Origin of the sequence: Rhizobium sp. 1399 (assembly GCF_031455475.1) — a bacterium.
Classification (GTDB): Bacteria; Pseudomonadota; Alphaproteobacteria; order Rhizobiales; family Rhizobiaceae; genus Rhizobium.
The window spans coordinates 343,423-400,965 of record NZ_JAVDSU010000003.1 but is presented as its reverse complement, the minus strand read 5'-3'; the positions used below and the strand labels follow the sequence as shown (position 1 = coordinate 400,965).

50 protein-coding genes and 3 pseudogenes (2 of these 53 cut by a window edge) are annotated in these 57,543 nt (G+C 58.8%); 23 read left to right on the top strand and 30 right to left on the bottom strand.

The features are described from left to right. From J2X71_RS13185 to J2X71_RS13145, 9 genes and pseudogenes are all read right to left on the bottom strand, one after another. Window positions 1-39: pseudogene (locus tag J2X71_RS13185) on the bottom strand (metallophosphoesterase); its annotated part reaches 465 nt to the left of the window's first position; the annotation flags it as partial. Window positions 40-110: 71 nt separating this feature from the next. Then, the gene (locus J2X71_RS13180) at window positions 111-1,169 is read right to left on the bottom strand and encodes a sn-glycerol-3-phosphate ABC transporter ATP-binding protein UgpC (protein WP_310382517.1); all 1,059 of its coding nucleotides are present in this window, start codon (window positions 1,167-1,169) and stop codon (window positions 111-113) included. Window positions 1,170-1,173: 4 nt separating this feature from the next. Beyond that, window positions 1,174-2,004, bottom strand: a complete 831-nt coding sequence (locus tag J2X71_RS13175; RefSeq protein ID WP_113321478.1) for a carbohydrate ABC transporter permease — start codon at window positions 2,002-2,004, stop codon at window positions 1,174-1,176. Between the two features lie 3 nt (window positions 2,005-2,007). Next, window positions 2,008-2,943 (bottom strand): sugar ABC transporter permease, encoded by a 936-nt coding sequence (locus tag J2X71_RS13170; RefSeq protein ID WP_310382516.1) that lies wholly within the window; start codon window positions 2,941-2,943, stop codon window positions 2,008-2,010. A gap of 93 nt (window positions 2,944-3,036) precedes the next feature. Continuing rightward, window positions 3,037-4,296, bottom strand: a complete 1,260-nt coding sequence (locus tag J2X71_RS13165) for a sugar ABC transporter substrate-binding protein (RefSeq protein ID WP_310382515.1) — start codon at window positions 4,294-4,296, stop codon at window positions 3,037-3,039. A 36-nt stretch (window positions 4,297-4,332) separates the two neighbouring features. Further along, a complete protein-coding gene (locus tag J2X71_RS13160; protein ID WP_310382514.1) occupies window positions 4,333-5,499 on the bottom strand; it encodes a PLP-dependent transferase in 1,167 nt (388 codons plus the stop codon). After that, on the bottom strand, window positions 5,496-6,218 hold the full coding sequence (locus J2X71_RS13155) for a FadR/GntR family transcriptional regulator (RefSeq protein WP_310382513.1): 723 nt from the start codon (window positions 6,216-6,218) through the stop codon (window positions 5,496-5,498). The genes J2X71_RS13160 and J2X71_RS13155 overlap by 4 nt, the downstream gene beginning before the upstream one ends. Before the next feature lie 370 nt (window positions 6,219-6,588). Next, window positions 6,589-6,855 (bottom strand): DUF2277 domain-containing protein, encoded by a 267-nt coding sequence (locus tag J2X71_RS13150; RefSeq protein ID WP_310382512.1) that lies wholly within the window; start codon window positions 6,853-6,855, stop codon window positions 6,589-6,591. Window positions 6,856-7,058: 203 nt separating this feature from the next. Beyond that, window positions 7,059-7,532 carry a hypothetical protein gene (locus J2X71_RS13145; RefSeq protein WP_113323733.1) on the bottom strand — a complete coding sequence of 158 codons (474 nt, stop codon included), beginning with the start codon at window positions 7,530-7,532 and terminating at the stop codon, window positions 7,059-7,061. Between the two features lie 290 nt (window positions 7,533-7,822). Between J2X71_RS13145 and J2X71_RS13140 the strand changes: the two genes are divergently transcribed. Next, window positions 7,823-8,377 (top strand): hypothetical protein, encoded by a 555-nt coding sequence (locus J2X71_RS13140; protein ID WP_310382511.1) that lies wholly within the window; start codon window positions 7,823-7,825, stop codon window positions 8,375-8,377. 196 nt (window positions 8,378-8,573) lie between these two features. On the opposite strand, the gene J2X71_RS13135 is transcribed toward J2X71_RS13140, so the two are convergent. The 10 genes from J2X71_RS13135 to msrA form a co-directional block, all read right to left on the bottom strand. Next, window positions 8,574-9,068, bottom strand: coding sequence for a hypothetical protein (locus J2X71_RS13135; protein WP_310382510.1), 495 nt, complete (start codon window positions 9,066-9,068; stop codon window positions 8,574-8,576). Window positions 9,069-9,448: 380 nt separating this feature from the next. Continuing rightward, window positions 9,449-10,195, bottom strand: coding sequence for a 7-carboxy-7-deazaguanine synthase QueE (gene queE / locus J2X71_RS13130; protein ID WP_405049709.1), 747 nt, complete (start codon window positions 10,193-10,195; stop codon window positions 9,449-9,451). Then, window positions 10,174-10,530 carry a 6-carboxytetrahydropterin synthase QueD gene (gene queD / locus J2X71_RS13125; protein WP_310382508.1) on the bottom strand — a complete coding sequence of 119 codons (357 nt, stop codon included), beginning with the start codon at window positions 10,528-10,530 and terminating at the stop codon, window positions 10,174-10,176. The genes queE and queD overlap by 22 nt, the downstream gene beginning before the upstream one ends. Then, window positions 10,530-11,240, bottom strand: coding sequence for a 7-cyano-7-deazaguanine synthase QueC (gene queC / locus J2X71_RS13120; RefSeq protein WP_310382733.1), 711 nt, complete (start codon window positions 11,238-11,240; stop codon window positions 10,530-10,532). Before queC ends, queD begins: the two co-directional genes overlap by 1 nt. 261 nt (window positions 11,241-11,501) lie before the next feature. Continuing rightward, window positions 11,502-12,044, bottom strand: a complete 543-nt coding sequence (locus J2X71_RS13115; protein ID WP_310382507.1) for a hypothetical protein — start codon at window positions 12,042-12,044, stop codon at window positions 11,502-11,504. Between the two features lie 19 nt (window positions 12,045-12,063). Next, window positions 12,064-13,248, bottom strand: a complete 1,185-nt coding sequence (locus J2X71_RS13110) for a hypothetical protein (RefSeq protein WP_310382505.1) — start codon at window positions 13,246-13,248, stop codon at window positions 12,064-12,066. Window positions 13,249-13,293: 45 nt separating this feature from the next. Further along, the gene (locus J2X71_RS13105) at window positions 13,294-14,037 is read right to left on the bottom strand and encodes a TfuA-like protein (protein ID WP_310382504.1); all 744 of its coding nucleotides are present in this window, start codon (window positions 14,035-14,037) and stop codon (window positions 13,294-13,296) included. Window positions 14,038-14,043: 6 nt separating this feature from the next. Further along, the gene (locus J2X71_RS13100) at window positions 14,044-15,222 is read right to left on the bottom strand and encodes a YcaO-like family protein (RefSeq protein ID WP_405049713.1); all 1,179 of its coding nucleotides are present in this window, start codon (window positions 15,220-15,222) and stop codon (window positions 14,044-14,046) included. 25 nt (window positions 15,223-15,247) lie between these two features. After that, the gene (locus J2X71_RS13095; protein WP_310382502.1) at window positions 15,248-18,322 is read right to left on the bottom strand and encodes an AAA family ATPase; all 3,075 of its coding nucleotides are present in this window, start codon (window positions 18,320-18,322) and stop codon (window positions 15,248-15,250) included. 196 nt (window positions 18,323-18,518) lie between these two features. Then, window positions 18,519-19,031, bottom strand: coding sequence for a peptide-methionine (S)-S-oxide reductase MsrA (gene msrA / locus J2X71_RS13090; protein ID WP_025668763.1), 513 nt, complete (start codon window positions 19,029-19,031; stop codon window positions 18,519-18,521). A gap of 339 nt (window positions 19,032-19,370) precedes the next feature. Here msrA and J2X71_RS13085 point away from each other — a divergent pair, with 339 nt between their 5' ends. Next, complete coding sequence (locus J2X71_RS13085) at window positions 19,371-19,913, top strand: aminoglycoside phosphotransferase family protein (RefSeq protein WP_310382501.1); 543 nt, start codon at window positions 19,371-19,373, stop codon at window positions 19,911-19,913. 79 nt (window positions 19,914-19,992) lie between these two features. After that, entirely contained in the window at window positions 19,993-20,874 is an 882-nt protein-coding gene (locus J2X71_RS13080) for a hypothetical protein (RefSeq protein ID WP_310382741.1), read from the top strand. 18 nt (window positions 20,875-20,892) lie between these two features. On the opposite strand, the pseudogene J2X71_RS13075 reads toward J2X71_RS13080, so the two are convergent. Continuing rightward, a pseudogene (locus J2X71_RS13075) lies at window positions 20,893-20,982 on the bottom strand (hypothetical protein); the annotation flags it as partial. Between the two features lie 37 nt (window positions 20,983-21,019). Continuing rightward, window positions 21,020-21,370, bottom strand: coding sequence for a hypothetical protein (locus tag J2X71_RS13070; protein ID WP_310382500.1), 351 nt, complete (start codon window positions 21,368-21,370; stop codon window positions 21,020-21,022). A gap of 102 nt (window positions 21,371-21,472) precedes the next feature. On the opposite strand from J2X71_RS13070, the gene J2X71_RS13065 reads away from it, so the two are divergent. The 5 genes from J2X71_RS13065 to J2X71_RS13045 all read left to right on the top strand — a co-directional run bounded on the left by J2X71_RS13065 (window position 21,473) and on the right by J2X71_RS13045 (window position 34,068). Continuing rightward, complete coding sequence (locus J2X71_RS13065) at window positions 21,473-21,802, top strand: helix-turn-helix transcriptional regulator (protein ID WP_310382499.1); 330 nt, start codon at window positions 21,473-21,475, stop codon at window positions 21,800-21,802. Between the two features lie 16 nt (window positions 21,803-21,818). Next, complete coding sequence (locus J2X71_RS13060) at window positions 21,819-22,058, top strand: hypothetical protein (RefSeq protein ID WP_310382498.1); 240 nt, start codon at window positions 21,819-21,821, stop codon at window positions 22,056-22,058. A gap of 2,201 nt (window positions 22,059-24,259) precedes the next feature. After that, the gene (locus tag J2X71_RS13055; protein WP_310382497.1) at window positions 24,260-30,322 is read left to right on the top strand and encodes a hypothetical protein; all 6,063 of its coding nucleotides are present in this window, start codon (window positions 24,260-24,262) and stop codon (window positions 30,320-30,322) included. 153 nt (window positions 30,323-30,475) lie between these two features. After that, the gene (locus J2X71_RS13050) at window positions 30,476-32,596 is read left to right on the top strand and encodes a type I secretion system permease/ATPase (protein WP_310382732.1); all 2,121 of its coding nucleotides are present in this window, start codon (window positions 30,476-30,478) and stop codon (window positions 32,594-32,596) included. After that, window positions 32,593-34,068: an HlyD family type I secretion periplasmic adaptor subunit gene (locus tag J2X71_RS13045; RefSeq protein ID WP_310382496.1), complete on the top strand. Its 1,476-nt coding sequence runs from the start codon at window positions 32,593-32,595 to the stop codon at window positions 34,066-34,068. The genes J2X71_RS13050 and J2X71_RS13045 overlap by 4 nt, the downstream gene beginning before the upstream one ends. A 776-nt stretch (window positions 34,069-34,844) precedes the next feature. Here the strand turns inward: J2X71_RS13045 and J2X71_RS13035 are convergent. Both J2X71_RS13035 and J2X71_RS13030 read right to left on the bottom strand, forming a co-directional pair. Then, on the bottom strand, window positions 34,845-35,231 hold the full coding sequence (locus J2X71_RS13035; RefSeq protein ID WP_310382495.1) for a hypothetical protein: 387 nt from the start codon (window positions 35,229-35,231) through the stop codon (window positions 34,845-34,847). Next, the gene (locus J2X71_RS13030) at window positions 35,213-35,449 is read right to left on the bottom strand and encodes a hypothetical protein (protein WP_310382494.1); all 237 of its coding nucleotides are present in this window, start codon (window positions 35,447-35,449) and stop codon (window positions 35,213-35,215) included. The genes J2X71_RS13035 and J2X71_RS13030 overlap by 19 nt, the downstream gene beginning before the upstream one ends. 119 nt (window positions 35,450-35,568) lie before the next feature. Here J2X71_RS13030 and J2X71_RS13025 point away from each other — a divergent pair, with 119 nt between their 5' ends. Next, window positions 35,569-35,832, top strand: a complete 264-nt coding sequence (locus J2X71_RS13025) for a DUF982 domain-containing protein (RefSeq protein ID WP_310382493.1) — start codon at window positions 35,569-35,571, stop codon at window positions 35,830-35,832. A 120-nt stretch (window positions 35,833-35,952) separates the two neighbouring features. Then, window positions 35,953-36,396, top strand: coding sequence for a hypothetical protein (locus J2X71_RS13020; RefSeq protein ID WP_310382492.1), 444 nt, complete (start codon window positions 35,953-35,955; stop codon window positions 36,394-36,396). 135 nt (window positions 36,397-36,531) lie between these two features. On the opposite strand, the gene J2X71_RS13015 is transcribed toward J2X71_RS13020, so the two are convergent. The 3 genes from J2X71_RS13015 to J2X71_RS13005 form a co-directional block, all read right to left on the bottom strand. After that, window positions 36,532-37,107, bottom strand: coding sequence for a hypothetical protein (locus tag J2X71_RS13015; RefSeq protein WP_310382491.1), 576 nt, complete (start codon window positions 37,105-37,107; stop codon window positions 36,532-36,534). Between the two features lie 1,095 nt (window positions 37,108-38,202). Further along, the gene (locus J2X71_RS13010) at window positions 38,203-39,129 is read right to left on the bottom strand and encodes an NAD(P)/FAD-dependent oxidoreductase (protein WP_310382490.1); all 927 of its coding nucleotides are present in this window, start codon (window positions 39,127-39,129) and stop codon (window positions 38,203-38,205) included. A gap of 234 nt (window positions 39,130-39,363) precedes the next feature. Beyond that, window positions 39,364-40,467, bottom strand: a complete 1,104-nt coding sequence (locus tag J2X71_RS13005; protein WP_310382489.1) for an NADH:flavin oxidoreductase/NADH oxidase — start codon at window positions 40,465-40,467, stop codon at window positions 39,364-39,366. A gap of 336 nt (window positions 40,468-40,803) precedes the next feature. On the opposite strand from J2X71_RS13005, the gene J2X71_RS13000 reads away from it, so the two are divergent. Beyond that, entirely contained in the window at window positions 40,804-41,187 is a 384-nt protein-coding gene (locus J2X71_RS13000) for a hypothetical protein (protein ID WP_310382488.1), read from the top strand. A 53-nt stretch (window positions 41,188-41,240) separates the two neighbouring features. Then, complete coding sequence (locus J2X71_RS12995; RefSeq protein ID WP_310382731.1) at window positions 41,241-42,137, top strand: LysR family transcriptional regulator; 897 nt, start codon at window positions 41,241-41,243, stop codon at window positions 42,135-42,137. Window positions 42,138-42,193: 56 nt separating this feature from the next. On the opposite strand, the gene J2X71_RS12990 is transcribed toward J2X71_RS12995, so the two are convergent. After that, window positions 42,194-43,165 (bottom strand): alpha/beta hydrolase, encoded by a 972-nt coding sequence (locus tag J2X71_RS12990; RefSeq protein WP_310382487.1) that lies wholly within the window; start codon window positions 43,163-43,165, stop codon window positions 42,194-42,196. Between the two features lie 259 nt (window positions 43,166-43,424). Between J2X71_RS12990 and J2X71_RS12985 the strand changes: the two are divergent. From J2X71_RS12985 to J2X71_RS12945, 9 genes and pseudogenes are all read left to right on the top strand, one after another. Continuing rightward, window positions 43,425-44,370: pseudogene (locus J2X71_RS12985) on the top strand (GGDEF domain-containing protein). A gap of 37 nt (window positions 44,371-44,407) precedes the next feature. Further along, window positions 44,408-44,761 carry a hypothetical protein gene (locus tag J2X71_RS12980; protein WP_310382486.1) on the top strand — a complete coding sequence of 118 codons (354 nt, stop codon included), beginning with the start codon at window positions 44,408-44,410 and terminating at the stop codon, window positions 44,759-44,761. A 173-nt stretch (window positions 44,762-44,934) separates the two neighbouring features. Next, the gene (locus J2X71_RS12975; protein ID WP_310382730.1) at window positions 44,935-45,969 is read left to right on the top strand and encodes a LacI family DNA-binding transcriptional regulator; all 1,035 of its coding nucleotides are present in this window, start codon (window positions 44,935-44,937) and stop codon (window positions 45,967-45,969) included. 40 nt (window positions 45,970-46,009) lie between these two features. Next, on the top strand, window positions 46,010-47,248 hold the full coding sequence (locus J2X71_RS12970; RefSeq protein WP_310382485.1) for a sugar ABC transporter substrate-binding protein: 1,239 nt from the start codon (window positions 46,010-46,012) through the stop codon (window positions 47,246-47,248). A gap of 82 nt (window positions 47,249-47,330) precedes the next feature. Further along, window positions 47,331-48,242: a carbohydrate ABC transporter permease gene (locus J2X71_RS12965; protein ID WP_025669883.1), complete on the top strand. Its 912-nt coding sequence runs from the start codon at window positions 47,331-47,333 to the stop codon at window positions 48,240-48,242. After that, complete coding sequence (locus J2X71_RS12960) at window positions 48,242-49,105, top strand: carbohydrate ABC transporter permease (protein WP_310382484.1); 864 nt, start codon at window positions 48,242-48,244, stop codon at window positions 49,103-49,105. The genes J2X71_RS12965 and J2X71_RS12960 overlap by 1 nt, the downstream gene beginning before the upstream one ends. 27 nt (window positions 49,106-49,132) lie before the next feature. Next, a complete protein-coding gene (locus J2X71_RS12955) occupies window positions 49,133-51,061 on the top strand; it encodes a glycoside hydrolase family 127 protein (protein ID WP_310382482.1) in 1,929 nt (642 codons plus the stop codon). Between the two features lies 1 nt (window position 51,062). Further along, a complete protein-coding gene (locus J2X71_RS12950; protein WP_310382481.1) occupies window positions 51,063-52,142 on the top strand; it encodes a sn-glycerol-3-phosphate ABC transporter ATP-binding protein UgpC in 1,080 nt (359 codons plus the stop codon). Between the two features lie 133 nt (window positions 52,143-52,275). After that, window positions 52,276-52,818 carry a transcriptional regulator gene (locus J2X71_RS12945; protein WP_310382729.1) on the top strand — a complete coding sequence of 181 codons (543 nt, stop codon included), beginning with the start codon at window positions 52,276-52,278 and terminating at the stop codon, window positions 52,816-52,818. 3 nt (window positions 52,819-52,821) lie between these two features. On the opposite strand, the gene J2X71_RS12940 is transcribed toward J2X71_RS12945, so the two are convergent. After that, window positions 52,822-53,712, bottom strand: coding sequence for a LysR substrate-binding domain-containing protein (locus tag J2X71_RS12940; protein ID WP_310382480.1), 891 nt, complete (start codon window positions 53,710-53,712; stop codon window positions 52,822-52,824). Window positions 53,713-53,992: 280 nt separating this feature from the next. Here J2X71_RS12940 and J2X71_RS12935 point away from each other — a divergent pair, with 280 nt between their 5' ends. Then, entirely contained in the window at window positions 53,993-54,982 is a 990-nt protein-coding gene (locus J2X71_RS12935; protein ID WP_405049708.1) for an aldo/keto reductase, read from the top strand. 6 nt (window positions 54,983-54,988) lie between these two features. On the opposite strand, the gene J2X71_RS12930 is transcribed toward J2X71_RS12935, so the two are convergent. Beyond that, window positions 54,989-55,819 (bottom strand): SDR family oxidoreductase, encoded by an 831-nt coding sequence (locus J2X71_RS12930; RefSeq protein ID WP_113323710.1) that lies wholly within the window; start codon window positions 55,817-55,819, stop codon window positions 54,989-54,991. A 110-nt stretch (window positions 55,820-55,929) separates the two neighbouring features. Between J2X71_RS12930 and J2X71_RS12925 the strand changes: the two genes are divergently transcribed. Continuing rightward, a complete protein-coding gene (locus J2X71_RS12925) occupies window positions 55,930-56,835 on the top strand; it encodes a LysR family transcriptional regulator (RefSeq protein ID WP_310382479.1) in 906 nt (301 codons plus the stop codon). A gap of 13 nt (window positions 56,836-56,848) precedes the next feature. Here the strand turns inward: J2X71_RS12925 and J2X71_RS12920 are convergent, their stop codons facing one another. After that, window positions 56,849-57,543: the 3' portion of an AraC family transcriptional regulator gene (locus J2X71_RS12920; RefSeq protein ID WP_310382478.1), read on the bottom strand. It continues 238 nt past the right edge of the window; 695 of the gene's 933 nt are visible here — the last part of the coding sequence; its start codon lies beyond the right edge, outside the window — the gene reads right to left on this strand; its stop codon occupies window positions 56,849-56,851.

The following is a 57,543-nucleotide window of genomic DNA, read 5'->3' as shown; positions in this document are numbered from 1 at the left end:
TGGACTGGCATGGATATCGGATATCTGCGCAACAAGCATATCGCCCCCTCGATCCCTGAGGAAGGCAGTATGCCGAAAGCGACAGTTGCATTCTATCGCCTTCCTTCCGTTCAATCGACGCGATTGCCCTCACCGTTGAACACATGCAGATGCTTGGCCGGAAAGGTGACATTGACCTTCGGCCCCGCAGTCAACGCCTCACGATCGAGCGTGAAGATCTTGAACGGCAGGCCATGCAGCGAAAGATGCAGGATGATGCCGAAGCCGGTTGGCTCGACGAGCTCGACGTCGGCGGCAATCCCGGCCCCATCATTTGTCATGACGACATGTTCAGGCCGGATGCCAAGCGTCACCTTTTCGCCGTTCGACAAGGGCAGTGACGTGTTGAGCGGCACGATCGTGCCGTCCTTCAGCTTCACACCGCCTGCTTCATAGCTCGCCTCGAGGAAGTTCATGCCGGGCGAGCCGATGAAGCCCGCGACGAAGAGGTTGGCGGGGCGATCGTAAAGCTCCAAGGGGCTGCCGACCTGCTGCACGACCCCGCCATGCATGGCGACGATCCGGTCCGCCAGCGTCATCGCCTCGATCTGGTCGTGGGTCACGTAGATCGAGGTCGCCTTGAGGTCGCCATGCAATTTCTTGATTTCGGCGCGCATCTGCTCGCGCAGGCGCGCATCGAGGTTCGACAGCGGCTCGTCGAACAGGAAGGCTTTCGGCTGGCGCACGATGGCGCGGCCCATGGCGACACGCTGGCGCTGACCGCCGGACAGCGCCTTCGGGCGACGCTCTAACAGCGGATCAAGGCCGAGCTTGGAGGCTGCACTGGCAACGGCGCTGGCGATCTTTTCTTTCGCCGTTTTCCGGAGCTTCAGGCTGTAGCTCATATTGCCGGCGACATTCATGTGCGGATAGAGCGCGTAGGACTGGAACACCATGGCGATGTCGCGATCCTTGGGATGCAGCTCGTTGACGCGGTTGCCGGCAATACGGATCTCGCCACCGGTCACCTCTTCGAGGCCTGCAATCATGCGCAGCAGCGTAGACTTGCCGCAGCCGGACGGGCCGACCAGCACGACGAATTCACCGTCCTTGATTTCCAGATCGACGCCGTGCAGCACGGACATATGACCATAGGATTTCTGGATATTCTTGATGTCGATCGATGCCATATGACTAACCCTTGACCGCGCCGGCCGTCAGGCCCTGGACGAGATAACGCTGGATGAGCAGGAAGAAGAGGCCGGCCGGAATGAGCGCCATGATGCCTGCCGCCATCATCTGCCCGAAATCCACGGAGAATTTCGAAACGAAGGTAAGAAGGCCGACCGGGAAGGTCGCCGCGTCATTGCCGTTGATCAGCATCAGCGCGAAGAGAAGCTCGCTCCAGGCCGCCGTGAAGACGAAGCCGAGGGTCGCAGCAATGCCGGGCAGGGTCAGCGGCAGGATGATCTGCCGGAAGGCCGTGAACTGGGTGGCGCCATCGATCATCGCCGCCTCCTCGAGATCCTTCGGGATGCCATCGAAGAAGGACTGCATCAGGAAGGTTGCGAAGGGCACGTTGAAGGCTGTGTAGACGATAACGAGACCCGTCAGGCTGTTCGTCAAATGCAGCGGCGACAGGATCTTGAATATCGGCGCCACCAGCATGACGAGCGGGAACATCTGGGTCAGCAGCATCAGCGCCACGATCCAGTATTTCGCACGGAAGTTAAAGCGTGACAGCGCATAGCCCGACAGCGCGGCACAGATCGTCACTGTCACCGCCGTCGAAGCCGAGACGATGACGCTGTTCTTGAAGAACGTCGGAAAGGCGCTGTGCTCCAGCACGAAGCTGTAGTGCTCCCATGTGGTCCGCGACGGCCACATGCGCACGCCCTCGGTATAGAGCAGATCATTCGGCGTGACCGAGACCTTCAGGAGCCAGAAGAGCGGGAAGAGCGCGAAAACGACATAGACGAGGATCGCCAGACGGTGCGCGACAGTGGGGAGAATGGAACGTCTCATGGCTCAATCCTTGGCCAGCAGGCTCTGCCGCAGCAGGATGATCAGCATGGAATAGGCGAGAAGCAGGATCAGCAGCACCAGCGCGATCGCCGAGGCATAACCGAAATCGAGCCGCCTGAAGGCCTGGGTGAAGATGTAGCTGGCGACGATCTGTGTTCTGTCCGCCGGGCCGCCGCCGGTCATGACGACGATGAGATCGGCAAAATTCGAGATCCAAACGGTGCGCAGCATGACGGTGATGGCGATCGTCGGCGCAAGGAACGGTAGGGTGATCGACCAGAAGCGCTGGAACCAGCCGGCGCCATCGATCGAAGCCGCCTCATAGAGATCGCGCGGGATCGCCTGTAGAGCGGCGAGCAGCGTAATGGCGAAGAAGGGAATGCCCCACCAGACATTGGCGATGATCGGCCCCCACATCGCATATTGCGGATCGGAGAGGATATTGCCCGGCTCGTTCATCAGCCCAAGTGCAAAGAGCCAGTGCGGGATCGGTCCGATGACCGGATTGAAGAGCCAGGCCCAGTTGAGGCCGGCAAGAAAGGACGGCACGGCCCAGGGCAGGAAGACCAGAGCCTGAATGATACCCCTGCCCCAGAATGGCTTGTCGAGTAGAAGCGCGAGGATGAGGCCAAAGGTGAACTGCAGAATGACGGAAGCGCCGGTCCACCAGAGCGTATTTCTGAGGGCACCATAAAACGCCGCATCGCGGGACAGCTCGCGGAAATGCTCGATCCCCACAAAGCCGCCGGAGAAGGGGTTGAGCAGCTGGATATCACGGAAGGCATAGGAAACGCCGACCACCAGCGGTACCAGCATGACTGCGATGATCAGGATCAACGAAGGCGCGCTGTAAAGATAGGGCTCCGAGGCATCGGCCAGGCGGCGCAGCCATGGCCGGCGGTCGCGGCGCGTCTCGAGCGTGTCGGCGGTGATAATCATTACCCGATACTTCCCCTTACGGCGCTTCGGCGCGCCGTCTGTCGTTGCATAAGCGGCGGCGGAAAATCTCCGCCGCCGCTTGCGCAGTTGACCTTACTTCTTGGCGAGGAACTTCTGCTGCGCCTTGGTAAGGTAATCGGCCCACTGATCGGCGAGGTCCTTGGCGGAGATGTCACCCAGCAGCGCCTGCTGCGAGGTCTTGATCGCCATGGAATCCTTGAAGAAGGCGAATTCCTCGAGGTAGGTCGGCATAACAGTCGGAACCGTGTCCTTGTCGGCGAGCTCCTCGAACCAGCCCTTGAACTGGTCTCCGGCGTAGAACGGGTCCTTCTCTGCGGCAGTATAGGCCGGCAGAGCGCCGATCTTCTTGTTCCACTCGATATTGCCTTCAGGCCCTTCGAGGGTCGCGATCAGCTTCCAGGAGAGATCCTTGTTCTGGCTCGTCGTGAACATCGACCAGCCGCCATAGCCGATGGTCGGATAGGACTTGCCGGCCGGGCCCTTCGGCAGCGGAATTACGCCGAAATCTTCCTTCTTCATGCGTTCGGCAATCGCGATCAGGGCATCTGGATCCTGGTCGAGGAAGGCGCAGGTGCCGGAATAGAAGCCGGCTACGACTTCGTTGAAGCCCCAGTTGACGCTGTCCTTCGGCGCATAGCCCTTCTTGTAGAGATCGACCATCCACTCGATACCCTTTGCCCAGCCTTCGCTGTTCATGGTCGAGGTGCCGTCCTCCTTGAAGTATTTGTTGTCGCCGGCCATGGAGGCGGCAAAGATCATCCAGCCGTTGAGGCCACCCGGACCACCGCGCATGCAGTAGCCGTATTTGCCCGGCAGCTTGGAGACGGCTTCGGAGGCCTTGGTGAAATCCTCCATGGTCTTCGGCGGCTCCTTGACGCCGGCTTCCGCGAGCAGCTTCTTGTTGTAGAACATGGCGCGCAGATAGAAGCCGTAGGGCAGCATATAGGCGGTGTTGTTGACGTCACGACCAAGGTCCAGAGCGCGCGGCGTCAGCTCCTTGGTATGCTCCCACTTTGCAAGATAGGGCTCGAGGCTTTCGAGCATGCCGTTATTGGCATAGAGCGACAGCCAGGTATCGGGCATTTCCATCACGTCGGGCACATCGCCCGCCGAAACCATGGTCGCGAACTTCTGGAAGGCTTCGTTCCAGGGCAGCGAGATGATGTCGACCTTGGTGCCGGGATTGGCGGCTTCGAACTTGCCGACGATCGACTTCAGCGTTTCGGTACGCTCCGGGCTGGTGATGACTTCGACGAGCTTCAGCGTCGTGTCCGCAAAAGCCGTGCCCGCCATCATCGTGGCAAAGAGTGTTGAGAGAATAAGCTTTTTCATTTTTGGTTCCCCTCCGTAGTTGTTGTGAGGTTTCGGTTAAGAGGCGACGGCAATCGCCTCCTCGATGTCCCTCCACAGCGCCTCGGTTCCTTCGAGGCCGATATGGAGGCGCACAGATCGCGGGCTGATACCGAAGGCTTGTGCGGAATTCGGCTGTGCCTTTTGCTGCAGCACAACTTCGCCCGGTACGATCAGGCTTTCATGCCCACCCCAGCTTACGCCCAGTTTGAAAAGCTTGAGGTGATCTGCGAAGGCCCTGATGTCGATGCCTTCGCGGAATATGAACGAGAAGAGACCCGACGTGCCGTTGAGGCCAGCGGGCAGGCGGTTGGCGAGGCCCGGATGACAGACCTGCTCGATCACGTCGAGCGCCTGCAGGCGCTGCGCGATCGTCATGGCCGCCGCCTCGTGCGCCCGCATGCGCAAAGGCAGGGTCCGGAGGCCCCGGATCAGCAGCCAGGCATCGAAAGGCGACAGCTTGCCACCGAGATAGGGATAGGATTCGGCCTTGATGCGCGCGATCATCTCTTTCGAACCGGCGACGACACCGGCAACGACATCGCTATGGCCGCCGAGATATTTGGAGGCCGAATGGATGACGAGATCGACGCCGAGTGTTATCGGCCGCTGGAAAAACGGGCTCGCCCAGCTATTGTCGATCATGGTGACGACGCCATGCTTTTTGGCGAGTGTGGCCAGCGCGCCGACATCATGAGCTTCCATCACCCAGCTCGTCGGGCTCTCCATATAGAAGACCTTGGCACCGGGCAGCGCCTTGGCGATGGCCTCCTCGTCACGGCCGTCGACATAGGTCACCTCGACCTTCATGCGCTTCAGGATCGTGCCGAACAGGCGGAAGGCGTCGGGATAGACATGCTTGACGGCGACGATACGGTCACCCGGCTCCACGAAGCTCAGTACCGCAGACGAGATCGCCGCCATGCCGCTTGCAAAACCCAGAGCATCCTCGGCACCTTCGAGCTTTGCCAGCATCTCCTCGAACATGCGCACGGTCGGGTTCAGCCCGCGCGTGTAGATCGGGCGCACCTTTTCGCCGCGATAGGAGGCGATCATGTCGTCGTAGCCGGAAAAGGTGAAAAGCGAGGTCTGGAAGATCGGCGGAACGACCGCCTCGGCGAAATTGCCCTCGTCATGGGCGGTGATCAGCGAAGCGAGGTCGAACGGTTCGAGGCCGTCAGTCATCGGGACATTTCCTTGATGTCTTCCTCGACCACGTCGAGGATTTTCAGTGTCTCACGCCGTGCCGCCTCGGTGTCCTGGGCGGCGATGGCGTTGAAAAGGGTGCGGTGAAAGGGAAAGGACCGGCGGGCGAAATCCTGTCGGTCGAAAGGGTGCGTCCAGAAACGCTCGAAAGTCTCGCGCATCTGTTCGAGAAGCTGACGGAACAGCGGATTGTGCGTGGCGTCGTAGACCGCCAAATGGAAGGCAAGGTCTTCCGGACCTGAGGCGCCTTTGGAAAGATGCACCCGCTCCATCTCGTTGAGTTTTTCCTCGATGACGATGAGGTCCTTTGCCGTGCGCCGCCGCGCCGCCACCATGCCGGCCTCGCATTCGATGCCGCGACGAACCTCCAGCGTCTGCAGCAACACATCGCGCAGATGCGGCGTCTCGAACGAGAGCGGCATATGAATCGTATCTCGAGAAACCGGTTTCAGCAGATAAGTTCCACTGCCCTTGCGCGTCTCGATGACGCCGAGGGCCTGAAAATGCCGAATTGCCTCGCGAATGGTAGACCGCCCGACGGCAAGGGCTGCCATCAGTTCACGCTCCGCTGGCAGCCGGTCGCCCGCCTGAAGCCGCGCATCCTCGACATAATGCGCCAGCGCTTCCGTCACCTGACGGGCGCGGTCCATCGCCGGAAGCGGTCGGATTACCGGCCTGTCGCTACCATTTGCCTTCATGGTTCCCCAAGTTCTTTTCTAAGGCAGTCGACCTAAAAATTGGTCTGACATCTTAGCATTTCTCAAAGATGGAGAGGCGTCAAGGCGGTATTTACGATTGGTAGCGACGCTCGTTTGAATATTCCCAGCTGGCCATTGGTTTGCACCAATGTCCCCTTAGCTAGGTCCAGCAAGCTATTTCCTGATCTCAAGGCGGCATGATCGCCGCTCCTGCCCGCAAGAGAATCGTTTGCTGGCAATGGATGATAAGACTGCGATTGTCGTGTTCGACGCGTGTCTCGGCGCCATTAAACACCCTCGGAGTTGTCGATCGGACGGCGCTGTCCGAGGGCGAATCACCACCAAATGGAAGAATTGCAACGCGGCTTTCTTAGGCGAACCGGATCGCTGACCGTGCCCGGGCCTTCGCGGCCACCTCGTCGCGGTCGCGAGGAGGTTGAGAGGTCTCCAGCGAATTAAGCAGTTCCTTGGCGCATTTCGCGATCGACATCATCGCGTGTTCAAAAGCGGCCTCATTGCGTTTTGATGGCCTGGTGGTTCCGCTCAACTTGCGTACGAACTGAAGCGCCGCATCATGGATTTCCTCGTCCGTCGCTGGTGGATCGAAGTTGAAGAGGGGCTTGATATTTCGGCACATGCCTTGCTTTCCTTTTCGTCACGCCGCCGTTTCAAAGGGTACGGGGTATAAAAGCTAGTTCCGTGAGCGCTAATTGCAACGGACTGGGCGGCAACTCCCAGTCACCGATCACATTGAGTAGACAGCGCCGTTAACTCGGCCATGAAAAGATTGTTCACAAGCTCGCTTCTAACTCGGCCTCTACAAAGGCAGAGCTGCCACGCCTACCGATTACTTGCGAACTCAACCGATGATATTTCGACCGACCAATCCAGTTCCTGTGGCGTCAGTTTATCCGGCAAAGTCTGCAGGCCTCGATATTGGTTTAGCGCCCAGCAGTCGTCATAGGTGCCGCCAGGCTCGATAATTTTATAGCTCGTGAGGTGGTCGGAATAATACTCAATGCTGAAGCCGCGACGTTTTGCGATCAGCCGGAAGCGGACGACATCCACCTGCTGACGAGAACCGTTGAAAAGCCGAACGAAAACGGGCCTGGCAGGATCTACGCATCCCTTAGTTCCACTGCTTGTTCCTTCTATCGAGGCGCTCGCTCCATCGCGGTTTGTTTGCTGAAAGTAGATGAAGGTCGCAACACCGCCGCCCACGACCACGAGTGCGGTGAGGGTAAGCAGCGTCGGCTTTGGAAACAGAAAGAAGAAGACGATAACGATCACCACCGCGACTATCAGCAAAATCATATGGCGGGTCTCGTTTCTTTACTTTTGTGCCGTCCTGAAGGACGCGGTGATATGAAGCCTTTGTCATCGCCTGGCTCTTGGCCGCTTGGATTAGTGCGAACGCGATGTTTTGGTATCTCAACATGTAGGTGTTTGTTGGTTGATCTTCCAGCCGGTTAAAGGCGATCAAATGTCTGCCGGAGTGCGGGATTACTTAGCCCCGGTGTGGAGAGACATGATTTTTCCTTTTTCATTGGGATGATAGATATAGGCGGCGCAGTAACAACCGACGAAGGCCACAGGCAGACCCCATGGTTTTAATGCGATGGATGACATATGGCTTCGCAATTACGTTTCTTCTTGCCAGCATTGCCGATGTCGTTGCGGCAGACGAGCCAGATCCCTTTGACCAGTTCAATGAACGCTGCCTCAACCGGGGAACGGATTTTCAACGGACGGTTGCCGTAGCAAAGGAACGGGATTGGCCTGCACTTGCAGAGGATATGACCACAAGTCTGGTGCCGGTGGAAAATCCTGTCGCGTTGGAGGGCTGGAATCTGAGCGCTGGCGAAGACGTACCGTTCAGGGCGCTGGTGGTGGCACGGGCGTCCGTAGGCGACAACACCGTCGAAAGCTGCACCATGGCGTTCGCGGAAATCGATGCTGCGGCCTTCGAACGACGGCTGGTCAGCGAGACGCATGCTAAAGCGTCCGGAGAAGGGAATGGACAGGGGCGCGCCAGAAAGTTCTTCAAAGCATCGTCCCCGGAGCGCCGGGAAGCGATTACGCTCGACCTGCCGCTTTATCCGAACGGAAGCGACGAGGTCATCGTCAGCGTTGTTTCGGACCAACAGATCGAGAACTGATGCGCGTTCGATCGCAACTAACCAGGCCCGCCGAAATCGGTGAAGGCTTCCGACATCAAGCCGCTGAGGCCGCCGGGATGACTGTTGACGGCATTGCCGATGAGGCTGCCGCTATCGTCGGGAAGACTCATCGCGTCCTCCTTGCATGGAGATAAGGCGCCGCTTCATCGCGACGCCTATTATGCAATATGTGATCTCAGGATTTCAGCTTGCTGTTGCAGATGCTGTAATAACCGCCGCCCTTCTTGATCCAGGTCAGGCCGTTCAGGCTGTTGTTGGCTTTATCGGCATTGTACTGATCGAGGCAGGTATGCATCCGGCCCTTGCCGGGTGTCTCACTCGCATATTTTGCATCGACCTTGGTTGGGAAGACCACGCCCTTCGGGACCACGGCCTTGGTCGGCGCGGGCTCGGCCGCATTCTCGGTATTGGCGGTCGTCGGCTCGTCGGTCGCGGCGGGCTTTGCGGGCGTCGCTGCAGTGGGCTTTGCCGGTGTCGCTGCGGCGGCATCTGCTCCGCATTGCGCCTTTCGGAAGTCGTTCCACTTCATGCCATTGAGACTATTGGCTGCCTGCGCCGCTTTATATTTGGCGCTGCAATCCTGCATGGTCATTGCATCGGCGCTTGACGCGGCAATGAAGGCGCCGACACCAAGTGCTGCGGCGACCGCGAGAGAAGCAAGTCTGTACATGTTTTCTCCTCCGTTTTATTGGCGCATGGGGGTATGCGCCATGCCGGATGCATTGAGCTTTCGGCACCCGGTCGAGCAAAAGTCGCGGAGCAATAAGGTCAATTTAGCGGCGGCGAACCGACTGCTACCCGATGCCGCAGCAAACACTAAAATAAGCTTGTTTTTCCGGTCTTTGGCGAGGGGCGAGCGATTGAGGAGAGGCCCGCACAACCCTCCGATCGCGGAGAAGCTGAGCGAAGCCGCCGAGCGCCTGTAGGTACTAACGGGCGTGACGATCCCAGCCGGGGTATTGTACCGAGACACTTAAAGCCTCGGGAGGACAACCCTCAGATCGGTACTCCCGCTCCTGCGCGGCGGGCCGCAACCTTCCTCAAAGGTGATCACACACCCCGCATGTTTCCCCAAAGCAGGACATGGAGCTGCGGGAGAACGCGCGCATCAAACCACCGATCCGAGGCGACCCTGTCGACCAGCCACCGCATACGGTTGAGAATACCCTCGAGATCGATCAAGGCTTCATCTTCCACCGGCGGCGTGTGATTGCCTGGCTGCAGGAAGATCGGAAGCTCTTTGAACTCCCTCGCGACAGACCTTGCAAACGCATAGTCAGTGTCATCGAAGATGACGATTTTCATCGCAATCCCGGGACCGTTGCGCGCGGCCGCCACGCAATCCTTTAGTTCGTCCAGCTTGAATTCCATACCGCTAGACGGTGGTTTGGGACTGAGGATCAAATGATCCAGCTCTGCAAACCAGTCTTGGGCGATCGATCCCTGCGTTTCCAATGCGAACTGATAGCCATCGCGCTTTCCCCGAGCTATCAGCGGCCCGAGCGGCTGAATTGCCGGGTTTCCACCGGACAAGGAAATCGTCAGCGGACAGCCTTGAGAGAGCAATTCCACTTTCGACCAGATATCGTCGACCGACATTGGCGTCCACTCGTCGCGGAAGGCGCTGTCGACGGCATGGAGGGTATCGCACCATTCGCAGCGATAGTCGCAGCCGCCCGTTCTGACGAAGACGGTTGGAAGGCCGATGAGCGGCCCTTCCCCCTGGATCGTCGGTCCGAAGATTTCGCTGATGCGGATCTTTTGCTCTCGGCCTGTCATGGACGATATTCCGCCCATGTCTTCGGTGTCTCGCTCACCCTGACGGCAGACGTCTCGGGCAGGCGTTGCTTGCACCAGTCGTAAAAATGCCTGGCGAGCCATTCGGATGTCACCCGATCATGGCCCAGTACATCATTGAGGTGCCGGTGATCGAAGCTCTCGTCAATGTAGCGCTTGAGTGGCGAAAGCTCGTGATAGTCGCGGACAAAGCCATCCTCGTTCAACTCAGAGGCGGCAAGCTCGACCTCAACTATGTAATTGTGGCCATGGAGACGCGCGCACTGGTGGTCGCCAGGAAGGTGGGACAGCTGATGCGAGGCGGAGAAATGGAATTCCTTGGTAATCCGGTACATTACTTTGCCTCATCTGCTCTGAATGCCCCGGTCGCAGCAATCCAGAAATCCGGATCGTCATAGACGGTCGGATCCTCGACACCGGCGAGATGGAAAGCTTCACGACGCTCGACGCATGTACCACATCTCCCGCAGTGGAAACGGCCGCCCTTATAACAAGACCAGGTCTCTTCAAAAGGCGTCCGATGCGTCGCACCATCTGTGACAATGTCGGCCTTCGTGGCGTTCACATAGGGAGCGAGCAAGCGGACTTCGGCATATCCCTCAAGGGCATGTTGTTGCATGACCTCAAACGACGAAATGAAGCCCGGCCGACAGTCTGGGTAGATGAAGTGGTCTCCGCCATGGACTGCAATCGCCACGGCGTCTGCGTGACGAGCAGCAGCAAGGCCGAACGCGATCGACAGCATGATGGCGTTGCGGTTCGGCACGACCGTTGCCTTCATCGTCTCTTCGGCGTAGTGCCCGTCAGGAACCTTGACATCGTCCGTGAGGGCGGAGCCGGTCAGGTGCTTGCCGACGTTCGATATGTCTATGATATCGTGTGGCACGTCGAGCCTTCGCGCGCAGAGAGCCGCGAATTCCAGCTCTTTGACATGCCGTTGACCGTAGTTGAAGGAGATCAGGCCGATCAGCTGGTGGTTCGCCGCAATCTTGTATGCAAGCGAAATGGAATCAAGTCCGCCTGAGCAGACGACAAGTACTTTCATTTTAGGATCCCTTGTTTTGTTGAACCGGGTGGGCTGCGACCGGTTAGCGGGGGCACGTACTAAACTTCCGATGCCGCGATGTCCAGTAACTTTGCCGGCAGGAACCATCGACGCCGATGCGTCCGCGCAGACCACGCGGAACTCCTCCCTACGAAGACGGGCTGCCACGCAGTGTCGGGCAGAAACGAGCGGGTGATGTCGTATCTCTCATCCAGGCTTCGAAAGGAGCAGCCCGATCTTAATCCGGACGCTTGCAGGGTCTCAATCGCGAGGCCGCTGCGGCGCCAGCGATTGCGTCTGTGCATAGGCGAGCGGCGAACGGTTGCCGGGCAGATTTTCATCAAGGATCAGCGTCTTGATGTCGTCAGAGCGGACATCGAGCGCGATCACGCGTTCAAGCTTGTCCAACGACCAGACGGAATAGCCAAGTGCGTTCGAGTAACCGCAATCGCATCCGCAGTCGTCCCCCGGTATTTCCGTAGCCTTGACCGGGAGATACATGATCCGCGGCTTCGGGAGCTTGTAGCAGTGTCCCTCATAGGCATAGCCATAGATCACGCCAATGCTGACTATGTCGACCTTCCCGGGATCGATCAGAATGTGGCAGTTGTCCACCCTAAGCTTAATTTTGTCCTTGCCGGCTTCAACACCGCCATCCCGGATGGGTTTTGCCTGGGCAGCTTCAGATCGCTGCGGGGCTTCCTCGGGCGGACAATATTCGTTTCGTCCGTAGAGACGAACCTCGCTTGGATTGAATGGCAGATTGCCTGTTCCGACGAACGGATTTTCAGAGCAGCAGCTCATTTTCCCCTCCTGTTCTGGCTCACCTCGAGCCGATGATTTCACGCCAGGTAAAGTTTTCCTCCAGTTGCGCGGCAGCCCGCCAATCCGCAGCTGAGATAATAGCCAGCGCGGCATCCCCAAGACGCATCGCGTCCGGATCCAGCCTGTGAAGCGCAGCACCGATTGCCCCTCCCACTGAATCCCTCGCCTTGATCAAGGCGAGCTTGAAGAAAAGCGGTCTGTCGCGAAAAGCTTCCGCCGTTGTTTGCCGGAACCGGTCAAACTCGTCCTGCGTCAGATCGCGAAGATTGACTGAGAGCAGACGATGATCGGCGCAGCCACTGGCGACCAGTTCCCGGTGATAGAGTTCGATGATCGTATCGAAGATCGCACCGAGAAGAGGCAGTGAGCGATCGTGAGCCTCACTCGTGACTTCCGACATGCGCCGGAAGTTGGTCGCAAGGCGGATTTGTGTCTCCGGGCTAGTCTCCGCGAAGCGATTGAGTTCATTATAAAGAAGCAGATTTCCTTTAGTCCTGCGCAGCAGTCGGTCGATGGCGGAATCGAAATGCAGAAACGAAATCAATGATATGCTGTCCGAGATGGCCTCGGAGAATGGAAAGAAATCCGCGTCACGAGAAAGGTTGCCGGGAAGTCCCGTCTGCGAGAGCGTGATAAGATGACCGATCTCATGGGCAATTGTGTCGAAATTCAACGCGTAGGGCGACTGTTCGCCAGCCGCTTCCGAACAACCGAGTTCGATGAAGCCGAAGCCCGCATGTGCGTTGTCCCACCGAACAAAGGGAACGATTTCGAGCCGCGGATAGAAATCGGAGAAGAACCAATGCATCGGCCGGGCAAGATAATTGCGCCAGACATCCAGAACAAAATGAATGCATGCATAGGCATGGACACCGAGATAGTCGCGCGATCTTGGGTCCAGGCTATCGAAGTGGCGGTCCGGGCCTAACCGGAATGACCGCCGCCGAGGGCCGCGATAAGGGGGAAAACCGCTGAAACCATAGGGTTCCTTGTCGAACAGCGGATCTGCGACATACATCGATATGTCGCTCGGACCATCACCAATCTCGTCCGGCAATATCGACAGCCAGACACGATCCGGCTGCTCGTAGCCAAGGATAAAAGGCGGCTGGGGAAATATCCAGCATCGCGTTCCAAGAGCCGGCGCGGACCTTTTAAGTGATATGTCAGGAGACAATTCCATAGCTCAACTACTCGAAGAGATGAGTTGTATGGCAATCAAACAATATTAGTAGTTTCTAATTAACATTATGTCAATAGATCCGGCTTCTAGATCGCGCAGGAAAGTATTGGTTATCGTATAGGGCAACTTTGCCGGTTTTAACTTCGACAGTTCAGGAGCCAGCCGCAATGCCAATCGAGCATCGGCTTTCTTCTGCGCAATCAGATGGCTGCGCAACAGGACCGACTTCTCCGGCAGCCATTGCGCGGCGACCAGCACCTTTCGAAGGGATCGCTCCCGAAAATTAAGCCGCCGGGCCGCTGCGATCCCTGCATCCATCTCGGCCTTCGAGATCAGGCTGAGACGGAAGAGCGCCTTAAAACTGCGCTGAAGATCGACAAGAGCCTCGGTAAGAGGCGTGAAGCCGAGTTCGGCGGGGCCGCATTGAACTGCGACCGCATCTTCCGCCGTCAGCGGCCACCGCCGGTACCAACGATAGATGAGACCTGCACCGATCATTCCGAATGGGTGCAGTTCGGCAGCCCGGAGCGCGCCCATGCTTGCAGCGCCGATCATCACAATGCCCTGCGACAAGGCCCAAAGTATTTCCTTGTGACGCACGGCCGGTCTGTCCTCGAAAAGACCGTCGATCAAGACCATCGCCCTCGGGCGAAATGCGTGCGCAGCAAGGATAATGTCTCCCTGCGCAACGGGCTGCAGGTAGATGGCGTCGAGAATGCGCTGCGCCTCCGGCAAAGGGAGGGTCGGACCGAGAAAAACGAGTATCGGGCTGTCCGCTTTCTGATCCATCCCGGCTCACCGCTCGACTGCAAAAGGGCGCATGCCTGCAAGGATCGTGCGTACGCAATGAATGTTCGGATCGTTCTGCGAAGCGACCGGAACACTGATAACTGGCCCCAGTCCACCTGTAACGATCCGTACCAGGAGATCGGCGAGGTCGGCAACCGCGGGCAAAACATCCGGAAAGTCGACCGATGGAACATTTTCCCCAAGAATGAGATCGCGCGCGTCGGCAAGCATGGCCTTGCTCGGCTTCGCATAATGTTTCCGTGTCTGATCATCGCGCGCACCCGATATCGCGCCAGCGCGGGCCGCCAGTGCTTCAAGCAAGGCGCCGAACGCCGCCTGATGGAGATCGGGGCCGGCACAATAACCTTCCGTCGGGAGGGCCAGTATGGCTTCGCCTTCGCCAGTTTCAATCGTCTGGCACCAGACGACCGGGACCCGTGCTGGTGACGGCGCATACCAGAAGGCAGCCGATATTCTATGCTCGGCGATGCGCGACAGAACATCCAGAACTGCTGAGCCCAACCCGGACATCGGTAGCCTCATTCGGTCCATGAAGCCATGGGTTTCGAACGCGCGAGCCATCGCGTCACGCTCTAGGCACTCCAGGAGTCCGTGCCGCAAGGCGCCGAAGTCTGACCGGTGGCATGCAAGGCCTGTCGTGCTGCGCAGAAAGATGCCGTCACGCGGTGGTGGCGGATCGGTGTAGATCGTATGCACGAGTTCAAACGGAACGGGCGTGGGAGTGCCTGTTGCCATATCAACGCCCATGATCCAGGCGATCTCGTGGTCATGCCAATTTGTGCGGGAAGCATGAAGGCAGAAACCATCGAAAGATTCAGCGCCGATCCCCAGCCTTTCTGCGGTCGACAGGAAGACACGGGAGGTAGGAATCGCCTCGGCGTAGAAGCGCTCGAGCGATTCCATGATTGCTCCGACTGCAGCAGACGCTTTGGACATCCCGCGGCCGAGCGAGGTGACTTCCGACAACGCCGCCGGTCTTATAGCCTGGATGATTGGAAGCCCGATCCGGTCGAGGCCAGTCAGATCGGCGATGCGTGTGATCCTGGCGTGACGGCAGAGCGGCAACAGGGAACGGAAATAAGCCGCCGCCTCCTCAGGGTCCGAGTCCGGAGATGTAAGAGAGGCGCTTCCGTCCTTGATCCCAGCATAAAATGCCGAGAGCATCTCGTTCGTGGATGCCGGGCAAACATCAGAACTCGCCAGCAAGGCCAAGCTCCTTCACCGACCGTTGCGCCCGGTGCAGCAGGGCAATCGCGCCCTGTTCTTCGGCGATGGTAATCGCGGTCCTCAGATCCGAGAGGAGAGCCGGCTTTTCAGCCTTGGCGCTCGATAGCAGCAGTGCGCGACGGCGGTGGAGTTCGGCGAGCCAGTAACCATGGCCCGTCGCCCTCGCTTCACGAATAGCGTCGGTGGCGACCTCAATGGCTGCTTCATACTTGCGTGCATGACCGAGCATGGTCGCATGCATGTAGAGATAGATCGGCAGATCGGCGACGGTTCCTAACTCCTTCAGAAGCGCCAGGCCCGCGCGAAACATCTCATGACCGCGAGACAGGTTTTCAACATGCGCTGTCGCCCATCCGCGAAAGAGCATTGCGAGTGCCGACAGGGATTGCAGTTCATGCTTTTTCGCAAAATCACCCATCCTGCCGGAAATCTCGACCAGACGAGCATGGTCGTTGCGATAGAATGCCGATACTGCCTCGGTGTCCAGCGAGTGCGCCTTGCTCGGCATATGGGCGATGCTGTCCACAAAGGCGACCATGTCGGCAAGCGCCTTGCTGGAAGCCTCGGTCTGACCCGTCAGCCAGAGGGATAGCGCCAACTGTCCGAGACCACAGACCTTCGCGTCATGGCCGCCGAAGACATTGCGGCTCGCCTTAGCCGCCTCATCGTCGTAAAGCGCAAGCCCCGCCCGTATCGCATTTTGGGCGTCCTCCTGTCTTCCGACATTAAACTCGATCGCCCAGATCGAATGATTGACCTGGAGTTCGATCTCGCGATCGGCAATTCCTGACAGCATCACCTGAACTTCACGGGCGCGACTGCGCATCTCCATGAAGTTCTGGCCGGTCAGCCACCAGCCCCAATAGACTGGAAACCATTTGGGCTGATCTTCTTTCGCTTGGCGGCGTGCGACCTCGACGCCTTTTTCGTAAAGGATTCGGGCCGGTGGCGAGTTGGGACCGACCGTTGCCGTCAGGAGCGGTCCGAGCTCAGTCAAAACCGAGAGGTGCAGTCCATCGGCAGCCCCTTCGGGCATGCTCTCACATAGCGCCAAGGCGCGCTCAAAATGGTGGCGAGCCTCCACCATTGCCGAGCGGCTGGCATGTTCCTTTCCGGCCGTGATGAACAAGGAAATCGCATGCTCCCGAAGGCCGGCGGACTCTGCGTGCCGAGCAAGTGCGCCCGCATCCAGCCAATTGGCGATCGGACGATTGCTGTTTGCGGCCGTGAACAGACGCCGGTGGAGAAGCTGGCGTTGCGTTTTAAGCAGACCGTTATAGATCGTCTCCTGGATCAGAGCATGGCGAAAGCCATACGCGACACCGCCATGAGCACGCATGCGGGTCAAAAAACCGGTCTCGCAGAGCGTTTCGGCGGCATGCAGGATAGATTTCCTGCTCGCGTCCGGCAGCAATGCGCGAAGCAGCGAAATGGTGAAACGATCACCTGCCACCGCCCCGGCGCGTGCCACGTCTCTGGCCGAACCTAGGTGTTCGAGCCGAGAATCCAGGATTCCTTCGAAAGCCGAAACATGAGTGCGGGACGGATTTGACGGCACGCGCATCATGTCTTCGGAAGCTATTTCAGATGCCCATTGGCATATCTCCTCGATGAACAGCGGCACACCGCCGGATATGCGTTCGGTCACTTCGAGCAGTTGCGGTAGCGCGTCCTGACGATCCCCCGGCCAGCGCGCGGCGATTGCCAGTCGTGTTTCATCATGATCGAGCGGACCGAGCGAAATATGTTCCGGCCCGTCCCCGTCGAACATGCCGACATGGGAACCCGGCCGGCAGGTGACGATCAGCAGTATGGGAAGCGTGGGCACAAGCCGGGCCGCTTCGCGCAGTAAATGCTCGGAGGTAGGATCGATCCAGTGAATGTCCTCGACCGCAATGACCAGCGGCGTTTGCTCGCAGATGACGCTCAATGCTTTTGACAGGGCCTGTCGTGCGCGTTGCTGTATCGCCTTGGGGGAACTGTCGGAGAGAGCTTCATTGCGCCCATCCGCCCCGAGCAGATGAGAAAAAATGTCGATGACTTCGGGATCCTGGATGCCTTGACGCGCAAACTGGGCGGCGACCATATCCACCGTCAGCCGACCGCCACCGGCGGTGTCGGACTGGGCCTGGGGAAAACTGTTGAGCAGCGGGTGAAGCGTGGAGCGAACCCCTCCCGGCAGGCATTGAAAGAGCAGCGATTTTGCGGGCTGAGTATGGATTATTTGCCGGACTTGTCGAAGCATCCGCGATTTGCCGATACCGGCCTCGCCGGTGATGACAAGGACCTTGCCTTGGCCGCCGACGGCTGATTTCCACGCTTTCCCGATCTGCTCAAGCTCCCCGACGCGTCCAATGAACGTGCTGTCCAGCCTTCCGAAGGCGTGGAACCGATCGACCTCCCGTTTATGGCCAATTGCTCTCCAGACGTTCTCTGGCTCTGAGAAGCCTTTCAATAAGCGGGCGCCTTCCGATACGAAGGCGTGCGAACGGCCGGCGAGGTTTCGGGTCTCGTCCGAAACCAACACGGTATTTGGCCGGGCAGCGGCCTCGAGCCGCGTCGCAAGAGCGAGTGCTGCACCCGTGACGGGCTCATGTATCCAGTTCTGCAGCTGCGCCTCCCGGATCAAGGCAACAGAGGTCGCGACGCCCACGCGCACCTGCATATCGTCGCGACGGAAATCGCGGGCGAGGCGCTGGCACGCTTCGATAATTCCAAGGCCGGCGCGGATCGCGGCCGATGCGGCATCCCTCGGTCCGAGCTCGATCGGGAAAAGCGCCACTCCCCCATCCCCGGCCTCGACCCGGATGACGCCGGAATGCGCATTGATAGACTGGCGCGCCGCCTGCAGGAAGGCAGCCATCAGATCCTGATAGTCTTCGATATCCATTAGATTGAAAAGATTCGTAGAGCCGACCAGATCATAGCAAAGCGCGGTCACGACCCGCCGTTCGCCGTGATTTTCAGAAGAGCGGCTATCGCCTGTCGAGATGCTTGCAGACCGCCCTTGCTTATCGATTGGCGCGTCGCGAGTCATACGCGGCTCCTGCCCTCAGATATCGATAATCACATCTGTTCAAAGCGAACGATAACACACGTTATCCGCATTGTCGGCGGACAAATGTATGACCTCCAGCGGCTGTTTAGATCGGATCGAACGGTTAAAATGAAAGCGGCGGCCGAGAGGCCACCGCTAACGAAGTCGGGTCAATTTAACGCGCCGAAGAGCGAGTTTAAGCGACGTTTGCCTGCCGCTTCGGCAATTTCCAGCCGGGGCGGGCAAAATGGCATGTGTAGCCATTTGGAATGCGCTCGAGATAATCCTGATGTTCCGGTTCGGCTTCCCAGAAATCGCTTACGGGAACGACTTCCGTCACGACCTTGCCTGGCCAAAGGCCGGAAGCATCCACATCGGCGATCGTATCTTCGGCCGTCTGCCGCTGGTTTTCATCTGCGTAGAAGATTGCCGACCGATAGCTTGCGCCAATGTCATTGCCCTGGCGATTGCGGGTCGACGGATCATGGATCTGGAAGAAGAATTCCAGAATATCGCGATAGCTCGTCTTTTGCGGATCGAAGATAATCTCTATCGCTTCGGCATGGTTGCCGTGATTGCGGTAGGTTGCATTGGGGACTTCACCGCCCGTGTAACCGACACGCGTTGAAACAACGCCGGGCAGCCGTCGAATAAGGTCCTGCATTCCCCAGAAGCAGCCGCCAGCAAGTACTGCACGTTCTGTTGTCATGGACATGTCCTTTCCAAATGTGCGCAAGATGGGCGGGAATCGTCAGGTGCGCTCCGCTGACGCCTATATGGGTATTCGGCTCAATGATCGCCAGTCCACTGCGGCGGCGTCGGGATCTTCCCTGAAACACATTCCGGTTTCCAGCAACTCGTCCAGCTCAAAGCATAATTTGCGCCGAACGAGATTGACCAGCAAGAAAAGTCAAAGCACTCTGAATCAATCGTTGCGCCGTCCGGTCATCCGGGCGGCGTTTTCTGGTTCGTGATTTCTGGCACCGCCTCTCAAAATCAGCCACGGGCGTCGCACAGGGGGCGTTTAAACATGGCACCAGAAAGACGGATGACCCTGGAGCTTGATAGGGAAACAGTTCAGCGGATCGTCCAAAACCTCGATCCCAGCTTTATCGCCGGCGGCTTTTCCCGTCTGCACGGCGGCAGTACGGAAGTCTACAGGATCGATCTTGCAGGCGCGAACCGCGAACCGCTGGTGCTGAAAATCTATCCCGACGAACCCGAATGGGGGCCGGCGAAGGAGAGGCTTGTGGCGGGTTGGTGCGCGGAGCTGACAGCGCTCGTTCCAAAGTGGCTGGAGATCGACGAGTCGCGAAGCCTCTTGCCGCTGCGCTACGCCTTGCTGCCGCTGCTACCCGGCCGCTCGCTGCGTGACTGGATGGCTGAGCCGGATATTGAGAATGCTTACCGCCAGATGGGAGAGTTGCTGAGACGCATCCATGCAATGCCAATGGCTACGTACTCGGCCCGGGGAGCCATATTTGAAGATACGCGCCTGTTTTCGTTGAGTTTTCTGAAGCAGGCGCTTTCTTCCCCACTTCCCCTCCCCACTTTGAAAACGCGTTTTCTACGGTTCGACTCCTGTGGATAAGTCCGGCCGCGCGGGATCTTCTAGCACCCCGCCTTTCATCACCTTACAATGCCGGGGCGTCCGTGGTGATAGGGAAACGATGAAGCCAGACAAACTTCGCAATCTGCTGGAGGAAATGGATACTCGCGTCGGCCGAATGCAACGCGAAAGGAAGGACCACTTCACTGCAAACTTGTCCGGGCTCCGGGCGGAGGTACAGCGACTTCTCAGCAAGATCGACAGCCTGCGAGCGTCGGACATAGCTGCACTGGAAGTAACGCTATCGGCCATTCCGATTAATGACCTCGACCGATCGAGCTTGAATAATCTGCTGCTTGGTCTGAAGATCGGCCTCAATCAGCTCGGCCCGGACGAGGTGTTGGACGCAACTCCAGGGCAGAAGCCGGCAGCATTTCAGTTTGGGTTCGACGGCGACGTCTTGAAGGTAGTCGATCAGCCGCTGCGCGCGTATGGTCGAGAGGCCGATATCGTGATGGCCGCCCTTGAGGCGGCGGTGGAACACGGGGAATACGTCAACAAGGACTTGGCGGCGACGAACGCGTCCCCTCGCCTCAAGGACGCTTTTGATCGACTTCAGGCAACGCTAATCAGTCACAAGAACATCGTGCAGATCGGCGCTCGCGCACAAATTTGTAATCGTCTTGTCGATGGCGACCTTGAGGAACTGTCACCGACGCTTTTTGCCTTGTTGATCGGCCACATCGAAGTGTGTTTTCCGCATTGGCTCAATTCGAAGACTGGCGGATCTACTCAGAAAACGCTACGCGCCGGCCATTGGTATTCATGCTGCCCGCCCGCGACAGGGCTCGCACGAAGCGGGCAGCGCCGGCCCCCACCGGCTAGCCGCGAGGCGCGGTGCTTGCCGCAGCCTCATCAATTCCCAGAGCTCCCCTCGCCTGTATGTCGTATAAAGGAGCCAGTCCATGCCGCCGCGCTCTTCATTGCAGCGCTTGCAGGCTAAGGCGATGTTGTCTCGATTATTCCGGCCGCCTTCTGATCGCCGACGCAAGTGCTCGAGCGTCTCAGCGTTTTGCGGCTGCTTCCATGGCAGTTCGTCGCTGAGCACCATCAGGCATTGGCAGTAACAGCACCTACCGCCTTGCCGCTCACGTAGTTTGATCCGGTTTTGAATGTGACGGGTCACTGTGCGGCTCCAGCGCAATAGCAGTGCCGAGGATGTCGCGAAACTCGCGACCGTAGTTCTCGCCGATAATGCGAACTGTGTAGACCTCCCTGCCAAGGGTGGTCCTTCTTCTTCCCTGAACGATGCCAGGCAGCATCCCGAGGCGCACCATCTGTCCAACGCTGAACCGCCAGGGGTTGGCGCGGAAAACGCGGCGGCGGCGGACGGGCGAGGCTGCCAGTGTTACTGGAAGTGCAGCGGAGCCTCGTCTTTCGATGAGGCCGCGCGGCAGCAGAGTTCTGTCAGACGGATTGATCCTTTGGTGCATGGTCATTGGCGCATCCTCGTTGCTAAGTTGCTGTGCATTCGTTACAACACGATACAAAATAACTAGAGTTGGCGTGATGTCAATACAAAATGTTTATGGTGATGCAAAATGACTATTTCTGGGGCGCAATGCCGCGCCGCGAGGGGGCTTATCGGCTGGTCGCAGAGCGACCTTTGCGATGCTGCAAAGGTTGGTCGAGCTACGTTGGCAAATTTCGAGGCGGAAAAAACGACACCGTATGATCGGACGCTGCGGGACATCGAGTCTGCGCTTGAAGCCGCCGGCGTCCGCTTGATCGACGGAAACTACTCTGGATCGGGGGGCCCAGGAGTTCGACTTGCTTCTCCGACCGGCGCATCGATCGACGTCGATGAATCGCAGACCGTACAGTATGAAGAGCATTTGACGAACGATGCGCCGCCCGGTGCTGGCGGCTAAATCAGGGAGCAATCCGTTGAACAGCATCCCTGATCTGTTGGCTTCCGCCAAAACCGTCCACGACCGTTACAAAGCGGGCCGCATGGAGCGGGAGACTGTTAGAGAGTGGATAGGCAGGCTTGGTACCTACGATGGCCTAGTCGGTGATCGCGTAAGGGACGCCAAAGAGTGGTTTCGCTTCAACGATAAGGAACCGGTGTCAGAAGAGATCATGCAAGCGGATCTCGATCGGATTAGTGCAATCTTTGGAGGTTGATGCGTGACCGCCTAAGATACTGTCACGCTGGTTGAGGACGCAGCTAATCGCATCGCGGATATCTCACGTGCAGGCTAAACGCTGGAGGCCTGATCGCCGGGCTTACCTAAGTATCTTTCCAAAACACGCAGTAGGCGAAGAAAATTTTATAGGACCACTTGAATTTAACAAAAAATAGTGAAAAACAATAAACCTCAGGTTACCTAAAATCAGCTTTACAACGGTATCTCCACAGTGCATTTCGAGCAAAGCAAGAGCTCGAACGAAGAAACATTGCCAACTAATCTATACTCGGACATTATTCCATATGGGCGATCCTGAGAATAATATATTTGAGAAGGTGCGCGTCTCCGAAGAAAAGGACCGGCGGCCCTTTGAAGTCCAAATAATATTGATAACTCTATTTCTGTTAGCATCGGCGATCGGTTGTGCAATACTCATACGTGTATATAGCACCCTCCCCGAGTCGACCCTCTGCAGCTATGCGTCGAACAAGTATTTATTTTACGGATGGCCACCTAATCGCACCATTATAGATGGATTCCATGAATATAACATTCCATCGAAAGATAAATGTCTATATTTCCTTTCGTTATCTTCGATGAGTTATATTCTGCTTTCATTTGCTGTTATCGCTGTTATCTCGCGGTTTTGGTCTAGCGATCATTATTACATTCGCGGAACGCTATTGTTTTTTTTCGTGATGCTAATTTTGGGAGTTGTTTTCGCCTACACCCCAATTTCTGAAAATTACAGAAGATTTGGTATCACCACCACCGTCGATGTCTACGGCAACATTATCAGAAGCGGCGCGAACATCTTCGCGGTGTATTTCTCAATCTACCTCTTGATTTTCCGCCTCTCAGCTTACATTCGCGCGCACAAGTAACCCTCCGGAGAAGATTATGGCCGATTCAAACAACAGGTCCAAAGAATACTGGAGCGCTCAAGCGGATCGCTCAAATCAGAATTTAATTTTTACAGAAAACACTATGAACATGGCAGTGTGGGTCTCTTCATTTAGGGAAGGTGTTTTCGACGCGAAACTGGCTGGTGAGCTGCTAGAGCACAACGCTCGCTTTTTCGGGGTTGTTGGCGCCCTCTCGAGCACTGGTTTTGGATATCTAAAGGAGGGGTCGTATGGGGCGATAAAAGGGGCTGCCTCAGCAGCGGGCGGCTTTGTCGCGGGCTGGGCTGCAGGAACGGTTGCGTCCTCTTTCTTTACGGGCCCGTTCTCCCCCCTTGTCGGCATACCGGCTGGAGTAGTTGGATCAATTTATGGAGGTGGAGCGGTCGAGGAATACATCGACAGCATCTTTAATCCGCAGATCGGCTCGCCACTTACTACCGCTGGCAGGTCGTCAGCCAGGCTCAGAGACCAAACCGGTCTCATTCCGTTGGGTTCCGAAACCAACGCCCTGGATGCTGTCGCAGAGCTTCAGCAACTGCTTAGAGGTGTCGCACCTACGCCCCCGTCCAGTATGCCTAACCAACTGGCATTTCCGAATGGAATGGGAGCTGTGGGCGCGCCACAAGACGTTCCTAGCGTCAAGCCGATCAAATACACACCTGACGATATCAAGCCTTTAACTCCGCCGCCAGTCGCGCCGGTTAGCCCGCTTGCGCCAGTTAGCCCCCTTGACTTTTCATCTCCGCGCGATTTCGGACTTAGTGGTAATCTCGGGTCTTATTACTTCGGAGGCGGGCCTGGCAGCGGCTACTTCGGCGGACAGAATTACAGCTATAATTCACCGGGGAGCGGATACAATATTACTCCGACGCCGCGGCCGTCTGGATTCACACCGACACCGACTCCTCGTGCATACACAGTTACACCAACGCCCCGGCCTGAGCCTCTACGCGACAACCAGTACACCGATGGGTATGGCGACTGGGGTGGCAAATCTTATACGTCGTACCCTAGCAAGGGTAACGGTAGCTTCACCTGGGCTGCCGATCCTTCGCCAAAGAGTCCATCAAAAAATTCGCCAAAGAACTCGCAGCCGGCGAATCCCAGAAGTCCGCTTCGTCCCACTCCCGCTGGAAACGGTTGGGGGCAGAGAGATTATAACTCTCCGATTGTCCTTGACTTGGATGGTATTGGTTTCAACGTAGAATCTCTCGAATCTTCGCCGCGCTTCATTGACGTTGACGGCAACGGTTTTCAGCAACAGACGGCTTGGGCAGGTCGCGGCAACGGCGTGCTTGTGCTTGACGCGGATGGGGACGGCAAGATCAGCCGCTCGAATGAGTTCGTGTTCACGGAGTGGGATTCGTCGGCGAGCACTGACCTCGAGGCGCTGAAACATGTCTTTGACACGAATGGCAACGGCAAGCTCGATGCCGGCGATGCACGGTGGTCCGAGTTCAGGGTGGACGTCAACGGCCAGTTGGTGACGCTTTCGAGCCTCGGCATCACCTCGATCGACTTGACGCCGACGGGCAGCGGCCAAACGTTCTCCGACGGATCAGCCATTACTGGCACGACGACCTTTACCCGTGCCGATGGCACGACTGGCGCTGTCGGCGACGCGGTGCTCGCCACAGATGACGCACAATACAAGATCCGCACGGAGACGGTCACGAATGCCGATGGTTCGGTGACCAAGGATATTTACGGTTCCAACATCGATGGCAGCCTGGCCTTCCACAATCAGATCACGACAAGCGCCGACGGCTCGAGCATCTCGACCAAGTTCGACGATGACGGCAACGGCACGTTCGATCGCACCCAGACCAATGTCACGACGGTCGCTAGCGGCGTGATTACCAAGACGGTCTCGAACTTCAACGCCGACGGCACGCTTGCCGACAAGACGACCACGGTGACCAGCGCCGACCGCAATACGGTGACGACGTCGGTGGACCAGGATGGCGACACCATTGCCGACCAGAGGCAGACCTATGTCCGCAATGCGGATGGATCGAGCACGACGACGACGGAACGACTCAGCATCAACGGCACGGTGCAGACCAGGACGACGGTTGAGACGAGCGCCAACGGCCTGACGAAGATGACGTCGGTCGACGTGGACGCCAATGGCACGGTGGAGACGATCGTCACCGAGACGACCGTCATCGGCAGCGATGGCACGCGAACTAAAACGGTCGACGAGAAGAGCTCGGCCGGCAAGTTGCTCAGCCGGGATGTCACGATCACGAGCGCCGACAACAGGACCAGCACATTGTCTGCCGACGAAGATGGCGACGGTGATGTCGACACCAAGACGGTGGCGCAGACGACAGTTGGCACTGGGGGCGTAATCTCTGTGACGTCGTCAGTCTATAATGGTGACGGCACCCTTCGCGGTAAGGATCTGACGACCTCATCCGCCGACGGACGATCGAAGACGACTTCCACCGACCTGACGGGCGACGGAGTCTATGACCTTGTCGCAAGTGATATCACTGTGGTCGCAGCCGATGGCCCGGTCACGCAGACTGTTCAGACGTCTGCCGCCAACGGCAGCCTTCTCTCCAAGGTGGTGACGACGCGCAGCGCCGACGGCAAGACGATCACGGAAAAGGCCGATACCAATGGTGACGGCGTCAACGACGTCGTGACGTCGATCAGCACTTACAGCAACGGCTACAGGAACAACACGGTCAGCGCTCTGAACGCGGATGGTTCGCTCGTCTCCAAGGTCACGGTCCTTGCGGCCCCCGACGGCCTGTCGAAGACAACGAGCGTTGATGGGGATGGCGACGGTACGTTCGAGCTTGTCACCACCGATGTGACCACGGCCAATGCCGATGGCAGCAAGACGGAACTGGTCCAGTCCAGAAGCTCCGACGGAACGCTGTTGGACTCGACGCGGACAACGACGTCTGCCGACAGTCTCACGCAGACGGTCACAATCGACAGCAACGGCGACGGCGTCATCGACCTCAAGATCACCGATACGCTTGCCAAGCTTGCGGACGGCAAGCGAACGGAAACGGTGAAGACGACGAGCGGTGACGGAACGCTGCTCAGTCAGGTTTATACGGTTACCTCCGCAACCCGCCAGAACACAACGGTGAACACCGACGCCAATGGCGACGGGATCTATGAGAAGATCGAAAGCGTCAACAAATACGTCGGCGGCAACACCGATTCCTCCATCAGCAATCTGGCGGCCGATGGCACCCTGATCAGCAAGGTGACGACGACGACCGATGCGAGCGGCCTTGTCAGACAGAGCAACACCGATCTGAACGGCGATGGCGTAAGAGACGTAATAATCCAGGATTTTACGTCCTTTGGCACCGACGGTAGCAGGACCGACAACCATTATGTCAAATCCGGCGATGGAAGTCTGCTCAGCCGCAGCACCGTCCAGACAAGCGGCAACGGTCTTTCGATCCTGACCAGGCATGACCTCAATGCCGACAACACTTTCGATGTGACCGTGCAGGATACGACAGTGCTCGGAGCCGACGGCTCGCGCACACACACGGTGACGACGAAGAGCGCTAATGGCACTCTCTCCGGCCAGACCCGAGCCGTGACCAGCGCCAACGGCCTGCAGGTGCGGGCCGACATCGACGCAGACGGCGACGGCACCTTCGAACGCAGCGTGCTGTCGACCAAGACGCTCAACAGCGATGGTTCGATCACACAGACCAATACCGTCACTGCCGCAGACGCGAGCCTAATCGCAAAGTCGACCACAACGGTCAGTGCCGACGGCAAGACCGGTCAGGCGATGTCCGATATCGATGGCGATGGCGCCATCGATCGCAAGGAGACGATCTCGGTTGCGGCAAACGGTGTATCGACCGACACGGTCGAGACCTACAAACCCGACGGCACACTCGCCAGCCGCGCTGTCTCGACGGTGTCGGCCAACGGCCTCACCAAGACCAGCAAGTCCGATCTCGATGGCAACGGCACGTTCGAGGAGCAGAACTCGAGCACGCGCTCGGTCGGCGCAAACGGGGCGGTGACGGAGGTCTACTCCCGCTTCGACGTCAACAATGCGCTCGTCGAGACGACGACGACGGTCACCTCGGCGGATGGAAAGACCAAGTCGACGAGTTGGGCGGATGCATCTGGCACAACAAAGCGTTCGATGACCGATGCTGTTGTCGTCGCCCAGAACGGCACGACGACCGAGACGTTGTCCTACCTGAAGGCCGACGGGTCGCTGGAAAGCCGGACGATCACGACCACCGATGCCCATGGTGTTTTGAAGACGACCACCAGGGACGTCGACGGCAATGGCGTCATCGATCAGCGCATCACCGAGACAGTTGCCAGCAATGGCTCGAAGCAGCAGAAGTTCGAGGATCTCACCTCGACTGGCACCGTCAAGAGTTCGGCCACGGTGGCCACCGCGGCCAACGGCCTGAGCACCACCGCCGACTACGACAGCAACGGCGATGGCACGGTCGACAAGCGGATCGCTTCTGCGACCTCGATCAGCACCAAGGGCGCACGCACGACCACAGTCCAGGAAGCCGTGGCCGGCGCAAGCGGGTTGGCGCTTGCCAATAGTTTGACAACGACTGTCGACGGCAAGGGCCTCCTGATCCAGCGGGACTTCGACAAGGGTGGCGACGGCACCGTCGATCAGTCGACCACCGATACGACGACCTTGAATGCCGATGGTTCGCGCACGCAGGATGTGAAGTCCTTGAGCGGCACCACACTCACCAGCCGCTATACGACGACGACCAGCGCCAACGGCCTGTCGATCAGCCAGCAATGGGATCCCTCCGGCTCGGGCACCTATTCTCAAACCTCCACGGATGTCACGGCGCTCAATGCTGACGGCACCAAGATCCGCACGGTGACGAACCTCAGGGCCGACGGTTCGGTGATCTCCAAGTCGGTGACCACCGTCGACAAGTCCGGCAATGTCGTCCGAACGGTCGATACTCGGCCGACCTTCGGCGACAAGGGGACGAAGACGGAAACAACGCTGCTTGCCGATGGCGCAACCCGCGTGACCGTCACCGGGACCGATGCAAACAACGTGCTCACCGACAGGACCGTGACGCTGACCAGCGCCGACAAGGCACGCGTGACAATCGAGCGCGACGTCAACGGCGACGGCGTCATCGATCAGCGGCAGCAGGTGACCTCGGCCAGTACCGGCGTCCAGACCTCCGTCATCACCGATCTGAAGGCCGACGGCACGCTTGCCGACAAGACCACCACGACAGTCTCGGCCGACGGGCGCCAGACGACGATCCTGTGGGATTTCGACGGCAACGGCACCAATGACCGCCAGCGAGTTGTGAACGATGCGATCCGCGCCGATGGCGGCCGCACCCAGGTCAGCACCGATACCGACCTCGTGACCAACAAGGTGGCGTCCACGTCGACGATCGAATGGTCGGCGGATGGTCAGAAGACCACCACGACGAGAGACGTCAACGGCGACAACACGGTCGATCAGACGGAGACGGTGACGAAGGATCTCTTCGGCAACACCACGAGCGTGACGACCAACAATGCGACCGCACGCGACGTCTCCTATCTCTCGTCCGGCGGTGTCTACTGGAAGCAGGCGATCTCGGCGCGGCTGGAAACGGTGACGTCGGCCGACGGCAAGACCAAGACGACCCGCTATGACTATGACGGCGACGGCGTCTTCGAGGTCATCATGCTCTCGACCCAGCAGATCGACGGCTCGATTGCAACTGCCGTGACCGAAACCACGGCCGCCGGCGCCACCGTCGGCAAGGGCACCCTGTCGACGAGTGCCGACGGACTGATCACCAAGCTCAGCAAGGATGCCGACAACAACGGCACCGCGGACCATACCGAGACCTCCGTGAAACACATCGACGGCTCGATCACGCTGACGAAGGTCGACCTCAATGCCAGCGGTGCAACGACGCAGACCGTGGTCGATCAGGTCAATGCGCTCGGTGTGCTCTCATCTCGTCTGACGACGGACAATGGCAATACCCAGAGCTGGTCAACCTACAGGCAGACCTTCGATGGCAACGGAAAGCAGTTGACTGTCGATCAGATCAACGACAATGGCTCGCGCGTTGCCGTGAAGTACGATGCCACAAATACGCAGACCTGGAGCCGCATTGAAGAATATTACGACGCCAGCAACCGCCTGACCAACACCACATCCTACCAGGACGACGGCACTAGGGTCAGTGTCAGCCTCGATCCGGGAAACGCGGCGACTTGGTCCCGTTATGCCCAGTATTGGGACGCAGCAGGCCGAACGACTGTCATCGATCAAAACAATGATAGCGGCACGCGCTATCGCGTCCAGTATGACGCGGCAAACGCGAGCGATTGGTCATACATCGAGGAGTCGTATGACGCCGCCGGCAGGCAGACAAACCGGAATGTCCGCTACGACAACGGATATACCTATTATTACACCTACGACGCAACTAATGCTGCATCTTGGTCTTACTACCTTGTCATTCAGGACAACACGGGTGCGACGACACAGCAGATCAATTACTACGACAACGGTGGATACGACGTCTACAATTATGACCCACACAACACCGCTCCCTACAGCTATACTATAACTTCATACTATTACAACGGTGCACTTATATCGTGGTCGGATTATAGAGACGACAGTAAGAAATCCATTTATAGCTTCAATCAATACGACTATCTCCAACAATACAACTGGAATAGAATTGTTACGAACTATGATCCATATGGTAAAGTGCGATCCCGGACCGTTTATTACGACGATGGATCTCAGGGTAGCCTTCCAGTATTGCTGGACCTGGACGGTGACGGCCATGTCGATCTGCGCCCATTGGATCTGACAGCCACCAACCCCACGCCGACGTTCGACTGGGACGTTGACGGCGTTCGGGATAAGACTGCTTGGGTCGGCCCGAACGATGGCTTCCTGGCGATCGATCTTGGTGCTGACGGCTCAGCCGGGCCTGACGGGATCATCGACCAGGCGCGTGAACTGGCGTTCTCACTGTGGCCGGAGAATGACGCCACGTCCGACATCTCCGACCTCGACGGCCTCCGTCTCGTCTTCGACACGAACCACGACAATGTTCTCGACGCCAACGACGCCCGCTGGAGCGAGTTCCGGATCTGGCGCGACAGCAACCAGAACGGTGTGAGCGATGCCGGCGAACTCCTGACCATGTCGGAGGCGGGCATTAAGCTCGTCAACCTGATCCCGAACCCAGCCGGTGGCCAGGCCTTCGACGACGGTTCGGCGATTATGGGCACGAGCAGCTACGAGACAACAAACGGTCAGACCCATATCGTCGCAGATGCAAGCCTCGCCTGGCAGAAGAACACCAGCGGTGTCGCTGCGTGAACCTAGCTATGACCGCTCGCACTATGGCGACGCACATCCTGTCGATGTGCGTCGCAGCTCCGCCAATCGTGCAGGACGGCCTCCGTGATCATCACTGCTGATCCAGCCGTCGCCGAAACAAACAAAACCGTAGAGCATGAACCCGCTGCCGAGATGATCGACAGTGGACTTGCGGCTTTGTGTGCGATTGCCGGCTATTTCCGGATCGCGGCGCAGCCGGCTACACTCGCCAGAGATCTGGCGGTGACTTCCTCTACCTCAAACGACCTCCTGCGGGCAGCGAAGAGCCTCGCGTTGAAAGCCCGCGTTATCCAGGTTCGTGATGCCGCCAGGCTCGCGACATTGCCAGCCCCATCCATTGCCATGCTCGCAGACGGCTCCTTTGCCGTCTTCGGCGGCCCGATGGGCGACGGGACCTTCCGGCTTGTCGATCCGGTTGGCTTTTCCGCTCGCAGTGTTTCACCCGAGGAACTGCTTACTGAAACAGGCGGCCGGTTCATTCTCGTGCAGCGCCGGTTCTCCGGACCGGGGGCATCGCCCAAGAGCTTTGGCCTGCGCTGGTTCCTGCCGGCGATCTGGCGATACAGACGTGCCTTCGGCCACGTGCTGATTGCCTCACTGATCGTGCAGATCTTCGCGTTGATTACGCCGCTGTTTTTCCAGGTCGTCGTCGACAAGGTTCTTGCCCATCGCAGCTATTCGACCTTGATCGTTCTTGTCGTCGGGCTTGCCGCCGTCGGCCTCTTCGACGTCGTGCTGCAATATCTCAGAACCTATGCGCTGTCGCATACGACGAACAGGATCGACGTCGAGCTTGGTCGGCGCTTGTTTCGCCATCTTCTCAACCTGCCACTCAGCTATTTCGAGACCAGGGCTACGGGACAGACGATCGCACGGGTGCGCGAGCTTGAGACGATCCGGGCCTTCCTGACCGGCCAGGGGCTATTCTCCGGCCTCGATCTTATCTTCACCATCGTGTTCATCGCGGTTCTGTTTTCCTATTCCTCGAAGCTCGCCTGGATCGTGGTGGCCTCGATCCCGGTCTATATTGCCATCGGCGTGCTGATCCGTCCGCTTCTGAAGGATCGCATCGACGAGAAGTTCGAGCGCGGCGCCTATAGCCAGCAGATGCTGGTCGAGACGGTGGTGGGCATCCAGACGATGAAGGCGGCCGCCGTCGAGCCGGTCGTGGCGGCGCAATGGGAGGAACGGCTTGCCGCCTATGTTCAGTCCTCCTTCGCCGCGACCATGCTTGCGGCCAAGGGCCAGAACGCCATTCAATATGTCAACAAGATCACCTCGGCGGCGCTTCTATTCCTCGGCGCGCAGGCTGTCATCGATGGGGAACTGACGGTCGGCGCGCTGGTGGCCTTCAACATGATCGCTGGCCAGGTGTCCCAGCCGATCCTCAGATTGTCGCAGCTCTGGCAGGACGTTCAGCAGGTTCAGGTCTCTATCGACCGGCTGTCCGATATTTTGAATGCGCCGGCCGAACCGCGCCCTGCCGTCGCCATCAGTCTGCCGAAACCGAAAGGCGCGATCGCCTTCAAGGGTGTCAACTTCCGCTATTCGCCCGAGGGCCAGGACGTTCTGAAGAACATCAACTTTGCCGTCCGACCCGGCGAGGTGATCGGCATTGTCGGGCCCTCCGGCTCCGGCAAGTCGACGCTCACCAAGCTCGTGCAGCGCTTTTATATCCCCAATAGCGGCCAGGTCTTCGTGGACGGTCAGGATATCGCCCAGGTCGATCCCGCCTGGCTACGATCAAACATCGGCGTGGTTCTTCAGGAGAACATGCTGTTCAACCGGACGATCCACGACAATATCTGCCTGGTCAATCCGGCAATGTCGCGCGCCGCCGCCATGCAGATGGCGCGGCTTTCCGGTGCTGACGAGTTCATATCGAAGCTGCCGCGCGGCTATGACACGATCATCGAGGAGCGCGGAGCCAATTTGTCTGGTGGCCAGCGGCAGCGGCTGGCGATCGCCAGAGCGCTGGCCACCAATCCGCCCATCCTCATCCTCGATGAAGCGACCAGCGCGCTCGACTATGAGAGCGAGCGCATCATCCTTGCTAATATGCGTGAGATCGTGCGCGGACGCACCGTGATCATCATCGCCCACCGTCTGGCGACCGTGCGCCACTGCGACCGCATTATCGGCATGAAGGATGGCCGCATCGTCGAGGAGGGCACACACGAGACATTGCTTGCCCGCGAGAACGGCCTCTATGCCCATCTGTGGCAATTGCAGACGGCGCCGGTCCAGCCATGAACCAGACCGTCCGCCCGCCCAAGGTGCCGAAGAAGCCGCCGCGCAAACCGCGCGATCACACTGCATTCCTGCCGGCAGCGCTTGAGATCCTCGAAACACCAGCCTCCCCGATCAGGGCCGCCCTCATCTGGTTCATCTCCGTGTTCGTGATCCTGGCGATCGTCTGGAGTTACTTCGGAAGGTTCGACATCGTCGCGACCGCCCAGGGCAAACTGCAGCCGACGGGGCGCGTGAAAGTCATCCAGTCGCTGGAAACCGGCAAGACCGCCGCGATCCCCGTTACCAACGGATCGAAGGTCAGGGCCGGCGAAATCGTCGTCGAACTGGATCCGACGGAGACCAGGGCAGAAGTTAATGCCCTGCTGGCGAGCTTGCGATCGCTGAGAGCCGAGGTCATCCGACGCGTAGCCGCGAGAGCGCAGGTCGAGGCCTGGCAGCGTGGCGGCATCTGGAGCAATTCATCGACTATCTCCGTCCCACTTACCTTCGGCGAGGATATTCCTCTGTCTATCAGACGCCGCGAGCAGGCGCAGTTCCAGACATCGCTGGAACAACTGGCCTCGTCGCTTGCCAATCTATCCTCGCAACGAGAACAGCAGCTCGCGTCGCTTGGCCGGTTCAATCGCATGGTGACCGCACAGAAGAACCTGATCGCAACCATGGATGATCGGGTGACGATGCGATCCCAGCTGATGGAATCGAGCGCTGGTCCTCGTGCCGGTGTCATCGATGCGATGGAGGCCAAACAGCGCGCAGAGGCGGATCTCGCCGAGCAGATCGGTCAGGCCGATGAAGCCGCTGCTGCCCTTGCAGTTGCGACCAGCGAGGGCGAGAAGGCGATAAAGACCTTCATCGCGGAGAATGTCGAAAAGCAGACGGAGGCGGAGCGGCAAATCGACGACCAAGAGCAGCAGCTCATCCGGGCACAGAAAAAGCTGGACGCCATGACGATCAAAAGCCCAATCAACGGGACGGTGCAGACGTCTGCCATTACGACCGTCGGCCAGGTCGTCATGGCCGGATCGGAGTTGATGCGGGTCGTGCCGGAAAATGCAGCGCTGGAGATCGAGGCCTACTTGCCCAACCAAGACATCGGCTTCGTCGCGCCCGGTCAGCTAGCTGTGATCAAGGTGCAGGCTTTTCCGTTCACGCGCTACGGGGTGATCGAGGGGAAAGTGACGCGGGTTGCGACGGACGCCATTCCCGAGCCCGATGCGCAGCAGCTCGAAGGTCAGCCTGACAAGCAGCTGCAGAGTGCCATGCCGATCGGCAACGCGCAGAGGGTTCAGAACCTAGTGTTCCCGATCACCGTTGTGCCAGACGTCGGCAGCATAAACGTGGATGGCACTTCAATAGCGCTATCCCCCGGTATGGCCGTGTCGGTCGAGATAAAGACCGGCAGTCGGCGCATCCTTGAATACCTGTTTTCGCCGATGGCCGAAGTGTCTTCCGAGGCGATGAGGGAAAGGTGACACGCGTGATGTTGTTGCGGCGGGCGTTACAAGCCACCGGCGCCCTCGCCGCTTTCAGCTTGTCCCTCAGTCCCAAGAGGACATCTTCGGCCGCATACAGTCCGGTACGACGACCATTTGATTGACTTGGACGCGACCGATGCAACCGCGTCGAGTAACAGGAATTGGAGCCGCCATGACCCCTGCTCGTTTCACAGAATGACTTTTGCATATCCGCTGGGCGCCAATAAATCTTGCGAGTGCGTTGCAATGCGATCTGTCGTGAGTGGAGGCGCTGGAAGCCGGGAATGCTGAAGTGCCGTTGGGGTTAGCTGCATGGCTGGAGACGCTTGCTCAGTGCCATGAAGCAGCTGGCATCCCTCAGACATACCGCGGGCGCCGGCAGGAGTGAGAAAAGAGATGCAACTGCTGAGCAGAGTAACCGCCCGATTGGCACCGCCTGCCGCGTGAGGACCTTATGGCCTAAGGCACGTGTTTAACGACGTCGTTAGGGACGTGTCTTAGGCGGGAATTACGATGCGCGTTGAAAAAAGCGCGACGAAACATCGGCGCTGGAATCGGCTCCGCAAACGATATGACCCGTGCCATAACGTTTATAGCATGATTTTCATGCAGCGGTTGCCAACGGCCGTGCATGTTCCCTCGCCAAAGCTATTTGGCGCATCAAGTCTTACCTAAGGCTTACGTAGCATGCAACGGACGCTGATGGGCCGAACAAATTTGAGGCTCGAATCCCAGACGCTTCTGTCATTGCCATCGCCAAGGATAAGCCAAGGCTACGGGCTTGCCGGGCTGCGGGCCGCCCTGATCGTTGATAACTCGCGTTCGATCCTCTGTTGGTTCTCGCGCAATTCAATGATCACATCCCGGGCGCCATAAACTGCCCCCTGCGCTGTCTTCACCTCGTCGATCTGCCGCTGCTGATCGGTGAAGCGCTGATCATAGCTGCCGAACACCCGGTCCAGCTCCTTCACGGCGCCGTCGGTCCTCGCGCGGTCTTCCGCCGATCGGGTCGTTCGCCATTCCAGCTCACCCTGTGTGACCATCTTGTCGGTCAGGATGCTGACGGACTGCTTCAGGTCGCTCGTGGCTTCACGGATCGGAAGATAGGCCAGCCCACCCAGCATGGCGGCAACCGTCAGGGCTACGCCAGCGCCTGCCACTGAGGCTTGTTCCGCTCTGCTAGATTGCTCGATAGCGCGGCGATCGAGGCGCGCGTTTCGTTCGCAAGGGACGTAACGGCGGTGTGGATGTTCTTGAAGCCGGATCGTACCCCCGACTCCAAGTCGGTCTGCCGGCGCCCGAGATTGGTGACCCGCTCGCCAAGCTGGGCGGTGATGGCATCCGTATAGACACGGTGGGCGTCGTTGTTGTTGCTCATGTCATCTGCCATCCTTGTCCCTGTCCTTCCAATGCGACGCCCGCCCCATACTAATCCACGCAAGGTGGTGTATCCTGCTGAAAATCGACTAATTGCTATTTATGCGTGGAGAAATTTTAATGGATTGGGATACGTCAATTGCGTTTGATCCCGTGGTCCTTTTTATCAAAGGCGGAAGCAAGCGAGTGATTGTCCGCACAGCTCAGGAAGCCGCGAACGCCTTGATCAAGGATTGGCCCTCTAACGACGGCGAAGAATATTTTGCCGCGATGAGAGCGTGCGTCGGCGTGATGGTCGGGAATGCCACACCGCGGCAGTTGCGAGATGCAATCGTCAAGGCGGCCGGCGAAGTGGGCGTTACCGTAGTCGCCGTCGTCCATTGAAATCTCCAACCGCATTGAGGCGCTGGCCGAGCCGGACCAGTTTAAGGGAGTCCGTTGCAGCAAGAGCAATGTCCTACCCTCTCCATATTGAGGAGATGTGTTTGGTTGTAGGACAAACCCATGGGTGGTATTTTAGTTTACCCTGCTTCTGGGGTGGAGGACCTCGCCATGAGAAATTTACTTTCATGCATTGGTGCACTGGCCTTCTTGTTATCGGGGGCAAACGCGTATGCCGTGGAACTTCCTCCCGGGGCCAAGAAGGTCACCATGGAAGAGTTTAAAGCCTTGGCCGACGGCAAGCATGTGAAGGTCGAGATATTCGACTTTGAGAAGCCCGTCAGCGCCGATCTGGTGTGGAGCTGGAAGAAGGGTACGATCACCGGGAAGGCCAACGTGGACGGGAAGATAAGTGACGTGAAAAATAAGCTGTCGTTCAAGGGCGACAAGGCTTGCTCAACCGCCAAAGGCGAGAAGCCAACTTGCCACGTTATATACGTCGACGGGAACAAGTTCTATGAAGTGCGAGATGACATGCAGGTCCATGCTGTCTCGACGGTTGGATAGTTCGTCCCACTTAAAGCTCGAGCATTCGCGCTCTGGCTACGCTTTGGATCTATCCGAAGCCGTCGGCGTCGCGGCCGATGCATAATATTAACGCCATCATATGATGATCGAGCGTGCGGGTGCGGGCCGAGGCGCTCAGAACTCCGGTCCGGTTGAAGTTAGGCTCACCTCACGCGCGCACACTCCAAGACGCGTTCCCCAGCCGAGTACGAGGACGCCAATGCCCGGTGTTAAACTGGATCTGATGCTCTCAGGAACGTTGCACACTCGGTCGATAAGAAAAGGCATGTCTTCCAAATCGACCGGAGTGCGGCAGTTCCTTGCACCGTGACCGGTTGCTCCCTGTACCGTAAACGGAAGCGCAACTTCGTGGCCTGCGATCAGTGGGAGCAGCAACGGCCAAACTAATAGGATATTGCCCCCCACAAAATAGTCCAGCAAAGGGCTGATTATGACGGTGAGGACGCGGGTCAGTTTTTTCCCTTGCAACTGTTTGCCACCTTTCCAAACGCCCCAGACAAAAAGTACCGCAGACATGGAGCCCGCGATAGTTCGTAGACGATTTGTCTCTGCCACCCACTCGGCAGACGGAACGAAATTGAAAACGGCCACCACAGCCGACGATAAAAAGCCAAGCAGAAACCAGGAACAAACAAAAATTGCGAGGAACTTTACACGCAGCAATCTTGTTGGCTCCGTTGAACCGTCCATAAATGCCTCGCAGAATCGATCGCCCCATTATCTTGAGGAATTCATAGCTCGTCGCCGCTTTAGGAAACAAATGATACGCGGGAGCCGGTGGGGAGTGCCGTCAAAAGAGTGCGCAGATGACCGCACTCCCCGTTCGCTCTTGTGGGAAGAGCGATGAACTCCCCTAACGTTACGTCGCGACCGCTGCAACCTAAAATATTGACGTCTCCCCGGCAGGTGATGACGGGGCGGTAGGTTTGCGGATATGATAAAGTCGCTGTAATCGTACTTGCGCAAGAAACAGCGGGGCTTCGATGACCAACGACACCCCGAGTAACTTCGGGCAAATGGCCATATTGGTTGCAGCCGCGTTTGCGAGCACTATTGGCTTGATGTCGTTCCTGGGTTTCGGGCTGTTGGCCGTCGTGGCATGGGCCGATTATTCCAATCGGGGCTGTTCCGAAGTCTGGGGCCAGCAATGTGATGATGCACTGTACGTGATGATCTATCCAGCATTGTACTCGTTCGCTGGGCTGATCGTCGTGTTCATTGCCGGCTGGTTTACCCTGAGATTGTTTCGAAGGCTGCACCGAGCATTCAGCACCATACGAGATAGGGGCGGTGGGGTCTGTATGCTTACTTACAGACTTACGGCGCCTTCCGGATGTCAAGTCTGACGCTACCCACGGTTCGATTAATCCTGGCGACGAGATCATGCACGACCCCGAAGTCACGTCCTTGAACGAGATAAAGGGTGGAGTGGTCGCGCACCGTTACCCTCGGCATTCTGCCGGAAAACGAACAGTCAATCGGTCGACAGATCACGGATAGCTCTGCGCCGCCGCTAAGACCGCTAGACATTCGTAGATTGAGCTGAACATCTGCGTCGTTTATCAGCGTGCAGGTTTTGTCGGAAGAGCAGTAAGCGCTTCCTGCTTTCGGCTCCTTGCCATCCAGCAAGACGCCGTAGGTGACACGGAATGCGGGACGATGGTCGACCGGTTGAGCATGAACTGGCCAGGACACGCATAGCATCGTCACCAGTAGTCCCAACACCTTCATCGATTCACCTCATGAACGTTAATGAACGGATGCTCCCATAGAAGCGCACTGTCTTCAGCGCTCTGCTCTCGATCGGGCAATGCTGACGGCCTCGATGCCGATTTGACGCAACAGGCCTGTGGAGGCCGTGTTGAATCCGCAGAAATACATGCCGTCATTCCCGGGCTGGAGTTCTCTTCTTTTCGGCCTTTCCGCGCCCTCAAACTTCTCGGCGAAATCAGGCAATATTGTCTCCAGCGAGGGCCGATAGCCCGTTGCCAGGATGATCGCATCGAAATCCGCCGATCGGCCATCGACGAAATGCACCTGCTGACGATCCGAGCTTTCAATGCCTGGATATATCCTGATCTTGCCAGCTATGATCTCAGCCATGGTTCCGATATCGATCAGGGGCGTGCGGCTTTTCTCCGCCATATTGGTCAGAGGACCCTTGGCGGATTTTTGCAGCCCCAGTTTTCCCATGTCGCGATAGCGCAAGCGCAGGAATGGTGCATTGACTGCGTCAGCGAATCCGTATGGAAAATGCTGTTGTGTGATGGCAATTGTCGCGGTTGGAATTCCGAACATTTCCAGCGGAACGATGTTTATCGGCCCACGCACCGACATGCCGACCTCAAGACCCGCCTCAGCGCATTCGAGCGCGATCTCGCCGGCCGAATTGCCAAAACCAACGACAAGCACCCTGCGCGCGCCGAGTGCTCCCGCATTGCTGAACTCGGAGGAATGCAGGAGCTTTCCGGTGAAGCTTTCCTGGCCTTTCCAGACCGGCTTTATGGGAGCTTTGGAAAGCCCGGTCGCGATCACGACGGTTTCGGCCTCCAAGGCGTCTCCGTCATTCGTCTCGACGATCCAGTCTTGGCCCTGCCTGACGCTGATGACGGATTTGCCAAACCGTATCCTGATATCGTTGGCGCGCGCATAGGCTTCGAAATAGTCGATCACCTGCAGTCGCGACGGATATCTTGGAAACGCCCTCGGCATGGGCATTCCGGGCAGCCCTGAATGCGCCTTGGGAGCGGCCGTTGGCCCCGAGCGCTGCCGCACAGGCGAGCCCGGCGGGGCCTGCGCCGACAATTACTGTGCCCGCAACGGTCATGAGCCCCTCCCTGCCCATTTAACGTGGCAGGAAGGGTACATCATAATCGTAATGCCAGACAGCAGCTTAGACGATCACGCAGCCAGCGTTATCCTCGCGCGGGATATTCGCGCTCCATCTTATTTTGCAAACAGGTTTTTGAGCTGCGACGGCTGGCAACGGAGATATTGATTGGCCGCTTTCACCTGCCCGCCGAGCTCGGCGGCTGCGTGCCACGGCCATCGCGGATCGTAGAGGATGGCGCGAGCAAGCGCGATGAGGTCTGCATCGCCCGTCGCAACGATTGCCTCGGCCTGCGTCGGCTCGGTGATCAGGCCGACGGCGATGACCGGCATTTTTACGGCGCTTTTGATTGCCCGGGCGAGCGGCACTTGGTAGCTCGGGCTGATCGGGATTGCCTGAGAGGGATGCAGGCCGCCGCTCGATACATGGATGGCATCGCAGCCTCTCGCTTCGAGCATCCTGGCAAATTCGACGCTCTCGGAAATCTCCAGACCGCCTTCGACCCAGTCTGTGGCGGAAACGCGCATCGTCACCGGCCGATCGGAGGGAAAGGCATCCCTCACCGCATCGAGAACCTCCAGCGGAAATCGAGCACGGTTTTCCAGCGAGCCGCCATATTCGTCAGTTCGCTGGTTCGATAAAGGCGACAGGAACTGGTGCAGCAGATAGCCATGGGCGCCATGGATCTGGACGGCATCAATGCCGATTTTCGCAGCCCGCCGCGCGGCAGCTGCAAAGGCATCGCGGACACGCTTCATGCCATCGCGGTCGAGTGCAGTCGGCGGCACATAGTTCGGGTTGAAAGCGAGAGAGGAAGGCGCTTCGGTCTGCCATCCGTTCGGATCGGTCGGCGAAAACTGACCGCCGCCTCTCCAGGGAACCTCGGTCGAGGCCTTGCGGCCGGCATGCGCCAATTGCACGGCAATCGGCATATCCGACCATTTCCTGATGCTTTCGAGCGTACGAGCCATCGCGGCCTCGGAAGCGTCATCGTAAAGGCCGACATCGGCAAAGGTAATGCGTCCTTCGGGAACGACAGCGGTCGCTTCGATAGTCAGCAATGCCGCGCCGGAAAGCGCAAGCTGTCCGAGATGGATCAGATGCCAGTCCGTCATGCAGCCGTCGACGGCCGAATACTGGCACATGGGCGCGATCACGATTCGGTTGGCGAGTTCGAGATTGGGCACGGAGAAGGGGGAAAACAGGACGGGTTGGGGCATGACGTTCCTCGAAGCAGTATTCGGTTGTCTTGGTTTATAGCACTCAGTCGGATCTTTGCGACGGTTAGCAGAGCCTCCCAATGTCAGGAACTGTTCTTTGGTGTGGGTCCGTTTTGCGGAGAGGCTTCGCGAGGTAGCTTCGTCCGATTGTTGCGTCAGGGGGAAGAAAGCCTTCAGCAGAATGTCAGTTCAGGCTGCCTGCGGCCGGGTGTATTGCTCCACCGACAATATTCCGTCTGCGAACGGCCCCGCCTACCAAGCGTCAAGCAATATCTTCCGGCAGGCTCCAAACGGTGACCGAAGAGACGATGGCTATCGCAGCCTATGGAGAATGGCTTGAGCAAGAACTTCATCACTCCCCTGGTGCGCATACAAATCGAACTTGCACTTGCAAGTTCGAGAAGCGATTTCGACGCTCTTCGATCCCTGGAGCTCGAGGCGAAGCAAATGGCGCTAAGTGGAGCTGAAATCGACGCTGCAAAGCGCGGAGGCAGTTTCGACCTGTTTGTCGAAATCGCCGTCAAATTCGCGCTGGCGATAGAAGCCGGTGACGGAGCGGCAGGCGCCCTCGCAAGTCGGCAATTGAAGGCTTTCGGCGCTCCCGACATCGCTTCGGAACTGCGAGCCCTCGTCAAGAAGCTGAAGCCGTCGACGGCGAGATCAAAAGCCGGACGTTCGGCGGCTTGCCGCTATGGGCCCGATAGATTGCGATCGGAATAAAAGCGTTTAAATCTCTGTCAGGGACTTAAGCTTTTGAAGACAGTGTGAACCGCATGGATCGATGGCAGGCAATGAGGGTCTTCGTGAAGGTCGCGGAGGCCGAGAGCTTTGCAGACGCAGGACGGCAACTCCACATGAGCCCTCCCGCAGTCACTCGCATGGTGTCTGCCCTGGAAGATATCATCGGTACGCGCCTGCTGACGCGCACGACGCGGTCCGTCAAGCTGACAGAAGCAGGTGCCCAGTATTTTGCAGACTGCCAGAGGCTGCTCGCCGATCTCTCGGAGGCGGAAGCTGCCGCAGCCGGCGCCTACGGCAGACCGACGGGCACTCTCACCGTCACTACCTCTGCCATGTTCGGCACAATGTTCGTCCTGCCGCTAATGACCGAATATCTGGATCTCTACCCTGATGTGATCGGTCGCGGCCTGTTCGTCGACCGTGTTGTCGGCATGGTCGAAGAAGGTATCGATGTCGCGATCCGCATCGGTCATCTGCCCGACTCCGGCCTCACCGCGACGCGCGTCGGCCAGGTGAGACGCGTCATCTGCGGATCCCCTGTCTATTTTGAAAAGCATGGCGTTCCGATGACGCCCGGCGATCTGTCGAACCATCGCATTGTCGCCTCTACCAGTGCGTGGACGTCGCTCGAATGGCGTTTTGGTGTGCACAGGAAGTCAACCGTCCACGTCAGTCCCCGTCTCTTCTGCAGCACCAACGAGGCTGCCATCTCGGCGGCGGCTTCCGGCTGGGGCCTGACGCGCGTTCTGTCCTACCAGATTGCGCCGCAGCTTGAGGCCGGCGAATTGCGCACGATCCTGGCTGAGCATGAGGAGGAGGCTTTGCCGATCCATGTCATCCATCCGGAAGGCCGGTATGCTTCGGCAAAAGTGCGAAGCTTCATCGATTTTTCGGTGGAAAAGCTGAGATCCAACAGGCACTTCAATTGATAACTAAAGGCCCGCGTATTCATCTCTGAATGCGCGGGCCTTCATGTAGGCGATTGTTACTTTGCGATCTTGCGATCGAGGAAATCGCGGATGAGGGGCGCCATCTCATCCAGCTTGTCTTCAAGGGCGAAATGACCTGTGTCGAGGAGGTGCATTTCAGCGTCCGGAAGATCACGCAGGTAAGGATGTGCGCCGACCTCCGGGAAGATCTTGTCATTCTTGCCCCAGACGATCAACGTCGGCGGCTTGCGTTCGCGGAAGAAGGCCTGGAACTGCGGGTAGAGCGGGACGTTCGTGCCGTAATCGTGGAAGAGGTCGAGCTGGATATCCTTGTTACCCGGCCGGTCGAGCAAGGCCTGATCGTGAACCCAGTTGTCGGGGCTGATGCGGGTGAGGTCCTTGACGCCGTCCGTGTACTGGAACTTGGTGGTATCGAGGACCACCAGATTGGAGAGCGCCTCGCGCTTCTCCTTCGAATCGTCAGCCCAGTAGGCCTTGATCGGATCCCAGAACTCACGCAGGCCTTCTTCATAGGCATTGCCGTTCTGGACGATCAACCCGCTCACCCGTTCCGGATGCTTGAGAGCCAGACGGTAGCCGACCGGTGCGCCGTAATCCATGACATACATGGCGTATTTCTTGGCGCTGAGTTGGGTCATCAGCGTATCGACCATGTCGGCATAATGGCTGAAGGTGTAGGCGAACTTGGCGTGATCGGGTGCATCACTCTGACCGAAGCCCGGATAGTCGGGCGCAATGACGTGATAGCGATCTGCCAGCAGCGGAATGAGGTTGCGGAACATGTGCGAGGATGTTGGGAAGCCGTGCAGAAGCAGGACGACCGGGCCGTCGGCCGGGCCGGCTTCACGATAGAACATGTCGACGCCATCTATCTTGGCCGAACGATAGTGCACTGTCACCGGCACCTGCTGGGTGATCGCAACCTGCTGGGCAGGAGCGGCGACGGCTTGGGAAAGGGGAGCGATGCTGACGGTTGCCAGCATCAGGGAAAGGATCAGTCTGTTCATCTCAGTTCTCCGTTTTGACAAATTCACCAACAGCCCTTGCTGGCCTGGCACCAACATAGCCATTCACCGGAATCCGTTAATCGGCAGAACGTGGAAGGTATTATTCCACTTATAGGAAGAATTCGCAGTCCATTACAGGCGGAATCGCGATCAGCCAGCGGTGACGGCGCAGAACCACCTGTGCATATGCAAACCAGCTAACTGTTTCTTCACGCCAGGCAGATAGTTCAAGCAGATGATGATCTGTTCTGAGGGCATGATGACCTTGGGTGACACGGAAGCGATGTTGCAAATGGCGCAGCTGATGGAAGCTGCGGGCGTCATGGTTGCGGTCTACGACCAGGATGACCGGTTGCGTTTTACCAATCGCGCATTTCGCGATGCCTGGTTTATCGCAGAGGACGAACAACCACTCTGGTCCGAGCTGATGCGGCGCAATTTTAACGCCGCCGCGGAACGATTGTTGCCGCGGCTGACTTTGAGAGCTGGCTGCTGTCGACGCTTGCCCGTCGAGGCAAAAGCGGATTTCGCGCCTTTGAGACCGATCTTCATGACGGCCGATGGTTGTGGATGACCGAGACCATGCAGACCAATGGCTGGATGCTCTGTGTCGCAAGTGACGTGACATCGATCCGCTCCGATCAGAGGACGCTGCGGCAAGATCGCGACAGCGCGATCAAAGCCTCCCAGACCGACGAGCTGACCGGTATCCCGAGCAGACGTTTCGTCATGTCGAAGCTTGAGGAGCTGGTGCGCAGCTATGGCAACCAACAAGAGAAGGTCGGTTGCCTCGCGGTTCTGGACATCGACAATTTCAAGTATATCAATGACCGCTTTGGCCATACTGCCGGCGATGCCGTTCTCAAGGATTTCGCGGCCACGCTGCAGAAAATGGTGCGCAAAACGGATATTCTCGGTCGCGTCGGCGGCGAAGAGTTTGTTTTGGTTCTTCCGAACACGGTTCCCGAGGAAGCGGCAGAGATTGTCAATCGCATGCTGGTTGCCGTCAGGCAGTCTCGCCCGCTGGCTGACCAGCTCAGCTTCCGCTACAGTTTTTCTGCAGGTATTGCCTGTGTCATGAGCGGAGACTATGCCAATGATATCTATCGCAGAGCCGATCTGGCGCTCTACGCGGCCAAGATGAGGGCCGCGACCAGATCAGCATCGATCCCCATGCGCACCCGCTTGGGCGACAGACATCATAGCCAGGCCGCCAGTCGGGCCATAAGCCAGGGAGTTTCAATGGTCGAAAAGATTGCGCCCACCTCGCCCACGGCAGCCTCCTCGGCCACACACGTGAACCACAGCACCTCCATCGGCTCCGAACCTGACAATGCCTGGGTCGCCGAGCGACAGGCAAAGATCACCGCCGGCAATGGGAAAAAAGACGATCACCATACCGCCGGTAGCGATGAAGATCGTATCGATGCGGATGATGATCGGGCAGCGGATCGGCATCTGGACCATCATTCCTCCCACCCCCATGCAGAGGCTTCCGATCCGGACGAAGAACGCCTGTCCGGCGAGAGTGACCGCATCGGCAGCGGCAACCTGGATGAGGATGTCCCGTTCGGCGACCATGTCGGATATCTGTAAGTGATTGTGATCGCACACTGACAAGCCCACCGCGCATGGCTTCGATCAGAAGCCGGCTCATCATTGATACCGGTTCATCTCTACTCATCGGCCTCAGACCGGCCACAATAGCTGAGAAAACCTTTTCTCACTTGACAATTTCACTGGGAAAAGCTTTTCTCATCGCAAGTTCGATGGAGGAGCTGCTGGACACAACAGGAGGGAAAAGAGGCCGGATCACCATTCACGATGTCGCGGCTGCTGCTGGAATCAGCATTTCGACGGCATCGAAGGCGCTAAACGATACAGGCCGGATGGGACTGGAAACGCGCGAGCGGGTCAAGCGCATCGCGGCGGAGATCGGCTACAGGCCAAACGCTTTGGCGAGAGGCCTGCTCAGCAAACGTAGTTTCACGATCGGGCTTCTCACCAACGATACCTATGGCCGTTTTACCCTGCCGGTCATGGCAGGCATATCGGATGCTCTCGTTGACCATGGCGTTTCGGTCTTTCTGTGCGCAATTGAGGAGGACCCAGAGCTAGCGCAGATTCATGTCGAGGCGATGCTCGACAAACAGGTCGACGGCATCATCGCAACAGGAAAACGTCTGGATAGACGGTTACCAGTCGATCTATCGAATTTGAATGTGCCTGTGGTCTACGCATTTACGGAAGGGGCGCCGGGAAGTGTCACCTTCCGATCCGATGATGAGCAAGGTGCGCGGCTTGCCGTCGAGTGGCTGGCAAAGCTTGGGCGCAAGCGGATCGTGCATGTCACCGGACCGGAGAATTTCTTCTCGGTGCGCGAGCGTGCAGATGCCTATCGCAGGGCCGCGGGAGAAGAACGGCCGGTCCTGTTCGGGGTCTGGTCGGAAAGCTGGGGCCACGAAGCCGTCGCAAGATTGTGGACCGGCAGCGGCGAAAGGCCCGACGGCATCTTCTGCGGCAATGATCAGATTGCGCGTGGTGTCATCGATGCACTGCGCGAACGCGGCGTCCGGGTGCCGCAGGATGTTTCGGTGGTGGGATTCGACAATTGGGAGATTGTCGCCGCCCAGACGCGACCGCCGCTGACGACGGTGGATATGGAATTGAAGGAACTGGGGCGGCAGGCCGGATTGACGGTTCTGGCGCTTGCGGAGGGACGCTCGGTGGAACCCGGCATCAGGAAATTGCCGTGCCGTCTCGTCGTGCGGCAATCATGCGGGGGTGACACCCTCGGAATATAGCAACGGCGCGAAGGAGACGCGCCAACTTGGGAGGAGAGCCATGATGAAGCGTCTATTGGTGGCAACCAGTATTGCCACCCTCTGCCTGGTCTCGACAGCCTCGGCTGCCGAAAAGATCGAAATGTGGGTCCGCACAGGCATCGGCGATGCCTTCAAGAAGGTTGTCGAGGCCTATAATGCGAGCCACGAAAACCAGGTGGTCACGACCGAAGTGCCCTTCGGCGAACTGGTGCAGAAATATGCAACGGCAATCGCCGGCGGCCAAGCGCCCGACGCCCTGTCGATGGACCTGATCTATAACCCGGCCTTCGCCGCTGCGGGTCAGCTCGAGGACCTGACGGACTGGGCAAAGAGCCTGCCTTATTTCAATTCGCTGTCGCCATCACATGTCAAACTTGGCACCTATCAGGACAAGATCTACGGCCTGCCGCTGTCGGTCGAAACTTCTGTCTTTGCCTGGAACAAGGACCTTTACAAGAAGGCCGGCCTCGATCCTGAAAAGGCGCCCACGACCTGGGAAGAAATCGAAGCCAACGCCGAGAATATCCGCAAGCTCGGCGACGATACTTACGGCTTCTACTTCTCTGGCGGCGGCTGCGGCGGCTGCATGATCTTCACTTTCACGCCGCTCGTCTGGGGTGCAGGTGCCGATATCCTCTCGGAGGACAGCAAGACCGCTACGCTCGACACGCCGCAAATGCGCAAGGCCGTCGGCTTCTATCGCGATATGGTCAAGAAGGATCTCGTTCCGGCAAGTGCTGCGAGCGATAACGGCACGAGCTTCCTGAGCTTCACAAACGGGAAGATCGGCCAACAGAGCCTCGGCGCCTTCGCCATCGGTACGCTGGTTACCCAATATCCGGATATCAACTTCGGCGTGACGCTGATCCCCAGCGTCGATGGCAAGACTTCGTCCTTTGCTGGCGGCGACAATTTCGTCATCACCAAGGGCACGAAGAAGATCGATGCCGTCAAGGAATTCCTCGAATACATCTATTCGATGGACGGCCAGAAGGTCATGGCGAAATACGGCAGCCTACCGACACGCGGCGACATTGCCGATCAGGTGCTTGCCGGGCTCGACCCCCGCATGCAGGTGGGCCTGAAGGCGATCTCCGTTGCCAAGACACCCTATACGCTGCAGTTCAACGATCTGATCAACAGCGCCAACGGACCCTGGGCGACCTTCACCAACGCCGCGATCTTCGGTGATGACGTCGATGGCGCATTCTCGAATGCCCAATCCGAGATGCAGTCCATCATCGACAGCGGCCAATAACTCTCCCGGCCGTGGCCGGGGGACGGTGGCAGTTCCCCGGCCGATTCACAGGTTGAAGAAATCGTAAAATGCGGAGGTTTCGATGACCGGTTCCGGTCCGCAGCGCATCCGCGCTGTCCGAAAACGGCGAAAGTCGCAATGGCGCGGCTTTCTCTACATTGCGCCGGCCATGGCGCTCGTGATCGTCTTCTTCGTTATGCCCGTGCTGTTCACCGGCTGGATGAGCTTGCATAATTGGCCGCTGATGGGCGCCTCGCGCTGGATCGGCTTTGCCAATTATACTCGCATGTGGAACGACAGCCGCTTCATGGCGGCCCTGAATTTCACCGCCTATTACACCGTCATCGTGACCATCGCGATCTTTGCGATCGCCTTCCCGTTGGCGATTTTCGTGGAAAAGGAGCGTCGCTTCGTCAGCACCTACCGGACGATCATCTTCCTGCCCGTCGTGGTGGGGCTCGCGACGGCTTCGCTTCTCTGGGTCTGGCTTGCCAATGTCGATAGCGGCTTCTTCGGCCCTGCCCTTCGCGCCCTCGGCCTCGTCGAGCGAAGCCCCAATATCATGGCGAGCTTCGACACGGCGTTCGCAACGATCATCGTCATGGTCGTCTGGAAGATCGCGGGCTTTACGATGATCATCCTGCTGACCGGCCTGCAGGCCATTCCGTCCGAACTGACGGAGGCAGCCCGCATCGATGGGGCCGGACGCTGGCAGCGCTTTCGGCACCTGACCCTGCCGCTGATGCGAAAGACGATCGCGCTGGCGCTGATCGTCTCGGTCACCGGCTCGATCCTCGCCTTCGACCAGTTCTACATCATGACGTCGGGCGGGCCACAGAACAAGATGATCTCGGTCGTCTACTACATCTTCAACCAGTCCTTCGTGTCCTTCAATCTGGGCTACGGATCCGCCCTTTCGATCGTGCTTTTGGCGATCTTGGTTGCGATCTCCATCGTCCAGCTCTGGCTGCTGCGCGTCGGGGAGGAACGCTGATGATCTCCTCACGGGAACGCCGCGCCCGCAAGCGCTTCAGATCGCAATCGGCCTATCATGTCGCCGGCATCGCCATCTCGATCTTCTTCCTGGCGCCCTTCATCATCACGCTACTCGCCTCCTTCAGGCACGGTACGGAGTCGAGCCTGCCGCCATTGCCGCCATGGCCGACAACAGGTGTCAGCTTCGATGCCTATGCACTGCTCGATACGTTCGGCGCCGGCATCTGGCAGCACATGATCAACTCGCTCTTCGTTTCGCTGGCAACGGTGCTGCTGACCGTCACTGTCAGCCTGCTCGCGGGCTACGGCTTCTCGCGCTACCGTTTCCCGCTGAAGAATGCGCTTTTCGTGCTGATCATCGCCACGCTGATGATCCCGTTCCAGTCGATCCTGACGCCGCTCTTCATCATTCTGGCGAAGCTCGGTCTCAACAATTCGCTGCTGGGGCTCACCCTAGTCTATGTCACGCTGCAACTTCCCTTCTCCGTCTTCATGATGCGCAATGCCTTCGATGCCGTGCCGAAGGAGATCGAGGAAGCAGCCCGCATCGACGGTGCGAGGGATCTGAGACTGCTGATCCGCGTACTTCTGCCGCTCGTACTGCCGGGTATTGCGACGGTCGCGATCTTTGCCTTCCTGAATGCCTGGAACGAATTCCTGGCCGCCCTCGTGCTGCTCTCCAGCAACGAGAAATATACGCTTCCCGTCCTGATGACGGCGGTGCGCGCCGGTCGCCTCGGCGCCATCAACTGGGGCGCGGTCCAGGCCGGCGTCGTCGTCATGACGATCCCCTGCCTGATCGTCTTCCTGCTCCTGCAACGCTACTACATGCGCGGGCTGATGGCCGGCGCGGTGAAATGATGATCTTTCAACGAAATGGATGAAGCCATGAACAAACTGAAGAGAGACCGCCAGTTCCGTCCCCTGCCCGTGCCGAGTGTCGAGTTGCAGGGCCTGTTTGGCGATCGCCAGGATGCGATCTGCGATTCCACGGCCGAAACCCTGCTCGACCGCTGTGTCGAGGCCGGCATGCTGCAAGCGATCGACGTGACACAGCCAAGCCCCGGCGTCGTCATTCCAATTGGCCCCTGGGGCGGCACGACGCAGATGTTCTGGGACAGCGATCTCGGCAAGTCGATCGAGACCGTCGCCTATTCGCTGTATCGGCGGCCCAATGCGAAGCTCGAAGCCCGCGTCGATGAGATCATCGACATGTATGAGAAGCTGCAGGACAAGGACGGCTATCTGAACGCTTGGTTCCAGCGCGTGCAGCCGGACCGGCGCTGGACGAACCTGCGCGATCATCACGAACTCTATTGCGCCGGGCATCTGATCGAAGGCGCCGTCGCCTATTACCAGGCGACCGGCAAGAAGAAGCTGCTCGACATCATGTGCCGCTATGCCGATTACCTGATCACGGTCTTCGGCCACGGCCCCGACCAGATGCCAGGCTATTGCGGCCACGAGGAAGTCGAGCTGGCGCTGGTCAAGCTGGCGCGGGTCACGGGCGAGAAGAAATATCTCGACCTTTCGAAGTTCTTCATCGACGAGCGCGGCACTGAACCGCATTTCTTCACCGAAGAAGCGACCCGTGATGGCCGGAGTGCCGCCGACTTCCACCAGAAGACCTATGAATATGGCCAGGCACATGTGCCGGTGCGCGAACAGAAGAAGGTCGTCGGCCACGCGGTGCGCGCCATGTATCTCTATGCGGGCATGGCCGATATCGCCACCGAATATAATGACGACACGTTGACGGCTGCACTCGAAACCCTCTGGGACGATCTGACGACCAAGCAGATGTACGTCACCGGCGGCATCGGCCCAGCCGCATCCAATGAAGGTTTTACCGACTACTACGACCTGCCGAATGAAAGCGCCTATGCCGAGACCTGCGCCTCGGTCGGCCTCGTCTTCTGGGCAAACCGTATGCTCGGCCGCGGTCCGAACCGGCGCTATGCCGATATCATGGAGCAAGCGCTCTACAATGGCGCCATGGCCGGCCTTTCACTCGACGGCACCCGTTTCTTCTATGAGAACCCGTTGGAAAGCGCGGGCAAGCATCACCGCTGGATCTGGCACCATTGCCCCTGCTGCCCGCCGAACATCGCCCGTCTGCTCGCCTCCGTCGGCTCCTACATGTATGCGATCGCCGAGGATGAAATTGCCGTCCATCTCTACGGGGAAAGCAAGGCACGCTTCGATCTCGCCGGCGCCAAGGTCGAGCTTTCGCAACAGACCCGCTATCCCTGGGATGGCGCGATCCATTTCGACCTGACGCTCGATCGTCCCGCGCGTTTCGCGCTTTCGCTGCGCATTCCGGAATGGGCTGAGGGTGCTGCGCTCTCCGTCAACGGCGAAAAGCTCGATCTTCAATCCGCTGTAGTGGACGGCTATGCCCGGATCGAACGGGATTGGAAGAGCGGCGACAAGGTCGATCTGTCGATCCCGCTGGCTGCCCGCAAGCTCTTTGCCAATCCACTGGTCCGCCAGGATGCCGGCCGCACGGCGCTGATGCGCGGCCCACTCGTCTATTGCGTCGAGGAGACAGACAATGGCGAGGGGCTGAATGGCATTACCCTTTCCGCCGATGTCTCGCAGGCGAAGACATCAGAAATTGCCGGTCTTCGCGGGGCGGTCGCTCTCGATCTCCCCGTCAACCGCGACGCGGCCGACTGGGGTGCTGCGCTCTACCGAACCTCTCCGCCGGCCGCAAAGCAGGCAAATGCACGTTTCGTGCCCTATCCTTTCTGGGATAATCGCGAACCGGGCGAGATGCTCGTCTGGGTCAGAGCGGGCGAGGCACGCGGTGAATAACGTGGCGGATACGGGCGTCGTTCTGACAGAAATTCGCAAGAGTTTCGGCAATCTGGAAGTCATCCATGGCATTGACCTAACCATTTCCGAGGGATCCTTCGTCGTTTTCGTCGGCCCCTCGGGATGCGGGAAATCGACCCTCCTGCGCATGATTGCAGGGCTGGAGGATGTCACCGACGGCGAGATCGAGATCAAGGGACGCAACGTCACCGATCTCGATCCCTCCGATCGCGGCATCGCCATGGTCTTCCAGTCCTACGCGCTCTATCCGCATATGAGTGTGCGCGACAACCTCGCCTTCGGCCTGAAGATGGCGAGAACGCAGGCATCGGAGATCGAGGCCCGCGTCAAGGCGGCCTCGGCAATCCTGAAGATCGATCACCTCCTCGATCGCCGGCCGGGCCAGCTCTCCGGCGGCCAGCGGCAGCGCGTGGCGATCGGCCGCGCGATCGTCCGCAAGCCGGAGGTCTTCCTTTTCGACGAACCGCTGTCGAACCTCGACGCGGAACTGCGTGTCTCCATGCGCATCGAAATCGCCAGACTCCATCGCGAGCTCGGCAATACGATGATCTATGTCACGCACGACCAGACCGAGGCGATGACACTCGCCGACAAGATTGTCGTGCTTCGTGATGGGCATATCGAACAGTCGGGAACGCCACGCGAGATCTACGAACGGCCGAACAATGTCTTCGTCGCGGGCTTCATCGGCTCGCCGCGCATGAACCTGCTCGAGGCAAGCTGGGCAGGTGACGGCACCATCCTGGCGGCTGGAAATCGCATTCGTTCGCCGATCGGCGGCGCCAATCTAGCGGCAGGCCAGAAGATTACCCTCGGCGCGCGGCCGGAGCATCTGAGTATCGTCTCGGGACGTGAGGATCATGTGTTGCGGGCCAGGGTTGATTTCGACGAGTATCTCGGCGGCACGCAATTCCTCTATTGCCAACTTGGCGACGGTCAGCCCCTAACCGTCGAGTACAGGGGATATTCCGCTATCGAGACCGGCAGCCAGCTCGCCTTCACGTGCGATCCCGCCCATCTGCACGTCTTCAATGCCGACGGCATGCGGCTCGACAAATAAACGCAGGCAGCTGTAGGCTGCGTCCTGTTCGCTCGAACCGGTCCCAAAGGCTTGAATAGATTTCGAGGTGATGAGCACCGGACGATCGGGACAAGTCTTTCGCTGGAGGACAGCACTCGCCTGTCGCGTTGCATTGATCGTTTTCCTGGATTTCGAGGCCTCGTCCCTCAGCAAGAAAAGCGTTCCCATCGAAATTGCCTGGGTGTTCGAAGACGGTCGCTCGCGCTCGGCCCTGATCCGACCCGCCGCCGACTGGGACGACTGGGCGGCCGATGCGGAAGCAATCCATGGGATTTCTCGGGAGTTGCTTGCATCGGAGGGCCTGCCGGTAGAGCAGGTCGCCAGTGAAATGGTCGAGGTTTTGACCGGGCACGATCTCTATGCGAGCGCCCCTTCGTGGGATGGGAAATGGCTGAGCGTTCTCCTGCGCGCCGCCGGCTTTCCTCGGCATGCCCTCCGGCTTGGTAAATCACGTGACGCCTTTATGGCCGTAGCGCGTGAATTAACGGGAGCGACCATCACGGAAACAGAGCTATCGAAGCTCATCGACGGCATCGTCGAGGAAAGCAAAGCGGCAATCCCGGCGCATCGCGCATTGGCGGACGCCACGCTTGAGCTTACCCGATGGAAGCTTGTCCGCGAGGCGGCCAAGAAGCGGATGGCGACAGGCGGGTAGAGGTCAGCGTTTGTGAAAGCTCTCGGTCACCCAGCGCGAAAAATCCGCAGCCGGGGGCGCAAGACGGTCGAAGCTGCGGGCGACCAGCCAGTAGGCGCCATTCGGAACGGTGAGGTCGAAGAGCTGACGCAAGCGGCCAGCCCGGATTTCCTCCTCGGCAAAGGCTTCATCCAGGAGTGCAACGCCCTGGCCGCGCAGGGCCGCCTGCAGCACGAGCCCGTCATCAGCATAGACTGGCCCCCTCGCCGTCTCGGGCATGGCGATGCCGGCCGCCTCGAACCACCGGCTCCAGGCGTCGCGGGTTTCCTCATGCAAAAGCCCGTAAGTAAAAATGTCATACGGAGAGGAGATGGGTGGGCCACGCTCCAGAAGATTGGAGGCGATCACCGGCACCATGCGCACATCGATCAAGTGCCGGCTTTCTGTCCGTGGCCATGCGGTGACGGTGGCGCTGTGCCTGATCGCGATCTGCGCCTGGCCCGTACGGAATTCGATCGTCCGCGGATCGGCATCGAGCGATATCTCGACGTCAGGATGAAGTTTGCGAAATTCCGGCAGCCGCGGCACGAGCCAGCAAGCGGCAAAGGAAGGTTCGACGCTGACTTTCAGATCCGCAGACACTGAAGCTCTGCGGATATCGTCCAGGCACTCATCGATCCGGTCGAAGGAAGGCGTGAGCACGGCAAGCAGCTTCCGGCCGCTTCCAGTCAGGATGACACTTCGATGGCGCCGCTCAAAGAGCGGCTCGCCCAGTAGCTGTTCCAGCTCGCGGATCTGCCGGCTGACCGCCGCCTGCGAGATGAACAGCTCCTCGGCCGCAAGCGTGAAGCTCTCGAGCCGTCCCGCGACCTCGAAACTGCGCAATGCCGTCAGCGGCAGCCGACCACGTTTCATCCCATAACCTCAAGTCATCCGAAGTCGACGATAAGCTCGTTTGAAGACCGGGCGCAAGGGGAAGAGAACAACAGGAAAAGGAGAGAAGCCATGTGGAAGCAAATCGTCTCCATCCTGATGGATGCCATTCGCCTTGTCACCTTCGCATCGGACGGCAAAAATAACCGGCGGCGCCGGGACTGCTGAACGCTCACGCAGCTTATCGGGATTTTCGCGCATTCATAATCCTGCACCGAGGTCTATATAGACCTCTCCTTACTTGAGAAGCAGGAGCATCACGATGCAGAAGCGCAAACTCGGCAGCCAGGGACTTGAAGTATCGGCCATCGGCCTCGGATGCATGGGCATGAGCCAGTCCTACGGCCCGGCAGATGAGACGGAATCGATCGCGACCCTTCACCGCGCCATCGAGCTCGGCTGCACTTTCCTCGATACGGCCGAGGTTTACGGCCCCTATAAGAATGAGGAACTTCTCGGTCGAGCTCTCAAGGGTCGTCGTGACGAGGTGACGCTGGCCACGAAATTCGGCTTCCGCCTGAAAGACGGCAAGCAGGTTGGCGCCGAGCGTGACAGCCGGCCGGAAACCATTCGCAGTGCCGTCGAAGGCTCGCTCAAGCGTCTTGCCACCGACCACATCGACCTCATCTACCAGCACCGCGTCGATCCGGCTGTCCCGATGGAAGATGTCGCCGGCACGGTCGCCGAGCTTGTCAAGGAAGGCAAGGTTCGCTACTTCGGCCTCTCCGAAGCCGGTGTCGCCAATATTCGCCGCGCCCACGCCGTCTACCCAGTGTCGGCCGTGCAAAGCGAATATTCGCTGTGGGAGCGCAATCTGGAAGCCGACGTGATTCCGGCGTTGAGGGAACTCGGCATCGGCCTTGTGCCCTTCAGCCCGCTCGGCCGCGGCTTCCTGACCGGCGAGGTCAAGCGCGCCGAAGAGTATCCGGAAGGCGATTTCCGCCGCGGCGACCCACGCTATCAGGGCGAGAACTACGATGCGAACGTCCGCGCAGCCGAGGCGGTGCGTTCGGTCGCATCCGCGCTCGGCGTCAAGCCCGGCCAAGTGGCGATCGCCTGGATCCTGCACAAGGGCAGCGACTTCGTGCCGATCCCCGGTACCAAGCGCCGCACCTATCTGGAAGACAATATCGCCGCCGCCTCCATCGCGCTCAATGCCGAGCAGATGAAGGCGCTCGATGAAGCGCTTGCCCCCGGCAAGATCTCGGGCAAACGCTACAACGACACGATCATGTCGACCATCGATCGCTGAGGGGGGTCACACGTCGATGTCGGTCGACAGCGTGATGTCCTTCTGCGCTTCCAGCTCGGCAAGACGCTCGTTCAGGGCCTTGCGGATCGACTGATAGGTCGTGCTGCCGAGCGCGAGCCGCTTTGGCGCCGGTTGCTTTTCGGCCGCCGCGATCATCGCGTCGGTCATCTTCACGGGGTCGCCCAGGATCTTGAACGAGCCGTCAGCAATTGCCCTGCGTACCTGGCCGGCCGGCGTGTCCTCATAGATATCCAGCTGCGGCGGCCTGACGAGGCCGGCGCCAAAATCCGTGCCCGCCGGCCCCGGTTCAGCAATGATGATGTCGATGCCGAAGGGGGCGACCTCTTGCGCCACAGCCTCGATGAAGCCTTCGATCCCCCATTTGGTCGCGTGGTAGAGACTGAAATTCGGATAGGCGATCTGCCCGCCTTCCGAAGCGACCTGCAGGATGCGACCACCGCCCTGCTGACGCAGATGCGGCAAGGCCGCCCGGATCACCTGGATGGAGCCGATCAGGTTGGTATCAATCTGATGGCGGATCTGTGCATCGCTCACCTCTTCGGAGGCGCCGAACAGGCCATAGCCGGCATTGCTGACAACGACATCGATGCGTCCCATCTGTTCGAAGGCGGCGTCGACGACTGCATGAACGGCCCGGTCATCGGTGACGTCGAGGGTCGCGACCCAGAGCCGTTCGCCATACTGCGCTTCAAGGTCAGCCAGGGCTTCGCGCTTGCGCAAGGTTGCGGCGACGCGATCGCCGCGCGCCAGCAGTTTCTCGGTCATGATCCGGCCGAAACCGGAGGATGTGCCTGTGATGAACCACGTCTTTGTCATCGTCTCTACCTTTCTGGCGCCGCTGGATCGCGGCTTGATGACAGCAAAGATAGAGACGTTTATTGATGTGATAATCCGTTCAAATCTGTATGAGTTGTTGAAAAATACCCATGAGTTATCGACCGACGCTTGATGACCTCAATGCCTTCTCGGCAATCGTCACCCACCGCAGCTTTCGCAAGGCTGCCGGTGAACTCGGCCTGTCGCCTTCGACGCTGAGCCACATGATGCGCAATATGGAGGCGCGCATGGGCGTGCGCCTGCTGCATCGCACGACACGCAGTGTTGCTGCCACCGAAGCCGGCAAAATGCTTCTCGACAGGCTGAAGCCGGTCTTGCGCGATCTCGATCTGGCGCTCGATGCCATCGGCGAATTCGGCGGACAGCCGAGCGGCACGCTGCGCATCAACGCCAGCGAAATTGCCGCCCGCGTGCTGTTGAATGCCGCCATTCCTCTCTTTCTCGAACGCTATCCGAAGATATCGCTCGATATCGTCACCGAAAACCGGCTGGTCGATATTGTCGGCGAGGGCTTCGATGCCGGCATCCGCCTGCGGGAATCTGTGCCGCTTGATATGATAGCGGTCGAATTCGGCGGCGAGGCACGTTTCCTCGCGGTTGCCTCATCAGCTTACTTGAAAAACCACAAGCGACCCAAGACGCCTGAAGACCTCAGGCGCCACCGCTGCATCCGCCTGCGTATGCCGAGCGGCAAACTCTACCGCTGGGAATTTGAGAAACACGGCCAGGAAGTGACTATCGAGGTATCGGGTGCGCTCACGCTCGATCATGTGGAACTGATGGCGGAAGCGGCGGTCAAAGGGCTCGGCATCGCCTACGTGCCGGAAAGGGTCGCGCGGCCCTATCTTGCGAGCGGTGAGATTATCTCTGTGCTTGACGACTGGTGTCCGTCGATCCCTGGACTCTGCCTCTATTATCCCGGTCACAGGCATGTGCCGCAAAGCCTCAAGGCTTTCATATCCGTGCTGACGGAGGTCGAGCGGCAAGGTGCTTAGCCTCCCCCGCGCATCACCCCTGCCCATTCTGTCTCGCCTGCTCCGCAGCGCGGAAGCGCGCCGGCGTTATGCCGCGTCTTGCCTTGAAAGCGTTGCCGAATGCGGCTTCCGATTCATAACCGACCTCTGCAGCGATATCTGCAACCGTTCGGCGCGTCCTGAGCAGCAGGTCACTCGCCAGCATCATCCTGATATCGGTCAGGAACGCGCCGACCGTCATTCCCGCGCGCTCGCGAAATTGCCGGGCATAGGTAGCCCGCGACATGGCCGAATGACGGGCAAGATCATCGATCGTCCAGCCAAAGGCGGGCGAAGACATCATTGCCACGACGGATTTGTCGAGCCTGGCATCCCCAAGCAATTGCAGCAGCCCCGAGGACGCGACGGGCGAGACCTTGCCGGCCCTCACCGCCATGATGAAAAGCGAGAGACAGGTCGCGGTGATGATCGCCAATGCTCCCGGCCTCTCTTCAGCCGTCTCCCTATAGAGCATGGCGACCAGCGTCTTCAGCAGCTCCTCCGACTCCTCGGCGAGCGATACGTGAAAGACGTCAGGCAGGCTATCGAGCAGCAAGGCAGCCGATCCCGGCGCGCAATCGAAATGACCACAGAGCAAGTCGACATCGGCCTCGCCTTCGCCGTTTTCGCGCAAAGGCAGCATGCCACCCGCGGCGATGCGCAGGGGCTGTGCTTCGCCGCGTGGCCGCA

What these genes read in the sequence shown, in the direction of transcription:
- J2X71_RS13010 (WP_310382490.1), bottom strand. Translation starts at nt 39,129, where the DNA reads ATGCCGAGGGCGTTTCCAAGATATCCGTCGCGACTGCAGGTGATCGAC.
- J2X71_RS13105 (WP_310382504.1), bottom strand. Translation starts at nt 14,037, where the DNA reads ATGGATCAGAAAGCGGACAGCCCGATACTCGTTTTTCTCGGTCCGACC.
- J2X71_RS13045 (WP_310382496.1), top strand. Translation starts at nt 32,593, where the DNA reads ATGAACCAGACCGTCCGCCCGCCCAAGGTGCCGAAGAAGCCGCCGCGC.
- J2X71_RS13175 (WP_113321478.1), bottom strand. Translation starts at nt 2,004, where the DNA reads ATGAGACGTTCCATTCTCCCCACTGTCGCGCACCGTCTGGCGATCCTC.
- J2X71_RS13095 (WP_310382502.1), bottom strand. Translation starts at nt 18,322, where the DNA reads ATGACTCGCGACGCGCCAATCGATAAGCAAGGGCGGTCTGCAAGCATC.
- J2X71_RS13180 (WP_310382517.1), bottom strand. Translation starts at nt 1,169, where the DNA reads ATGGCATCGATCGACATCAAGAATATCCAGAAATCCTATGGTCATATG.
- J2X71_RS13115 (WP_310382507.1), bottom strand. Translation starts at nt 12,044, where the DNA reads ATGAGCTGCTGCTCTGAAAATCCGTTCGTCGGAACAGGCAATCTGCCA.
- J2X71_RS13070 (WP_310382500.1), bottom strand. Translation starts at nt 21,370, where the DNA reads ATGACCATGCACCAAAGGATCAATCCGTCTGACAGAACTCTGCTGCCG.
- msrA (WP_025668763.1), bottom strand. Translation starts at nt 19,031, where the DNA reads ATGACAACAGAACGTGCAGTACTTGCTGGCGGCTGCTTCTGGGGAATG.
- J2X71_RS13100 (WP_405049713.1), bottom strand. Translation starts at nt 15,222, where the DNA reads ATGCTCTCGGCATTTTATGCTGGGATCAAGGACGGAAGCGCCTCTCTT.
- J2X71_RS12995 (WP_310382731.1), top strand. Translation starts at nt 41,241, where the DNA reads ATGGATCGATGGCAGGCAATGAGGGTCTTCGTGAAGGTCGCGGAGGCC.
- J2X71_RS12925 (WP_310382479.1), top strand. Translation starts at nt 55,930, where the DNA reads ATGAGTTATCGACCGACGCTTGATGACCTCAATGCCTTCTCGGCAATC.
- J2X71_RS13080 (WP_310382741.1), top strand. Translation starts at nt 19,993, where the DNA reads ATGAAGCCAGACAAACTTCGCAATCTGCTGGAGGAAATGGATACTCGC.
- queE (WP_405049709.1), bottom strand. Translation starts at nt 10,195, where the DNA reads ATGGGCGGAATATCGTCCATGACAGGCCGAGAGCAAAAGATCCGCATC.
- J2X71_RS12960 (WP_310382484.1), top strand. Translation starts at nt 48,242, where the DNA reads ATGATCTCCTCACGGGAACGCCGCGCCCGCAAGCGCTTCAGATCGCAA.
- J2X71_RS13165 (WP_310382515.1), bottom strand. Translation starts at nt 4,296, where the DNA reads ATGAAAAAGCTTATTCTCTCAACACTCTTTGCCACGATGATGGCGGGC.
- J2X71_RS13005 (WP_310382489.1), bottom strand. Translation starts at nt 40,467, where the DNA reads ATGCCCCAACCCGTCCTGTTTTCCCCCTTCTCCGTGCCCAATCTCGAA.
- J2X71_RS12970 (WP_310382485.1), top strand. Translation starts at nt 46,010, where the DNA reads ATGATGAAGCGTCTATTGGTGGCAACCAGTATTGCCACCCTCTGCCTG.
- J2X71_RS13015 (WP_310382491.1), bottom strand. Translation starts at nt 37,107, where the DNA reads ATGGACGGTTCAACGGAGCCAACAAGATTGCTGCGTGTAAAGTTCCTC.
- J2X71_RS13150 (WP_310382512.1), bottom strand. Translation starts at nt 6,855, where the DNA reads ATGTGCCGAAATATCAAGCCCCTCTTCAACTTCGATCCACCAGCGACG.
- J2X71_RS13135 (WP_310382510.1), bottom strand. Translation starts at nt 9,068, where the DNA reads ATGTACAGACTTGCTTCTCTCGCGGTCGCCGCAGCACTTGGTGTCGGC.
- J2X71_RS13065 (WP_310382499.1), top strand. Translation starts at nt 21,473, where the DNA reads ATGACTATTTCTGGGGCGCAATGCCGCGCCGCGAGGGGGCTTATCGGC.
- J2X71_RS12930 (WP_113323710.1), bottom strand. Translation starts at nt 55,819, where the DNA reads ATGACAAAGACGTGGTTCATCACAGGCACATCCTCCGGTTTCGGCCGG.
- queC (WP_310382733.1), bottom strand. Translation starts at nt 11,240, where the DNA reads ATGAAAGTACTTGTCGTCTGCTCAGGCGGACTTGATTCCATTTCGCTT.
- J2X71_RS13160 (WP_310382514.1), bottom strand. Translation starts at nt 5,499, where the DNA reads ATGACTGACGGCCTCGAACCGTTCGACCTCGCTTCGCTGATCACCGCC.
- J2X71_RS12975 (WP_310382730.1), top strand. Translation starts at nt 44,935, where the DNA reads ATGGAGGAGCTGCTGGACACAACAGGAGGGAAAAGAGGCCGGATCACC.
- J2X71_RS13110 (WP_310382505.1), bottom strand. Translation starts at nt 13,248, where the DNA reads ATGGAATTGTCTCCTGACATATCACTTAAAAGGTCCGCGCCGGCTCTT.
- J2X71_RS12980 (WP_310382486.1), top strand. Translation starts at nt 44,408, where the DNA reads ATGGTCGAAAAGATTGCGCCCACCTCGCCCACGGCAGCCTCCTCGGCC.
- J2X71_RS13145 (WP_113323733.1), bottom strand. Translation starts at nt 7,532, where the DNA reads ATGATTTTGCTGATAGTCGCGGTGGTGATCGTTATCGTCTTCTTCTTT.
- J2X71_RS13085 (WP_310382501.1), top strand. Translation starts at nt 19,371, where the DNA reads ATGACCCTGGAGCTTGATAGGGAAACAGTTCAGCGGATCGTCCAAAAC.
- J2X71_RS13050 (WP_310382732.1), top strand. Translation starts at nt 30,476, where the DNA reads ATGATCGACAGTGGACTTGCGGCTTTGTGTGCGATTGCCGGCTATTTC.
- J2X71_RS12965 (WP_025669883.1), top strand. Translation starts at nt 47,331, where the DNA reads ATGACCGGTTCCGGTCCGCAGCGCATCCGCGCTGTCCGAAAACGGCGA.
- J2X71_RS13020 (WP_310382492.1), top strand. Translation starts at nt 35,953, where the DNA reads ATGGGTGGTATTTTAGTTTACCCTGCTTCTGGGGTGGAGGACCTCGCC.
- J2X71_RS13140 (WP_310382511.1), top strand. Translation starts at nt 7,823, where the DNA reads ATGGTTTTAATGCGATGGATGACATATGGCTTCGCAATTACGTTTCTT.
- J2X71_RS12990 (WP_310382487.1), bottom strand. Translation starts at nt 43,165, where the DNA reads ATGAACAGACTGATCCTTTCCCTGATGCTGGCAACCGTCAGCATCGCT.
- J2X71_RS13170 (WP_310382516.1), bottom strand. Translation starts at nt 2,943, where the DNA reads ATGATTATCACCGCCGACACGCTCGAGACGCGCCGCGACCGCCGGCCA.
- J2X71_RS12940 (WP_310382480.1), bottom strand. Translation starts at nt 53,712, where the DNA reads ATGAAACGTGGTCGGCTGCCGCTGACGGCATTGCGCAGTTTCGAGGTC.
- J2X71_RS13030 (WP_310382494.1), bottom strand. Translation starts at nt 35,449, where the DNA reads ATGAGCAACAACAACGACGCCCACCGTGTCTATACGGATGCCATCACC.
- J2X71_RS12935 (WP_405049708.1), top strand. Translation starts at nt 53,993, where the DNA reads ATGCAGAAGCGCAAACTCGGCAGCCAGGGACTTGAAGTATCGGCCATC.
- J2X71_RS13025 (WP_310382493.1), top strand. Translation starts at nt 35,569, where the DNA reads ATGGATTGGGATACGTCAATTGCGTTTGATCCCGTGGTCCTTTTTATC.
- J2X71_RS13155 (WP_310382513.1), bottom strand. Translation starts at nt 6,218, where the DNA reads ATGAAGGCAAATGGTAGCGACAGGCCGGTAATCCGACCGCTTCCGGCG.
- queD (WP_310382508.1), bottom strand. Translation starts at nt 10,530, where the DNA reads ATGTACCGGATTACCAAGGAATTCCATTTCTCCGCCTCGCATCAGCTG.
- J2X71_RS12955 (WP_310382482.1), top strand. Translation starts at nt 49,133, where the DNA reads ATGAACAAACTGAAGAGAGACCGCCAGTTCCGTCCCCTGCCCGTGCCG.